The sequence below is a fragment of the Hydrogenophaga sp. genome (genome assembly GCF_030656115.1).
In the GTDB taxonomy this organism is placed as follows: domain Bacteria; phylum Pseudomonadota; class Gammaproteobacteria; order Burkholderiales; family Burkholderiaceae_C; genus Hydrogenophaga.
This window is the reverse complement of the sequence record NZ_JAUSOO010000078.1, coordinates 1-51,878: the sequence shown is the minus strand read 5'-3', so window position 1 is coordinate 51,878 and position 51,878 is coordinate 1. Positions and strand designations below refer to the sequence as shown.

The following is a 51,878-nucleotide window of genomic DNA, read 5'->3' as shown; positions in this document are numbered from 1 at the left end:
CGGGTCAACTCGGCTCGCTCTTCGTCGGTCAACACAATCTCGGGGGCAACTCGCACTGGCTCTCTCCATTTGCTCGTAGTAGAGCATTGGAAATGCACTCGTAATATAAGTTCCATCAAGAATCAAACACTACACTAGCGGGCTGAGGGCCGCGTCAGCGCTGGGCGGGATCGGGTGACAGCACCCGCTGAGCCCACGCCGGCAAGGGCTCAGCCTGCCAGACAAAGGCACCCGCACGCAAGCGCGCCACCAGCCGAGGTGGCTGAAACGCTTCGCCAGCGGGTTGGGATGTGTCGTACAGCAACGCCAGATCTGCCCGGCGCACCGCCACACCCAGGTGGCGCACCGTGCGCGGGTAGCGCGCCAAAATCCGCTCGGGCGCCACCGGGTGGCCACCCTCCTCCACGCGCCGGCTCACACGGCCCAGCAGTTGCTGCGGGTCGTCAACACACACCACCAGCAGCACCACAGAGAAACCGGCTCGCCGGGCTGCGGCCATCAAGTCGAGCTTGGAGGTGTGCGAAAACACGGTTTCGCTGGCGAACGAAAGCCCCTTGGCCAGGCATTCGGCCCGCCGGGCGTCAGCCCACGCGCGGGCCTGCAACGAGCGCGCCTGCGGATCTGCCAGGTGCTGCAAATGCGCCGCCTCGTACAGGTCAGCGTTCACAAATTCCGCTGCAACGGGGATCAGACGCCCTGCCACAGCCGCACGGTAGAGGGTGGATTTGCCAGCGCCGTTGGGACCGGCCAGCAAATAGAAAACCGGGGCTGGCACGCCTCAGGCGGTGCGGCGGGAATCGGGCAATGCGCGGCGGTTGGCCAGCACCGTTTCGCGCACCGCCTGCGCCAGGCGGCCGCTTGTTTCGGCCGCCAAGAAGCGAGACTCAATGGCGTCCACCGATTCGTCTGCGGTCCCAACCGCGCGCTGGCGCGCGTCGTACAGGGCAATCGCTTCGCGCGCCTCTTGCACCGTCAGCCCGGTTTCGTCGGCAATGCGCCCCAGCGTGGCCCAATATTCGATCTGACCAGCGACCGAACGGCGCTGCGGCTGGGCGGCTTCGCGGGCCTGCTGGACCAGGGATGCGGACAATTTCACGGAAGCAAACGGGCTGGATGATGCGGCCATGATGAACTCCTTTATGGCGCATTTTGCGCCACTCTACCCATTTCTGCAACAACGGCATAATTCTCAACGAACAAGCCAACAGCACAGAAAAACAGCATGAGAAAACAGGGAACCGTGGTTCGGTGGAACAGCGCCAAAGCCTTCGGATTCATCAAAAGCGACCAGACGCCCGCCGACATCTTCTTTCACATCCGCGACTTTTCGGGTGCCCCGGGGCCCACAGAAGGGCTGCAGGTGGGCTTTGAAGAAATCCATGTGGGCGGCAAAGGCCCGCGGGCCATGCAAGTTCGTCCGCTGACCGGCGACGAACGCCCGGGCCACGCCCAGCCGCCTGGCCGCCCGCGACAGGCAGACCAACCGGGCAGCCGCGCCCCAGCACGGACCGGCACAAGCCGGCGCGCGCCAGCAACGGCACGCCATGCTCAGCCGGTTGGCCCGGTGTTGGCGCTCATGCTGGTGTGGCTGGTGCTGCTGGTGGCTGGCGCATTCACCGGTCGTTTCACCTGGTTTGTGTTGCCCGCTGCGTTTGCGCTGAACCTGGTGACCTTCTACACCTACTGGCAAGACAAACACGCGGCCCGCCAAGGGGCCTGGCGCATCAAGGAAGACACCCTGCACCTGCTGGGCCTGGCTGGCGGGTGGCCAGGCGCCTGGTTTGCCCACCAGATTCTTCGGCACAAATCGAGCAAGCCGGCTTTTCGCGCGGTGTACTGGGCCACGGCCATCTTGAACACCGCCGCCTTGCTGGCTTGGGTGGCGCTGCCCTGGTTTCAGCGCTGAACCGCAAACGGACGGCGCCCAGGCCCTGCCCGCGAAAAGAGGCCGGCGGGGTCAGCCGGGTTTGCGTTTCGCGGCACCACCGGTCTGCCGAGGTGGCAAGCCCGTGTGCTGGGTCAACATCTGGCCTTTGCGGGGCTGAACGGGTTTTGCCCCAGGCTTGACCACCGCCGCCGCCCGCTCGCTGGCTTTGCCCAGCGGCGTGCTGTTTTTACGGCGCGCGCTCTGGTAACTGCCGTCGGTCATCGGCTGGAAGGTGGGGATCAGGTGGTGTTTGCCGTTGCCGATCAGGTCGGAGCGGCCCATGGCCTTGAGGGCTTCGCGCAGCAGCGGCCAGTTGTTGGCGTCGTGGTAGCGCAAAAACGCCTTGTGCAGGCGCCGGCGCTTGTCGCCACGCACAATGTCCACCCGCTCGGCGCGCTCGGGGTCGCGGCTGATGCCCTTGAGCGGGTTCATGCTGCTGTGGTACATGGCCGTGGCGGTGGCCATGGGGCTGGGGTAGAAGGTTTGCACCTGGTCGGCACGGAAACCATTTTTCTTCAGCCACACGGCCAAGTTCATCATGTCTTCGTCGCTGGTGCCCGGGTGGGCAGCAATGAAGTAAGGGATGAGGAACTGCTTTTTGCCCGCTTCTTCGCTGTATTTGTCAAACAGCTGCTTGAACTTGTCGTAGCTGCCGATGCCGGGCTTCATCATCTTGGACAGCGGCCCGCCTTCGGTGTGCTCGGGCGCGATCTTCAGGTAGCCACCGACGTGGTGCTGCACCAGCTCTTTGACGTATTCGGGGCTTTTCACCGCCAGGTCGTAGCGCAGGCCGGAGCCGATCAGAACCTTCTTGATGCCGCGCAGCTCGCGAGCGCGGCGGTAGATCTTGATCAGCGGGCCGTGGTCGGTGGTGAGGTTGGAGCAAATGCCGGGATACACGCAGCTAGGTTTGCGGCAGGCGGCTTCAATTTCGGGGCTTTTGCAGCCCAGGCGGTACATGTTGGCGGTGGGGCCGCCCAGGTCGGAAATGACGCCGGTGAAGCCTTCGACCTTGTCGCGAATGTCTTCCACCTCTTTGATGATGGATTCTTCTGACCGGCTCTGGATGATGCGGCCTTCGTGCTCGGTGATGGAGCAAAAGGTGCAGCCGCCAAAGCAGCCCCGCATGATATTCACGCTGAAGCGGATCATTTCCCAGGCGGGGATCTTGGTCGGGCCGTCGTGCTTGCCGTGCGCGTCGGCGTAGGCCGGGTGCGGGCTGCGGGCGTAAGGCAAGTCAAACGCGTAGTCCATTTCCGCGGTGGTCAGCGGAATGGGGGGCGGGTTGATCCAAACGTCGCGGGCTACTGAGCCCTCGCCGTGCGCCTGCACCAACGCGCGGGCATTGCCGGGGTTGGTTTCCAGGTGCAGCACGCGGTTGGCGTGGGCGTACAGCACCGCGTCGCTCTTCACCTGCTCGTAGCTGGGCAGGCGGATGACGCTGCGGTCTCGCGGGGGTGCCTTGCGCTTGCTGACCAAGGCCGGGTTGGGCATGAAGTTCAGCGGCTTGATCGCCGGGTTGACCTCTGGCGCGGCCGATCCGCCCTCTTCCTTGGTACACGTCTGGCCCTGCGCCTGTGCCTGTTCGCTGGTGGTCAGGTAGGGGTTGATGTGGTCTTCCACCCGGCCTGGCATGTCCACATCGGACGAATCAATTTCGATCCAGCCTTCGGCCGTAGGGTCCCCCGGACGGCGCACGAAAGCCGTGCCGCGCACGTCGGTGATCTGGGCGATGGGCTCGCGCGCAGCGATGCGGTGCGCCACTTCCACCAGGGCGCGCTCGGCGTTGCCGTACAGCAGCAGGTCGCATTTGGCGTCCACCACGATGCTGCGGCGCACCTTGTCGCTCCAGTAGTCGTAGTGGGCGATGCGGCGCAGGCTGCCTTCGATGCCGCCGAGGATGATCGGCACGTCCTTAAAGGCTTCGCGGCAGCGCTGGCTGTAGACGATGGCCGCGCGGTCGGGGCGTTTGCCGCCCACGTCGCCGGGGGTGTAGGCGTCGTCGCTGCGGATTTTGCGGTCCGCCGTGTAGCGGTTGATCATGGAATCCATGTTGCCCGCGGTCACGCCCCAGAACAGGTTGGGCTTGCCCAGCGCCTTGAAGGGCTCGGCGCTTTGCCAGTCGGGCTGGGCAATGATGCCGACCCGAAAACCCTGCGCTTCGAGCACCCGGCCAATCACGGCCATGCCGAAGCTGGGGTGGTCCACATAGGCGTCGCCGGTGACCAGAATGATGTCGCACGAGTCCCAGCCCAGGCGCTCCATCTCGGAGCGGCTCATGGGCAAAAACGGCGCTGTACCGAACCGCTTGGCCCAGTAAGGGCGGTAGCTGGTGATGGGCTTGGCAGCGCGCGCGAAAAAAGAGACGTCGACGGGGGCGTTCATGGTGCAGGTGAAAAGTGAGCGAGAAGTGTACGTTTTTAGCCTCCGCACAGGTAAATCAAGGTTAAAACGCCCCCTGACGAGCACCGTGTGGGTACCGGGTCAACACAGGCGGCGGCCCGGCCATCCAACGCACGGGCCACTGGGCACATGCACCGCTTATTTTTCGGCCACCAGCCGCGCCGTTATCCTTCAGGGTATGTACGCCGGTTATTTTGGTCTCAAGCAGGCCCCGTTTTCGATTGCCCCGGACCCGCACTACCTCTATATGAGCGAGCGCCACCGGGAGGCGCTGGCGCATCTGCTGTACGGCATTGAGGGCGGTGGCGGCTTTGTGTTGCTCAGCGGCGAGATTGGCGCGGGCAAAACCACCATTTGCCGCTGCTTTCTGGAGCAACTGCCCCAGCACTGCAACGTGGCCTACATCTTCAACCCCAAGCTCACCGTGGGCGACCTGCTCAAGACCATTTGCCATGAGTTCCAGGTCGCGGTCGAGCACGAGGGCCAGGGTCCGGCCACCATCAAAGAGCACCTGGACCCGCTGAACGACTACCTGCTGCGCAGCCACGCGGCCGGGCAACACAACATTTTGATCATCGACGAGGCGCAAAACCTCAGCACGCATGTGCTGGAGCAATTGCGCTTGCTGACCAACCTGGAAACGAGCGAACGCAAGCTGTTGCAAATCATCCTGATCGGGCAGCCCGAACTGCGCCAGATGCTGGCCCAGCCCGAGCTGGAGCAACTCGCTCAGCGCGTGATTGCGCGCTTTCACCTGGGTGCGCTGAACGAGGCAGAGACGCGCCAATACGTCCAGCACCGCCTGGGCGTGGCGGGCTTGCAGGGCCCGTTGCCGTTTTCAGACGAGGCGCTGCGCCGCGTGCATGCCATTGCACGTGGGGTGCCCCGGCGCATCAACCTGTTGTGCGACCGCGCGCTGCTGGGGGCTTATGCCACGGGCCAGGCGCGGGTGGAACGCGCTGTGGTGGACCAGGCGGCGACCGAGGTGTTTGAGTCGGAAGCGCTGGCGCCCAGCCCCACTGCGGCAGCGGGCAAAGCCCTGCGCCAGCGCCTGGGCACCCTGGCGCTGGGTGCGGTCGGCGGTGCCGCTTCGGCGGCGGCGCTGTTTGCACTGTGGACGGGCGGCAGTTTGGCCCCCGCACCCGCTGCGCCAGAACCCACACCCGCCACCCTGCCCAGCGCAACGCCAGCCGCCGTGCCAGCGCCAACACCCCCGGCTGCGGCAGCCACCGAGCCCGCCCCCGAACAGCCCACCGCAGCTCCGGTGCCACCCGAGCCCACCCTGGGACTCCCCCCGCTGGATGCGTTGTGGCGCAACGAAGCCCCGGCCCTGAGCCAACTGGGCAGCCTGTGGGGCACAACGCTGAGCGGCACCGAGCCTTGCGAGAGCGCACAGCGCCAGCAGTTGCAATGTTTTCGCATCGGTCGCATGACGCTGCACGGTCTGCGGCAGATGGACCGCCCCGCCGTGCTGTTGCTGCGTTGGCCCGGGCAAGGCACTGGCTGGGCGCTGCTGAGCGCCATCACCAGCGAAACCGCCACTTTGGACACAGCCAATGGCCGCTGGCGCATGCCACTGACCGCGCTGGCCGACATCTGGCGCGGCGACTATGCCACCTTGTGGCGCACGCCGCCAGGCCAGCAAGGCCGTTTGAACAACGGCAACAGCGGCCCGGCCGCCAACTGGCTGGCCCAACAGCTGCAGCAGCTGCAAAGCAGCGGCCAGATCGCCGCCGATGCGAGCGATTTCTCGTCGCGCATTCGCGCCTTTCAGCGCAGCCAGGGCATTGATGGCGACGGCCTGGCCGGCCCCATGACCTTCATGCTGATCAACCGGGCCAGCGGGGTGGACGAACCCCGCCTGGGCCAGAATTGAGCCGGGACCGAACCCCGCCCGCCTGCGCCGCCCCGCCCGACCCGACACCCCAGACCTGCCGATGTCCTACATCCTTGATGCCCTCAAACGTGCCGACGCCGAACGCGAGCGCGGCCATGTGCCCGGCCTGCACACGCACAACGTGCAGCCCAGCGCGGCCACGCCGCCACGCACAGGTGGTCCCACCACCGCCTGGCTGCTGGCTGCGGTGGCCGCCGCCGCGTTGGGCGGGGCTGCCTGGTGGTGGATGACGGCGCCAGCGCCCAACCCCAGCGCGGGCCCACACAACCCGGTTGCAGCGCCCGTGCCGGCGAAGCCCACCCCGCCAGCGCCGCTCACCGCAGCAGCGCCCAGCCCCACGCCCAGCGTTCAGGCCACCGCCAGCAGTGCGCCATCGCCAGCGGTGTTGCCCCTGTTGGCACCCGCTCCCCCGGCCCCGCCGAGCCAACCGGCCCGCCCAGAAGCAACGCCCCCAGCCGCCAGCGCGCCGCCAGCAACAAGCAGCGCCACAGGCACCGCCGCCGCGCCCAAGTCCACGGCAGAAGCCCCTCCGCCCGCCCCGGTGCGCAGTTTTGCCGAACTCTCGCCGGAAGCCCGCGCCCAATTGCCGGTGGTGAATGTGAACGGCTCTACGTACTCACAAAACCCGGCCCACCGCATGCTCATTGCCAACGGCAAAGTGGTGCAGGAAGGACAAGAAGTGGCACCCGGCCTGGTGCTGGAAACCATCGGCCCGCGCAGCGCCGTGCTGAACCACCGGGGTCTGCGCTACAGCGTGGGCTATTGAAACCACGCCGTTGTTGAAACCCCGTCACCCACCCCCATGAACGCCGCGCCAGACCGTACCACCCCACCTGTTTTGCAAGCCCGCAACCTGCGTTTTGGCTGGCCCAACCGCCCGCTGTTTGACGGGCTGAGCTTTGACCTTCCCCCCGGCCTGAGCCTGGTACGGGGCGACGACGGCTGCGGCAAAAGCAGCCTGATCCGCTTGATAGCGGGCGATCTGGCCCCCGAGTCGGGCACCCTGAGCATCCACGGCACACGGCTGGACGCACAGCACAGCGCTTACCGCCAACAGGTGTTCTGGATCGACCCACAAACCGAAGCGCACGACGCCCTCAGCGCTGCGGGCTATCTGGACAGCCTGAGCCAGCACCTGCCCCGCTTCAGCGCCGACGTGCTGGCCGATCTGGTGGCGGGCTTCGCCCTCGAACCGCATTTGAACAAGCCGATGTACATGCTCTCAGCGGGCAGCAAGCGAAAGGTGTGGCTCAGCGCGGCATTCGCGGCGGGCACACCACTGACGCTGATCGACCAGCCCTTTGCCGCGCTGGACGCGCCGTCGATGCGGCTTCTGACCGAGCTGCTGCAAGACGCCGCCAGCCACCCCAGCCGTGCCTGGGTCATCGCGGACTACGAAGCCCCTGCCGGTGTCGAGCTGGCCAGCATCATCGACCTCTGAAACCCAACGCCCCGGTGGGCAGCGTCAGCGCCCGCCCAGGCCCATGCCGCGTGAAATCACTTCCTTCATGATTTCGTTGGTGCCGCCGTAAATGCGCTGCACGCGCGCATCGGCGTAAGCCCGGGTAATGGGGTATTCCCACATGTAACCGTAGCCGCCAAACAGCTGCACGCACTCGTCCATGACCTTGCACTGCAGATCCGAACACCAGTACTTGGCCATGCTGGCGGTGGCGGTGTCGAGCTGGCCCACCGCCACCAGCTCGCAGCATTTGTCCACAAACACCCGGGCCACCTGCACTTCGGTCTGCATTTCGGCCAGCTTGTAGCGCGTGTTCTGGAACGCGGCCACAGTCTGGCCAAACACCTTGCGGTCTTTCACATAAGTCACCGTCCAGTCGATCGCGGCCTGCGCCGCCGACACCGCACCAATGGCGATTTGCAGCCGCTCCCAGGGCAGCTGCTCCATGAGGCAGATAAAGCCCTTGCCTTCCATGGCCGGACCGCCGAGCAGGTTCTCTGCCGGCACGCGCACGTTGTCGAAGAACAGCTCGGACGTGTCCTGCGCCTTCATGCCCAGCTTCTTCAGGCGCTTGCCCTTCTCAAAACCGGGCATGCCGCGCTCAATAAGCAGCAGGCTGGTGCCCTTGGCGCCTGCCGCCGGGTCGGTTTTGGCCACCACGATCACCAGGTCGGCGTGCCAGCCGTTGGTGATGAAGGTCTTGCTGCCGTTGAGCAGGTAGCTGCCGTCGGCTTGCCGGATGGCGGTGGACTTCACGCCCTGCAGGTCGCTGCCCGCGGCGGGCTCGCTCATGGCGATGGCGCCCACCATGGCGCCGCTGGCCAGCAGCGGCAGGTATTTTTGCTTCTGCGCCTCGGTGCCGTAATGCAGGATGTACGGCGCCACGATCTCGCTGTGCAGCCCGTAGCCGATGCCGCTGAACCCAGCGCGCGCCAGCTCCTCCATCTGCACCACCGAATACAGCTTGTCGGCGTCCGATCCGCCGTAAGCCTCGGGCATCGTCATGCACAAAAAGCCGTTCTCGCCGGCCTTGTTCCACACGGCGCGGTCCACATAGCCCTGCTCTTCCCAGGCTTCGTGAAAAGGAGCGATTTCCTTGTCCATGAAGCGGCGAAAGCTGTCGCGAAACGCTTCGTGGTCGGCGTTGAAAAGGGTGCGGTCGATCATGGGAGTTGTCTCGGTGGTTGTAAAAGGGAATAAAGGCCCGCGCTGCCAGCAACTGGTTCAACGCGGCATCAACTGGTAATAGTCAAACCCGGCGCTGCGCCCGCCCAGGCAACTGGCGAAGAAGTCTTCAATCCCGCGCCACATGGCCAGGCGGTTGCGCCACTTGCTGATGGAGTGGCCTTCGTTGTCAAACAGCAGGTAGTCCACTGGGTGGCCGCGCTGGCGCAGCGCCGCCACCACGTCGTCGGAATCCTGTCGCAGTACGCGAATGTCGTTGGCACCGTGGATCACCAACAGCGGCGCGCTGATCTGATCAAGGTAGGTCACCGGAGAGTTGCGAAGCATCTCCGCCCTGTCGACCGGGTTGTCCACGTCGCCATAGGTGCGGGTGAAGTAGTGGCGGTTGCGCCAGAAGGCGGGCCAGCTCTCCATCGTGCGCGGCCAGTTCGCCACACCCACCACATTGACGCCACAGCGGTAGTTGTGCGGCTTTTGCGCCAGCTGCGCCAGCACCGAAAAACCACCGAAACTGCCGCCCATCACGGCCAGGCTTTCAGGGTCTGCTATGCCCTGGTCCACCGCCCATTGCACGGCTTCGGCAATGTCCTGCTGCAGGCGGCCATTGGTTTCCCGCTCAGCCGCCCACAGGTGTTCACGCCCATACCCGCTGGAACCACGGTAGTTCACCTGCATCACCGCGTAGCCCCTGTTGGCCAACAGCTGACGGGCGTTGTAAGTGGCAGGTTGCCAGATGTCGCGCACCCAGGGGCCGCCATGGATGTCAACCACCAGCGGCACCCGCCTTTGAGCACCGCGTGGGCGGATCAGGTAGCCCGCAATGGCGCGGCCATCAGACGCAGTGAACTCGAAGGGCACCGAGGGCGACAGCGTTTTTTCCGTGTCCACAAAGCGGGTGTTGAGCCGCTCCACCTTGCCGGTCTGCCGGTCCCAAAGCAGCTCGGCATCGTCAAAGTCGCTTTGGCTGCGAAGCAGCACGCGCCGCCCAACGGTGTCGCCACCATTGCGGCGTGCCAGCACAGGCTGGGCGTTGATGAGCCCATCGCTGAGCGCTCGCGCCACAGCGCCCTGCACCGCCTGGCCGTAGGCGGTATCCAGGTAATGCGCCTCTGGGTAGCCCGGCGCCACCACATAGCCGTTCGGCCCACCGGTTCGCCCCTCAAACAGCGTCTGGCTCAGGTCCACGCGCGGGTGTTCGGCCAGCACCTGCTGGACACCGGTGTCCAGGTGGAGTTCGACCAGCACCAGCTTGTCGCGCCCCAGGTTGGAGAGCACCCAGGCACGGCGGGCCTGAGTGTCTATGCGCTGCACCCAGAAGGTGTCGAACCCGCCCATGGTTTTCATCACGCGCCACCTCCCGTCGGGCGCCAGAAGCTCGAACACGCTGTCGGACCCATCCGGGCGGGCGAGTTGTCGAATCCTTCCCGCCAGCTGGCCCTGGGTGTCGATGAGCCAGTGCAGAACCAGTCCGTCGTTGCGAGACACCTCGCGCAAGGTGCGCGAGGCGGCATCGGCCTCATACAGGTCAAAGGATGCTTTGTCGCGCTGGTTGTTCGCCAGGAAAAAGCGCGCGCTGCCCTCGGGGCCCATGCCCACCACAAAGCTGCGCACATCGCGCGGCAGTGATAGCGCCCATGGCGCCAGCTGGCTCAGCTCGGCGTCCTGCACGAACAGGCGCGTGTTCTCGTCACCCTGCTCGTCCTTGCTGAAAACAAAGTGGCGGCTGTCAGGCAACCAGTTGTAGTAGCCCCCGCGGCGCCCCTGGTTGCCCACCGCGTAGGTGGTGGTAGCCCCGGCCGCGTCCACGCGGCGCACCGCCAAACCCGTATCCAGCCCCACGGTTTGCGACCACAGCAGGCGCTCGCCGTTGGGTGCCATCACGAAGCCGCCGACCCGCTCCGCATTGGCCACGAACTGCCGCACGGGCAGCAACGGCGCCAGTTGTCCCGCATCGGCGGCTGTGACGAGCGCCGGGTGCCTGGGAGGTGACGTGCAAGCGGTCAGGGCGCTGCCCAACACCATTGCGCATGCCGCGCGCGCCAAATGCCTTCCAACAGATGTCATCCACATGGTTTCCCTCCCCGGGTGTTTCGTTGCACGCAGTCTGCCCGATTCAGCAGGGCGTGCGTTCAAGGTATTTCAGAAATCTATGTCTCCATTTTTACAGAGCGTTTGCTTTGTGAAAGTCTATACTGGTTGAATACCAATGGCCAGTCTGGTCAGTGACACAGGAGTGACTCCATGAGCGAAGCCTTCGTTTACGACGCAATCCGCACGCCGCGCGGCAAGGGCAAGAAAGACGGCAGCCTGCATGAGGTGAAGCCGGTCAACCTGCTGGCGGGCCTGCTCACCGAGCTGCAGCACCGCAACGACCTCGACACCGCTGCGGTGGACGATGTGGTCATGGGCGTGGTCTCACCCATCGGCGAGCAGGGCTCGGTACTGCCCAAGGTGGCCGCGCTCAAAGCCGGCTGGGACTGGCGCTGCTCGGGCGTGCAGATCAACCGCTTCTGCGCCTCGGGCCTGGAAGCGGTGAACCTGGCCGCCATGAAGGTGAAGAGCGGCTGGGAAGACCTGGTGGTCGCTGGCGGCGTGGAAAGCATGAGCCGCGTGCCCATTGGCTCCGACGGCGGTGCCTGGGCGCAAGACCCGGAAACCAACAGCGCCACGCTGTTTGTGCCGCAAGGCATCGGGGCCGACCTGATCGCCACGATGAGCGGTTTCAGCCGGGCCGACGTGGACGCGTTTGCGCTCGAATCGCAAAAGCGGGCTGCGGCCGCACGCGCCGCCGGGTACTTTGACCGCTCGGTGGTGGCCGTGAAGGACGCGCTGGGCCAGGTGATTCTGGCGCAGGACGAATTCATCAAACCCCACACCACGCTGGAAGGTCTGGGCGGGCTGAAGGCCGCCTTTGAGCAGCTCGGCGCCATGGGTTTTGACTCGGTGGCCCTGCAGCGCTACCCACAGGTGGAGCGCATCCACCATGTGCACCACGCGGGCAATTCGTCGGGCATTGTGGACGGGGCGGCGGCCATCCTGATCGGCTCTGAGGCCGCTGGCAAGCAGCACGGCTTCACGCCGCGCGCCCGCATCGTGTCGGTGGCGCTCTCAGGGGCCGACCCGACGATCATGCTCACCGGCCCCATGCCGGCCGCGCGCAAGGCGCTGGCCAAAGCGGGCCTCACCATTCACCAGATCGACCTGTTCGAGGTGAACGAGGCCTTCGCCGCCGTGCCCATGAAGTTCATGCAGGAAATGGGTGTGCCGCACGAGAAGGTGAACGTCAACGGCGGCGCGATCGCGCTGGGGCATCCGCTGGGTGCCACGGGCGCGATGATTTTGGGCACGCTGATTGACGAGCTGCACCGCCGGAATTTGCGCTACGGCCTCGCCACCCTCTGCGTCGGCGGCGGCATGGGCATTGCCACGATTGTTGAACGCGTCTGACCGACAGCGGAGAACCGAAACATGATCACGAAAACCATCCGCTACGCCCTCGACAACGGCATTGCCACCATCACCTTTGACGAGCAGGGCTCGCCGGTCAACACCATGTGCCTGCAGTGGCAGGACGACCTGGACGCCATCGCCGCGCAAGTGGTGAAAGACAAGGCCCAGCTCAAGGGCATCGTGCTGACCTCGGCCAAAAGCACCTTTTTTGCCGGCGCCGACCTGAAGGGCGTGATGCGCTCGACAGCGGCAGACGGCCCGCGCGTGTTCACCGAAATTGAGCGCATCAAACGCAACTTTCGCACCCTGGAAACGCAGGGCGTGCCGGTGGTGAGCTGCCTGAACGGCGCAGCGCTCGGCGGCGGCTGGGAGGTGGCGCTGGTCGGGCACCACCGCATCGCCGTGAACAACCCCAAGGTGCAGTTTGGCCTGCCGGAGATCACGCTGGGCCTGATTCCGGGTGGTGGCGGCATCACCAAAATGACGCGCCTGCTGGGCCTGATGGCCGCGCAGCCCTACATCCTGGAGAGCAAGCTCTTCGGCCCCGAAGAGGCGCTGAAGATCGGTGTGGTGCACGAACTGGTGGCCACGCCCGAAGAACTGATGCCACGCGCCCTTGCCTTCATTGAGGCCGCCCAGGGCAAGCCCGAGGCCTGCCAGCATTTGTGGGACCGCAAGGACTACAAAATGCCTGGCGGCACACCGAGCAACCCCAAGATCGCGGGCATGTTGAGCGTGGCCCCAGCGGTGCTCAAGCAAAAAACGCGCGGCCTCTACCCCGCTCCTGAGGCAGCGCTGGCCGCCATGGTGGAAGGCGCCATGGTGGACTTTGACACCGCCATGCGCGTGGAAAGCCGCTACCTGGCCGCGCTGATGGTCAGCCCCGTGGCCAAGAACATGATCAACACTTTCTTCTTCAACCTGAACGCCATCAAGGGCGGGCAGTCGAGGCCGAAGGACGTGCCGCGTTACCAGCCGAAAAAGGTGGGCATTCTCGGCGCCGGGATGATGGGTTCGGGCATCGCCTACGCGCAAGCCACCAAGGGCATCGCCACCGTGCTCAAGGACGTGAGCCTTGATGCCGCCGAAAAAGGCAAGTCCTACACCGCCAAGCTCACGCAAAAGCGCGTAGACAAAGGGCAGATGGGTGCCGACAAGCAACAGGGCATCCTGAACCTCATCACACCGACCGCCAGCGCACAAGACCTGGCAGGCTGCGACCTGATCATTGAAGCCGTGTTTGAAAACCGGGAACTCAAGGCCCAGGTGACCCAGGAAGCCGAGGGCATGCTGGCCGAGGGCGGTTTCTTCGCCAGCAACACGTCCACCCTGCCCATCTCGGGTTTGGCCCAGGCCAGCCGCAGTGCGAACAAGTTCGTCGGCATCCACTTCTTCAGCCCGGTGGACAAAATGAAGCTGGTCGAGATCATTCGCGGCCAGCACACCGACGACGAAACCGTGGCGCGCGCCTACGACTACGTGCAGGCGCTGGGCAAGCTGCCCATCGTGGTGAACGATTCGCGCGGCTTTTACACCAGCCGCACCTTTGGCACCTTTGTGATGGAAGGTGCGGCCATGCTGGTCGAAGGCATCCCGGCGCCGGTGATCGAACACGCCGCCATGCAGGTGGGCATGCCCGTGGGCCCGCTGGCCGTGCTGGACGAAACCGCGCTGTCGCTCTCGGTGCATGTGCTCGACCAGACCCGTGCCGACCTGGCCGCCGAAGGCAAGACCTACACCGCGACACCGGGCGAGTTGCTGGTGGAGCGCATGGTGAAAGAATTGAAGCGCCCGGGCCGCGCCGCTGGCGGCGGCTTCTACGACTACCCCGCCGGGCAGAAAAAGCAGCTCTGGCCCGAGCTGAAGACCCTGTTCGAAAATCCTGGCGTGGCCTGGGATCTGCAGGACGTGAAAGACCGCATCCTGTACCGCCAGGCGGTGGAAACCGCACGCTGCCTGGCTGAGGGCGTGCTCACCAGCGTGCACGACGGCAACATCGGCTCCATCTTCGGCATTGGCTTCCCGGCCTGGACCGGTGGCGCCCTGCAATTCATCTACAGCATGGGCATTGAACCGTTTGAGCAGCGCTGCGGCGAACTGGCCGCCCAACACGGCCCGGGGTTTGCCTTGAGCGCCGAGGTGAAAGCGGCCCTGCGACAGCACCAGCCGGTGTACTGAAGTCGCCGTCGTCCCACCGCCATCCACCTACGCGGTTACACTTTTCCAGCAGCCGGCGGACACCACCATCCGCCGGCTTTTTGACGCACCCCAACACTTCACCACCATGAAACGACTCGACGGAAAAATCAGCCTCATCACCGGCGCAGCACAAGGCATTGGCCTGGCCACCGCGCTCAAATTTGCCCGCGAGGGCGCAGTCGTCATCGTCTGCGACGTCAAACAAACCGCCGTGGAAGATGCCGTCAAGCAATGCGAGGCGCTGGGCGCCCAGGCCATGGGTTTTGTGATGGACGTGACCCAGCGCAGCATGGTGGATGCGGTGGTGGCGCAGGTGCTGGAGCGCTTTGGCCGCATCGACGTGCTGGTGAACAACGCCGGTATCACCCAAGATGCACGCCTGCAAAAAATGACGCTGGAACAGTTCGACCGCGTGATCGATGTCAACCTGCGCGGGGTGTTCCACTGCGCCCAGGCCGTGGCCGACAGCATGACCGCCCAGGGCAGCGGCGTCATTCTCAATGCGTCTTCGGTGGTCGGCATTTACGGCAACTTTGGTCAGACCAACTACGCCGCCACCAAGTTCGGTGTGATCGGCTTCACCAAAACCTGGAGCCGCGAGCTGGGCCCCAAGGGCGTGCGCGTCAATGCCGTGGCGCCTGGCTTCATCGCCACACCCATTCTCAGCACCATCCCGGAAAAAGTCATCAGCGAGATGGAACACCGCGTGCCCTTGCGCCGTCTGGGCCAGCCCGAAGAGATTGCCAATGTCTACGCCTTTCTGGCCAGCGACGAGGCCAGCTACATCAACGGCGCGGTGATCGAGGTCTCGGGTGGCATGTCGGTGTGAGATGAAAGTCCCCCTGCGCCGCTTCGCACCTTCCCCCCTGCTGCGCGGGAAGACACAACCTGTGGCCGGGCGAAGCCCGTTCCACGGGAACCCTGGGTGCCACGCTGGCCGTCCTGCCGCTTGGGTGGTGTTCAACCATGGCTGAGGACCTCTACCGCCCGCGTTCGCGCGCCGACCTGTTCTGGTCCTTCACCTGGCTGGCCCTGCAGGGCTTTGGCGGCGTGCTGGCGGTGGTGCAGCGTGAGCTGGTCGAGAAAAAGCGCTGGATGACGCGCGAACAGTTCATTGAAGACTGGGCTGTCGCGCAAATCATGCCGGGACCCAACGTGGTCAACCTGTCTCTGATGATCGGTGGCCGCTACTTCGGTCTGCCAGGCGCGGTGGCCGCGCTCGCGGGCATGTTGGCAGCGCCGCTGGTCGTTGTGCTGCTGTTGGCGGTCCTGTACGGCAGCGTGGCCGAGACCGCGATGGCTCAAAACGCCTTGCGCGGCATGGGCGCCGTGGCCGCGGGCCTGATCACGGCCACGGGCATCAAACTCATCGGCGCACTGGACAAAAATGCCATGGGCATCGGCCTGTGCATCGCGTTGGCCGTGCTCACCTTTGTGGCCATCGCGCTGCTGCGCTGGCCCCTGCTGTGGGTGCTGCTGGGCGTTGGCGGAGGTGCTTGCCTGTGGGCCTACCGGGTACTGGCAGCGGTGCACACGCTCAAGGCGGACGAGACATGAGCATGCAGCCCACACTGGCGAACTGGGTGGACTTGTTCGGCCATTTCGCATCGCTGTCGCTGCTGGCCGTGGGCGGAGCGATCACCACCGCACCCGACATGCACCGCTACCTGGTGCACCAGAATGCCTGGCTGAGCGATGCCCAATTCAGCTCGTCCATCGCCCTCTCACAAGCTGCGCCGGGGCCCAATGTGCTGTTTGTGGCCCTGCTGGGGTGGAATGTGGGGCTCAATGCCGGCGGGGGGCCAGGCGGTGGCGCTGTGGCCTGGGCACTGGCGCTGTTGGGCGTGCTGGTGAGCATGGTGGCCATCCTGCTGCCGTCTTCGGTGTTGACCTACACCGCCACACGCTGGGCCCACCACAACCGAGAGTTGCGCGCCGTGCGCGCCTTCAAGACCGGCATGGCGCCCATCGTCATCGCGCTGCTGATCGCCACCGGCTGGCTGCTGACCGGTTCACACGACCACCCCGCCCGCGACTGGCCGCTGTGGCTGCTCACCGCTGTGACCACGCTGCTGGTGTGGCGCACCAAAATTCACCTGCTGTGGCTGATTGGTGCGGGTGGTTTGCTGGGGGCCCTGGGCTGGGTTTGAGCTGCACAAAAGTCGGTTTCAAGGGTGCACTCCAGAACCTGCGTGCAGCCTGCTGCGCCATGCGGCCCTGGCTCAGCGCGGGTTCTCGAAGAACACCGCGTTGGTGTAGTCGCTGATCTCGAAATACACCTTCTTTTCACCAGGGTCGGCCAGCATGTTCAGGTTTTCGTCGAGCACGCCATAGCCAAACCGGTAGGCACGGGGCTTGCCGTCGTCGGTACCCAGCGCGGTGCTGATCTTGTCGATCTTGAGGAAACGGCGCACCAGTTTGTCACCGGCATAGACCTCCAGCACGCCGTTGGCGCCGGTCCAGTTCTGGATTTCGCGGCCCAGCTTGTTTTGCTGCTCCTGGGTGCAGGCAGCCAACAGCGCCGATACCAGCATCAACGACCACAAGGCCGGACGCAACGTTTGAATGGTTTTCATGGGTTTCAACAGGGGTTTTTCAGGTGCGCTGGCGCAGCGCTTCGTACAGACACACACCGCTGGCCACCGACACGTTCAGGCTTTCTACGGCGCCCTGCATGGGAATGCTGACCAGCTCATCACAGGTCTTGCGCGTGAGTTGGCGCATGCCCTCGCCCTCGGCGCCCAGCACCAGCGCAGTAGGGCCTTTCAGATCCACCTGGTACAGCGTCTTGGGTGCGTCGTCGCTGGTGCCGATAACCCAGATGTTGCGCTCCTTGAGTTCACCCAAGGTAGGCGGCAGATTGGTCACCATGAATTACGGCTTGGTCTCGGCCGCGCCGCTGGGCACCTTGGCCACGGTGGCGTTGTTGCCCGGCGCGTGGTCTTTGGGCGCAATCACGGCGTGGGCACCCGCACCGTCGGCCACACGCAAACAGGCTCCCAGGTTGTGCGGATCGGTGATGCCGTCCAGCACCAGCAGCAGCGGCACCGTGCCCTCGGCTTCCAGCTTTTCCAGCAACTCATCGAGCGAATGCACCTGGGCCAGCGCCTCCACGCGCGCAGCCACACCTTGGTGACCGTGGCTGCCCGCGAGCTTGGCCAGGCGCAGGCCGTCGGCCTCGATCAGCCGCACCCCAGCTTCACGGGCCCGGTCGAGAAACTGGCGCATGCGCATGTCGCGCCGCGTCGGCTCGTAATAAATTTCAATAACAGATTTGGGCGCGGTTTTGAGACGCACGCCCACGGCGTGAAAGCCGAAAAGCACTTTGTGTGAAGACATAGCGGGCGATTATCGCCGCCCCACTGCAGCAAGCCGCTCAGTCCACCACGGCTTCGGCCACCACCTGCCCGGCTTCGATGGTGATGCGGTGCTCGCAACGCTGGGCAATGGCGCGATCGTGCGTCACCAGCACCAGCGTCGTGCCCAGTTCGCGGTTGAGCTCAAACATCAGCTCCATGATCTTGCCGCCGGTGGCAAAGTCCAGACTCCCCGTCGGTTCATCGGCCAGCAACACCGCTGGCTTGACCACAAAAGCCCGCGCCAGCGCCACACGCTGCTGTTCGCCGCCCGACAGCACCTTGGGGTAGCTGCCCAGCCGCTCGCCCAGGCCCACGCGCTGCAGCATGGCCGCCGCCGTGGCGCGTGCATCGCGCCGGCCAGCCAGCTCCAGTGGCAGCATCACGTTTTCCAGGGCCGTCAAATTGCCCAGCAGCTGAAAACTCTGGAACACAAAACCCACCTTCTGCGCCCGCAGGGCCGCACGCTGGTCTTCGTTCATGGCGAACAAATCGACCCCGTCGATGTGAACTGTGCCGCTGCTGGGCGTGTCCAACCCTGCAATGATGGACAGCAGCGTGCTCTTGCCGGAACCAGAGGCCCCCACAATGGCGGCGGTTTCCCCCTTGTTCAGGGAAAAATCGATATCGCGCAAAATCGTCAAAGACCCCGTGGAGTCGGTGACCGACTTGAACACGTGCTGCACAGCAATCATCACATCGGGCATGGAAGGACTTTTCAAGTTGAATCGACGTCACTTTATCGCGCTGGCCCTGCTGGCCACCTCAATGGGGTTTTCAGGCACCACGCTGGCACAGTCCGCGGCACAGGCTGCGAGCAGCAAAACGGCCTCACCGCCCGTGGTGCTGGTGGTGGGCGATTCGCTCAGCGCCGAATACGGACTCAAGCGCGGCACCGGCTGGGTCGCCCTGCTGGAACAGCGACTGGGCAAAGAAAAAGTGCGCGCACAGATCGTCAACGCCAGCATCAGCGGCGACACCACATCCGGCGGCCGCTCCCGCTTGCCAGCCCTTTTGAAGCAACACCAACCCGCCGTGGTGGTGATTGAACTGGGTGGCAACGACGCCCTGCGCGGCCTGCCCTTGGGCATGACGCGCGACAACCTGGGCCACATGGCCCGCATCTCGCGCGAAGCGGGTGCGCGCGTGCTGTTGCTGGGCATGGAAATGCCACCCAATTACGGCGCCAAATACGGACAGGAATTCCGGGAGGTTTTCTCCGGCGTTGCGCACACCGAAAAAGCCGCGCTGGTGCCCTTTTTCCTCAAGGGCGTGGGCGACCTGAAAGACCCGACCCAGCTGTTTCAGGCCGACCGCATCCACCCCAACGAAGCCGCGCAGCCCATCATGCGTGACAACGTGTGGCCCGCCCTGCGCAAGCTGCTGCCCAGGTGAGTCCCCCTGCTCTGCCAGACACCGTTTGCGGCTGGGCTGAAGGTCTGCCGCGATAATCCAGCATGCCCGTTCAAACACTGCCTGCCTGCGACGCTCTGACCCGCCTCGCCGATTTCGACACCATCATCGACGCCCGAACCGAAGACGAGTACGCCCTCGACCACGTGCCCGGTGCCATCAACTGGCCCACGCTGGACAACGCAGAGCGCATCACCATCGGGACCATGTACAAGCAGGTCAATGCGTTTGAGGCCAAAAAACGGGGTGCAGCGCTGTCGGCGCGCAACATTGCGGCACACATCGAGCGCAACGTGCTCGACAAGCCCCGCCAGTGGAAGCCCTTGGTGTACTGCTGGCGTGGCGGCAACCGCAGCGGCGCACTGGCCACCATTCTGGGTGCCATCGGCTTTCAGGTGACCTTGATCGAAGGTGGCTACAAAGCTTGGCGCGCAGCGCTGGTGGACGACATTCCTCGCCTGGCCCAGCGACTGCACTACCGCGTGGTCTGCGGCCCGACCGGCAGTGGCAAAACCCGTCTGCTGCACACACTGACCACCCAGGGTGCCCAGGTGCTCGACCTGGAAGCACTGGCCAACCACCGCAGTTCGGTGCTGGGCCACATCCCTGGCATGGAGCAACCCAGCCAAAAACGTTTTGACAGCCTGATCTGGGACGCATTGCGTCAGTTGGACCCGGTGCGCCCGGTGTACGTGGAGAGCGAAAGCAAAAAGGTGGGCAATGTGCGCGTGCCCGATGCCCTCATTGACGCCATGCGCCAAAGCCCCTGCATCGACCTGCAGTTGACAGATGCCGAGCGCGTCGCGCTGCTGCTTGAGGACTACGATTTTTTCGTGACGGACAGCGAGCACTTTTGTCGCCGTCTGGAAGCCCTGACCGAATTGCGCGGCAAGGCGGTGGTGGGTGGCTGGATAGACCGCGTGCAACAAGGGCAGACGCCCGATGTGGTGCTGGAACTGCTGACCCAGCACTACGACCCGATGTACGCGCAATCGATCGAGCGCAATTTCAGCCAGTTCGGGCATGCCCTGCCCTGCCGATTGCCCAACCGATCGGCCGAGTCGCTGATCGAAGCGGCGCGCCAACTCATGGCCAGCGAGGCTGCGACAGCAAGCCCTTAGGCACCTGCCGCAGTACCGTCAGCCAACACAGCCAATTCAAGCAGGGTTGGCAGGCCCCTCACCGCTGGCAGGTGCTGCGCCGGTGGTGTCAGCGTCGTCGGCCGATTGGCCTTCCGGCGCATCAGGATCGTCATAGCGCTTGCCGGCAGCCTTCGCCTTCAGCTTTTCCTCTTTTTTCTTTTTCTTGGCGAGTTCGCGCTGGCGTTTTTCGTATCCGTAATTGGGAGTGGCCAAAGCAGTCTTTCTTGTCGGTTGTTAAATAAATAGGGTTCAGGAAAAAGGTCAAGCCGACAGAGCGGGCAGTGCCTGGGACAGATCGGCTCGCAGGTCGTCCACGGCTTCCAGACCCACTGCAAAGCGTACCAGACCGCCAGCATGCGGCCAGGGCGTGGTGCGAATGGACGGCACATCGTACGGCGCGCACAGACTGATGGGGCCAGCCCAACTCCAGCCGAGTTTGAACAAACGCAGGCTGTCGCAAAACGCGTCGATCTGGCACGGCGCAATGCCGGAATCAAACACCACGCTGAACAGACAAGCGGCGGCCTTGGCATCGCGTTGCCACACGGCGTGACCGGGCGACCCGGCCAAGGCCGGGTGCAACACCTTCGCCACACCAGGCTGCCCTTGCATCCAGCGGGCCAACCCACGCGTGGCCGCATCTTGTGCAGCGTAACGAAGCGCCATGGTGTTCAAACCGCGCAACACCAGCTCGGTGTCGTTGGCGCTCACGCCCAGCCCCAACCGCATGTGCGTCATCAACACCTGTTGGTGCAAGGCTTCGTCGCGGGTCACCACGGAACCCATCAGCACATCGGCCCCGCCGCTGGGGTATTTGGTGAGGGCCTGCATCGAGATGTCGGCCCCCAACTGGAACGCGTTGAACGCAATGCCCGCCCCCCAGGTGTTGTCGAGCGCCGTCAAAATGGGACGCGCACCGGTCCGGGCGGTGTTGGCTTGCTGCACCACCGCCACCAAGGCTGGCAGATCGGGGAACTCCAGCGTGATCGACCCCGGCGCCTCCAGCCAGACCAGGCGGGTGGTCGGTCCGATCTTGTCGGCCAAGTCAGCGGGGTTCTGTGGGTCGTAGTAGCGGTGCGTGATGCCCCAGGCGGCCAGCTCCACATGGGCAAACGCCTTGTTGGGGCCATAGGCGTTGTCGGGAATCAACAGCTCGTCGCCCTGGCGCAGAAAGGCCATGTCCACCAACGCCACCGCCGAAAGACCACTGGGCACCAGCGCACAAAACCGCCCACCCTCAAGGGTGGCAATACGCTCTTCCAGAATGAAGGTGGTGGGGGTCCCGTGCAAACCGTAGGTGTAGCCGCTTTTGTCTTTCCACTCCCGCGTGCGCAGGGCATGCACGTTGGGGAAGATGACCGTCGAAGCCTTGTGAACGCCAGGCGCCACGGCTTCAAAGCCCTCAGGCGGACGGTACGCGTGGTGGATCAGCTGGGTGGCAAGCTCGGTCATGAACAGCAGGCAAAGAGTTTCCCGCCGAGGCGCAGCGGATGCAAAAAATGGGCACCCAAGGCGCCCTGCGGGTGTTTCCTCAAGGCGTGCAGTCCACGCTGCAGCGGCAATAGCGCCCTCAAAGTTTCCACTTCTCCAGCAACTGCGCCGGGCGCATGCTGTCGTAGCCTTCGAACGGCTGATGAATCCAGGGGTTGGTGGGCAGGTATTCCACCGAATAGTCGGGCGTGAAGGTGGAAAGCTCTTTGGTCCAGATGACCGCGCTGCGCAGCTCGGTGATGGGTGCGTAGTTGTTCTTCAGAAGACCGATCACCGCTTTGAGCGTGTGACCGGAGTCGGCCAGATCGTCCACCAGCAGCACTTTGCCCGCGATCTCGCCTTTGGGTGTGGTGATGTAGCGGGCAATGTCCAGATCGCCCTGCACCTTGCCAGCCTCGGCACGGTAAGAACTGGTGGACATGATGGCCAACGGTTTGTCAAAAATGCGCGAGAGAATATCCCCCGGACGCATGCCGCCGCGCGCCAGACACAGAATGGTGTCAAATTCCCAACCGGACTGGTACACCTTGAGTGCGAGCTTCTCGATCAGGTTGTGGTACTCGTCGTAGGAAACGTAGAGGTGTTTTCCGTCTTCGGTCAGCATGCAAGCTCCGGGTGGAATAGGGGTTGTGGATTTTGCACGAAACAGGCACCCGCGGCCATCAGGCGTGGTACGGGTGGCGAATCAGGATGGTGTGATCTCGGTCGGGACTGGTGGACACCACATGGATGGGAACACCCGTGGTTTCCTGAATGCGATCGAGATAGCGCTGGGCATTGATCGGCAGCTTTTCGTATTGCGTCACACCCACCGAAGAGTCCGACCAGCCCGGCAAGGTTTCGTAAATGGGCGTGCAGCGTGCAATGTCCTCGGCGCCCATGGGCAAGATGTCGATGGTTTCACCATCCAGCTCGTAGCCTGTGCACAACTTCAACTCGGTCAGACCGTCCAACACGTCCAGTTTGGTGATGCACAAACCGGTCAAGCCGTTCACCTGAGCGGAGCGCTTGAGCAAAGCCGCGTCAAACCAGCCGCAGCGGCGCGCGCGACCGGTGGTGGTGCCGCGTTCTGCACCCACCGTGGACATGTGCCAGCCCGGCGTGCCTTCTTTGTCCCACTCCAGCTCGGTAGGGAATGGGCCCCCCCCCACGCGGGTGCAATACGCCTTGGTGATACCCAACACATAGTGCAGCAGACCCGGGCCCACGCCCGCACCCGCTGCGGCGTTGCCAGCCACGCAGTTGCTGGATGTGACAAACGGGTAGGTGCCGTGGTCAATGTCGAGCAAGGTGCCCTGAGCGCCTTCAAACAGCAGGTTGATGCCCGTCTGGTGTGCTTCGTTGAGTTCACGCGAGACATCGGCGATCATGGGCTTGAGCAACTCGGCCTGCGCCATGGCTTCGGCATACACCGGATCAAACTGGATCGCACCGTCTTTCATGTAGGCAGCGATTTTTTCATCCCACACCATGCCCGCAGAACCCAGGTAGGTGGTCAGCAGGTGGTTGTGCAGGACCAGCAACTCCCGCAACTTGGTGGCAAAACGCTCGGGGTATTTCAAGTCCTGCACACGCAAGGCGCGGCGGGCAATTTTGTCTTCGTAGGCCGGGCCAATACCGCGGCCGGTGGTGCCGATTTTGGCGGTACCGGCTTTTTCTTTGGCGGCTTCACGCGCGATGTCAATGGCCGCGTGAAACGGCAAAATCAGCGGGCAAGCTTCGCTGACCCGCAAACGCGAACGCACGTCGACACCCGCCTTTTCCAGACCGTCAATTTCTTCAAACAATTTGCCCACCGACAGCACCACACCGTTCCCGATGTAGCACTTGACGCCTGCGCGCATGATGCCGCTGGGGATCAAATGCAAAGCGGTCTTCACACCGTTGATCACCAAGGTATGGCCTGCATTGTGACCACCCTGGAAGCGCACCACGCCTTGCGCGGTTTCGGTCAACCAGTCGACCAGCTTGCCTTTGCCTTCGTCACCCCACTGGGTGCCAACCACGACCACGTTGCGCCCAGGTACGGCGGCACTGTTGCTGCTTTTCATCATTTTTGGGTTTCCATTTGAATGTTCCGGACGGTCCATGCGTTTGCACGAGCAGGGTCTTGTACCAACTCGCGGTCGCAGTGAAATTCATCGACTTCGTGTTCGTGACCAGGCAGGACACACACCACGGTGTGGCCTTGTGAGCGCAGAGCTGCCACGGCTTCGCGCAAGCCTGCATCCATGCCCCAGGGCGCACGGATCGCGGCCACCAAGGCACGAGGGGATACCGTTGACACCAACTCCTTCAGATCCAGGCTGAAGCCCACGGCGGGACGCTTGCGCCCAAACACAGCCCCTACCTCGTCGTAGCGCCCCCCACGAGCCAACTCAACCGACTGACCTGCCCGACCCTGCTGGCCAACTGCAAACAGGGCAAAACGCATGCCCGTGTAGTAGGCGTAACCACGCAAATCCGCCAGATCAATGGACACACCAAGTCCTTGGGCGTGACCAGCCAACCAGTGCAGATTGTCGAGTGCGGCGTGGAGTTCGGCAGAAGGCTGCAGGACCTGGCGCGCTTCATCCAATACCGCCACATCGCCAAACAGGCGTGGCAGTGCGCACAAATCATGGCGCACAGCAGTTGGAAGGTCGCGTGCCAAGGCATGCAGTTCGGCCACATCCTTGGTCGCCAAGGCCGCGTGAATTTGCAGCACCCTGGCCGTGCTCAACTGCACAGGCGACAACACGGCGTCAATAACCCGCACATCCGCCATATCCAGCTGCAATTGGCTCACGCCTGCGCTGTGCAGGCAGGACTGGGCAAGTTCAATCACCTCCAAGTCGGCCTCTAGGCCCGAATGACCATAAATTTCAGCCCCAAACTGCAGCGGCTCACGACTGGCCAGTGGGCGATCGATGCGGGTATGCACCACCGGTCCACAATAGCTCAGTCGCGCAACCCCTTGGCGGTTGAGCAAATGCGCATCGATTCGGGCCACTTGAGGAGTACTGTCCGCGCGCAAACCAAGCGTGCGGCCTGACAGCTGATCTACCAGTTTGAAGGTCTGCAAATCCAGCGCTTCACCGGTACCCGTGAGCAAGGATTCCAGGTGTTCAAGCAGCGGCGGCATGACCAGCTCGTAGCCGTAGCCACGCGCTGTATCCAGTAAACCCCGGCGGAGTTCTTCGATGTGACGGGCCTCGGAAGGCAGGACATCGGCAATGTGATCCGGGAGGACCCAGGCAGACATGGGCATTTTCAGGAGCTGTTAAAACCGTGATTTTACCGGGCTGGCGAAGCGCTTCCCGGCGCACTGCGGCCAGGACAACCGGGAATCACGGTGACAAGGCGAGAATGCCTCGGGTTTCAAAGAGCTTGATCAGGCCAGCAACCACCACAGCAGCAAACCGCTACCGAGCGTCACCAGACCAAAGAATCGAAGCTGACCGTCTTGGAGCTTCAGCATTTCACTGAACACACGGCGCCAGGTCGAAGGTGCCACCAAGGGCAACAGCCCCTCAAAAATAAGCACGAGGGCCACCGCCAGCCAAAGTGCCTCGCTCGGTGGCCAGTCCATCAGCGTGGCAGGTTGCTACCGCGCATACCTTTGAAAAATTCAGAGGATGGATCTATCACCATCACGTCCGATTTGCCAGCAAAACTGGATTTGTAAGCTTCCAGACTGCGGTAAAACTGGGCAAAAGCAGGATCTCGGCCAAAGGCATCCGAAAAGGCGGCAGCCGCCTTGGCATCGCCTTCACCCTTGATGAGCTGGGCCGCGCGGTAGGCTTCCGAGACAATCACTTCCCGCTGACGATCGGCGTCAGCCCGGATCTTTTCGCCTTCAGCAAAACCGGTAGACCGCAGCTCATTGGCCACCCGCTTGCGCTCAGCCTCCATCCGCTGGTAGACCGAAGCCGTGATGCTCTCTGCGTAGTCCACACGTGTGATACGAACATCGACCACATCCATGCCCCAAGGCTTGTCAGCACTGCTCACAGCATTGAGCACTTCGCGCTTGACATCGTCCATCAGTTGCTCGCGGCGGGTCGAGAGCAGTTCGTTCAAGGTCCGCTTGTTGACCTCTTCCTGAAACGAGTTGCGAACCACACGGTTGAGTTGCAATGCACCGGCACGCTCGTTGATACCGACGTTGCGGATATAGGCCTGTGGGTCGCTGATGCGCCAGCGCACGTACCAGTCAATCACAACGCGCTGTTTCTCAGCGGTCAGGGAGGGCTCGGTGTCGGTGCTCTCCAGCGTGAGCAAACGCTTGTCGATATAAGACACGTTTTGAAATGGGGGCGGAAGCTTAAAGTTGAGACCAGGATCGGTCACAACCTGCTTGATTTGCCCGAGTTGAAAGACCACACCAAATTGGCGTTGGTCTACAACGAACAGCATGGAACTGGCGATGGCCAAGGCCACCAGCACAGAAGTAATGAAAAAACCCAGTTTGTTCATATGATGACTCTCTTGTCGCTTGGTAAACGCGTGTACTTAGCGACTTTCACGCTCGCGCGAGCGCGCAGCGTTGGTAGACGGAATGGGTGCGGTGCTGGAAGTAGCAGGCGGCAAGACCGGCACCGAACTGCCCGCAGACGCCGTCTGAGCGGTCATTTGCATGATCTTGTCCAGCGGCAAATACAGCAGATTGGACCCCGACTTGGTGTCTACCAGCACCTTGGTGACGTTGGAGTAAATTTCTTGCATGGCGTCGGTGTACATGCGCTCCCGGGTTACCTGGGGCGCTTTCTGGTATTCCGCCAGCACCGAGCGGAACCGCTGCGAATCGCCCTCTGCCTGTGCAACGATCCGTGCGCGGTAACCCTCCGCCTCTTCTGTCAAACGCGAAGCAGCACCCCGTGCACGCGGAACCACATCGTTGGCGTAAGCCTGCGCTTCGTTTTTGGCTCGTTCGCGCTCCTGCCCTGCTTTGAGCACGTCGTCGAAAGACGCCTGCACCTGCTCGGGTGGACGCACACCGCCCTGCTGCAGGTTGATACCCACCACCTCAATACCGACCTTGTAGCGATCCAAAATGGTTTGCATCAACACCCGAACACGGGGCGCAATCTGGTCCCGCTCTTCGGCCAGCGCGGCATCCATTTTCATCTTGCCGATGACCTCGCGCACGGCCGTCTCTGCAGCCTTCACCACCGACGCATCGGGATCGCGGCTCTCAAACAGGAACGCACGTGCGTCATTCAGGCGGTATTGCACCGCAAACTTGATTTCAACAATGTTTTGATCGACCGTCAGCATGGCCGAATCGCGCAGACCTGTGGCAGGCAACACGGTGTCTCGACCCACGTCAACGGAGCGAATCTGGGTCACAAAAACCGTCTCATGGCGTTGAATCGGATAAGGCAAACGCCAGTTGAAACCGGCCCCCACCGAACTGTGGTATTTGCCAAACTGGGTGATGACAGCCTGTTGACCCTCTTGCACGATGAAAAAGCCGGTACCCATCCAAACCAGAACAGCCACGCCTGCAACCAAGCCAACGCCAATACCGGTGCTCTTCGGACTCGGGTTGAAGCCTGGCATGCCCGAGCCACCACCAGAACCACTGCCACCGCCTTTGCCACCCAACAATCCGCCCAATTTGCGGTTGAAGTCGCGCCACAATTCGTCCAAATCAGGCGGACCTTGGTTGGGACCTTGCGCCTTGGGAGGACGCTGCTCGCGAGACGGTTCACGTCCCGCCTCCGGATCCTTTGGAGCACCACCGTCACCGTCACCGCGACCCCAACGGGGATCGTTCAGATTGAACATGCCAAACAACGCACGCACGCCGTTGCGGCCAGACCCCAGCAAGCTACGGCTGTTGCGCGAATCGCTGGAAGAGTTATTCAGATTCACATCCATGTGTTGCCAACTTTAATTCGAAACAAAACCATGCCATTGTGCCCAATCAGAGCTACGTATTTTCAATACCCTCGAACGACCCTTGGTCGTACGGACCCATATCGCCGGCTTCACCGACCTGGGACATAACACGCTCAGCCAACATACCACGCAGCTCAGGGAAACCTTGGCCGCTGCGTGCACTGACGTAGATACGAGGCACCGACTGCCCATCCAGTTCCATCAAATCCACCAGAAGCGCCGGAACTGTTGCAGGGTCCATCGCATCAAGCTTGTTGAATACCAAAATTTGCGGTATTTGATCTGCACCGATATCTTTCAACACCCCCATCACCGAGGCTATTTGCTCGGGGTGCGCCGGATTGGACGCATCCACCACGTGCAGCAACAAGTCGGCGTCCACAGCCTCTTGCAGCGTGGCAGCAAACGCGTCAACCAGGCCGTGCGGCAGATCGCGAATAAAACCGACGGTATCGGACAAGGACACCGAGCGGCCAGCTTCCCCCAAGTAAAGCTGCCGCGTTGTCGTATCGAGTGTGGCAAACAACTGGTCCGCAGCGTAGGTGCGCGCTTTCACAAGCCCATTGAACAGCGACGATTTGCCCGCGTTGGTGTAACCGACCAGTGAAATATTGAACGCATCGCGGCGCTCGCGTTGGCGTCTTTGCGTGGCGCGCTGTTTTTTGACCTTGCCCAACCGCTCCTTGGTGCGTTTGATGGCATCGCTGATCAAACGCCGATCCAGTTCAATCTGTTTTTCCCCCGGACCACCGCGCATGCCGATGCCACCGCTTTGCCGCTCCAGATGCGACCAGCGTCGGACCAACCGGGTCGACAGATACTGCAACCGTGCGAGCTCCACCTGCAATTTGCCTTCGTGGCTGCGAGCACGTTGTGCAAAAATTTCAAGGATGAGCAGCGTTCGGTCGTTCACCGGCAAGCCCAAGTGCCGCTCCAAATTGCGCTGTTGAGCCGGACTCAAGGCCTGGTCAAACAGCACTTCAGAAGCGCCTGTAGACTGCGCGAGCAATTTGATTTCATCGGCCTTGCCAGAGCCGACAAACAATGCAGGGTCGGGCGCTCGACGCTTGCAGCTTACGCGATCGGCAACGGTATAACCGGCCGTTTGAGCCAGTAACCCGAGCTCTTCGAGTTCGCCATCGAAGTGAGGCACACCGAAGTCGACCCCCACCAAAATGACCGATGGGGACGCCGTACTGGTTGGTTCGGAGGGATTCAAATCAGTCAAGCTGGCCGCAGATGCAGCACTGGCCCACACCTGCGCGCAGCATGAACTCCGACGACATCAGAGAGCAATACAAAATCAAGAGGCTGCAGACTCGTCTGCAGCAGCGGCAGAGAACTGCACTGGACGGCCAGGAACAATGGTGGAAATGGCGTGTTTGTAGACCATTTGGGTCACGGTGTTGCGCAGCAACACGACGTACTGGTCAAAAGATTCGATCTGACCCTGCAGCTTGATACCGTTGACCAAGTAAATCGAGACAGGAACGTGTTCCCGGCGAAGCTGGTTCAGGAAAGGATCTTGCAAGAGTTGGCCTTTGTTATTGCTCACGATATGTTCCGTGTTCAAAATGAAGTTAAGAGGATGTGAACCATACCACACCGAGGAAAGCTGGGGCGTACACAGCCCGACTCACCTTAGTCCTTAAAGGGGTTGGTGGAGGTCTTGAACTCAATGCGCAGCGGCGTACCCACGAGGTCAAACGCCTTTCGAAAGCGGCCTTCGAGGAACCGCTTGTACGACTCTGGGACATGTTCCAGTGAATTCCCGTGGATCACGATCACGGGCGGATTCATACCTCCCTGGTGGGCATAGCGCATCTTGGGACGGAACATTCCACCGCGCTGTGGCGCCTGGAAGGCCACAGCTTCCAGCAGCAAACGGGTGAGCACGGGTGTAGACATCTTGCGCATGGCCGAGGCATGGGCCAGACCAATCGACTTCCACACCGGGGCCAGCCCTTGCCGCTTCTGCGCCGAAATCAGGTGCAAAGAGGCAAACTTTAGAAAAGCCAGACGGGTTTCAATTTGCCGCTCTACCTGTTCGCGCTGGTAGGCGTCCACCGCATCCCATTTGTTGATGGCGATCACCACCGCACGGCCACTTTCCAAAATGAAGCCGGCGATGTGGGCATCCTGGTCGGTGACGCCCTGGGTAGCATCCAGCAGGAGCAGCACCACATGTGCGTTTTCGATCGCCTGCAGCGTTTTGACGACGGAAAACTTTTCGATCGCTTCGAAGACACGGCCCTTGCGGCGAATGCCAGCCGTGTCGATCAACTCAAATTTCTGACCATTCCGCTCAAACGGGACCGAAATGGCGTCCCGGGTGGTACCCGGCATATCGAATGCCACCAAGCGCTCTTCGCCGAGCCAGGCGTTGATCAGGGTGGACTTGCCCACGTTGGGGCGCCCAGCGACCGCCAGACGGATCACCGTCGGGTCTACCTGCTCGTCTTCTTCGCCGTCGGTCGAAAAACCCGGGATGCTTTCCAGTGCCTTCTCCAGCATGGAGCGGATGCCCTGGCCGTGGGCGCCCGACACGGGCATGACTTCACCCAGGCCCAATTCAAAGAACTCGACGAGCTGCAAGCCCTGGGTCATGCCCTCGGCCTTGTTGGCCACCAGAACCGTGGGCTTGCCCAGACGACGCAGGTACTGCGCAATTTCGTGGTCTTGTGCGCTGATGCCAGCGCGTGCGTCCACCACAAAAATGACCACATCCGACTCGGCCACAGCCTGCCGGGTCTGCTTGGCCATTTCCCGGTAAATACCTTCACTCGCATCGGGTTCAAAACCTCCGGTGTCGATGACAATGTATTCACTGGGTCCCATGCGACCGTTCCCGTAGTGGCGGTCACGGGTCAGGCCGGCAAAGTCGGCCACAATGGCGTCGCGTGAACTCGTCAGGCGGTTAAACAGGGTGGACTTGCCCACATTGGGGCGCCCCACCAGAGCGATGACGGGTTTCACGGAAAAAGCTTTCGTTCAGGACACCGTGCGCAACATGCGCACGGTCATCAAATCGTTATTGGGGACGCCAGGCGTAAACACCGCCGTTGCGCGTCTGCACCACCAAAGCATCACCCGCCAGCACAGGCGCCACCAAAATGGCGGAGCCGTCGGCGGTCATGCGGGTCATTTCGGACCCATCTTCTCGCGAAAGCAAGTGCACAAGGCCCTGACTGTCGCCCACCGCCACCACGCGGCCAACGGCCAAGGGGGCGGTCAGGCCACGGTGCTTCAAGCGGTCCACTTCCCAGCCACGTTCACCGCTGGCGCGCTGCCAGGCCAACACACGCCCGTCGGATTCGGTGCCGAAGACCAAGCGGTCATCACCATGCAAACCCGTGGCTCCCTGCGCAGGCTGCGCCCAGGCCACGGTGCCGCGGCCAGCATCGACACAAGCCACCGCTGCCGAATAGGCACGGGCACAAACACTGTTGCCGACCCGGCTGACCGGCCCCACCACATCCACCAGACGCTCCACCTCGTTGGTACCGCGCGAGGTGGCCACGGGGACGTCCCAGCGAATGGATCCGTTGAGCGGATTCAAACCCGCCAAGCGACCCGCCAGACCCACCACCAGGGTATCGCCCACGGCAAGCAGGGCGCCGGACTGGCTCAGCACCAACGGTTCGGCAGGACGCGATTGAACCCACAAGCGGGCGCCGGTCTGACCATCAAAAGCGCGAACCGTGCGGTCGGCGGTCAACACAAACACACGTTTTCCGGCCACCAGTGGCGCCGTGAAAGAGCGCGCAGGCAAGCGCACACGCCAGACCTCTTGGCCATCGCGGATGGTCACGAGGTCGTTGCCTTGCGTGATCACAGCAGCCAGCTCGCCGTCGGAGCCCACGCCAGCAGCGATGGGCTGTGCGAGGTTCAGACGCCAGACGTCTTTCCCCGTTGAGGCGTCCAATGCCACCACCGTGCCCGCGCTGCCTGCTGCAAACACCCGGCCGGCCACTGCACGCGGCGCCAGCGCTGCGTGCGACGCGCCCACCTGTGAAGACCAAGCCACCGTGGTGCCCATGAGGGCGGCCACGGGTGCCAGTTGGGCGGGCTTGGGCTTCTCTGGACCCGATGAACATGCCGTGAGCGCCAACGCGATCACCGCACCCGATACCACCCAGGCCAAACGGCTTGGTCGCCCATGCACCCCACGCAACGCGCTCACCGTGCCACCTCTGCGGTGTCGGCGAGGCTGGATGCCGATACGCCCAGCGAGGCCAGTTTGACCTCGACCAGTCGGCGGTATTCCGCACGGTCGCTCAGACCGCGCCAAGCCATTTGGTATTGCGCCTTCGCTTCTTCGGTTTTGCCCTGTGCCATGAACACGTCGCCCCGGCGGTCGGCCACCAAAGGCTCAAACGGCTTCGGCACCGGCGTTTCCAACGTCTTGAGGGCTTGATCGAAAGCTTGAGCCTCGATGTCCAACCCCACCAGGCGCAAGCGGGCCACCGCTTTGTAAGCGTCGTCAGAAACTTTCTCGGCCACCCAGGTCAGCGCAGCACGAGCGCCATCGGTCTTGCCGGCGTCGAACAGCGTCTTGCCGGCCAGCAACCCGCTCTGTGCGGCAAAGGTGGTGCTGCCGAACTTGTCTTTCATGTCGGACAGCGCGCGTTCCATACGCTCGGCATCGCTGGCGACGGCCGCCCGCTCAATTTCGTCGTACAACGCAGCCGCCTTGGTGGCCTGGCTGCGCTGCCAGTAGCTCCAACCGTTCCAGGCCGCCATTGAGCCAAACACGGCAATCAACACCCAGGTGATGAGGTTGCCGTACTGAGCCCAGAAGTGTTTGATCTGGTCGAGTTGTTCCTGCTCTTCAAGGTCGAGGTGTTTGGCCATGGGTGCTTGTCTGTGAATAACGGGGGATTGTAGGCGGCTACCAGCAACGGGTGAATTCGGTTCAAGCGCCGCGCAAACGCTCGGCCCACTGCGCCACGTCGGCCAGTGGCTGCAGGGCCTGAGCAGCTAGATCGGTGCCGGCTTCACCGGGTCTAGGGCCCCGCAACGGTTTCACCGCCACCATACCTTGCTGTAACTCGTCTGAACCGAAGATCAGCGCAAAACGGGCACCACTGGCGTCGGCCTTTTTGAACTGCGATTTCATGCTGCCCATGCCCTCTGCGCCACCGGCATGCATCTGCACCGACACGCCAACCTGGCGCAGCGCACGCAGCACCGGCATGACCAGTGGCACGCTGGCCGCATCGGGAACCACGGCATAGGCATCCGGCGTGGGTTGTTCCGGCAGAAGGCCCTGTTCTTTGAGCAACTCCAGAATGCGCTCCATGCCCAGTGCCCAGCCAACCGCAGGCGTAGCCTTGCCACCGATTTGCTCAAACAGGCCGTCGTAGCGACCGCCCGCACACACCGTGCCCTGCGAGCCGAGTTGTGTGGTCACAAACTCAAACACCGACAGGTTGTAGTAGTCCATGCCACGCACCAGGCGTGGGTTGATCCGATAGGTGATGCCGTGGGCATCCAGCAAAGCACGCAAGCGGTTGAAGTGGTCGAGTGACTCGGCACCCAGGTGGTCCATCAGCCGCGGTGCGGCGTTGACCAGATCCTGCATGGCTGGGTTTTTGGTGTCCAGGATGCGCAAGGGGTTGCTGTGCAGGCGGCGCCTGGCGTCTTCGTCGAGCTGGTCGGCATGGCCTTCCAGGTAGGCAATGAGGGCCTGGCGGTGGGCCAAACGCTCAGCGGGCTGGCCCAGGCTGTTGATTTCCAGCTCGATGCCCGTCAGGCCCAATTCGGCCCACAGGTCGCAGGCCAGCACGATGAGCTCGGCATCCACATCGGGCCCGGCAAAACCGAGCGCTTCAGCGCCAAACTGGTGAAACTGGCGGTAGCGCCCGCGCTGCGGACGCTCATGGCGAAACATGGGGCCCATGTAATACAAGCGCTTACCACCGTCGTACAGCATGGACGCTTCCACCACCGCGCGCACCACGCCGGCGGTGTTTTCTGGCCGCAGGGTGAGCTGCTCGCCGTTCAGGCGGTCTTCAAAGGAGTACATCTCCTTTTCCACAATGTCGGTCACCTCACCCAGGCCGCGTACGAACAGCGCTGTGGGCTCCACGATGGGCGTGCGCAGGTTGCGGTAGCCGTACCGGCGCATCAGCGCACGCAGCGTATCTTCCAGCCACTCCCAGTGCGCGGACGCGGGGGGAGCAATGTCGTTCATGCCTTTGACGGCGCTCAATTTTTCTGCCATGGATATTCTTGCGTTTGAGGCACGGCGCCCTGCTGGCGCGGACCGCCGGGCGGCTTGCTGGACCTTCGAGATCCGCTCAGTCAGGCTGGTGTGCCGTACCGTTTTTCAATGTAATTTTCAACAATCTGCTGAAACTCGTGCGCGATGCGGTCACCGCGCAGCGTCAGCACTTTTTCACCGTCAATGTAGACCGGCGCAGCTGGCGCCTCGCCGGTTCCGGGGAGGCTGATGCCGATGTCGGCGTGCTTGCTCTCGCCGGGGCCGTTGACAATGCATCCCATGACCGCGAGCTTGAGGTTTTCGACGCCCGGATAGCGCGCCCGCCAGACCGGCATGGATCCGCGCAGAAAGTCGTCAATTTGCTTCGCCAGCTCTTGAAAGGTGGTGCTGGTGGTGCGGCCACAACCTGGACAGGCGGTCACGCTGGGCACAAAGGCACGCATGCCCAGCGCTTGCAAAATCTCCAGTGCAATCACCACCTCTTGGGTGCGCGACTCCCCTGGCTGCGGCGTGAGCGACACACGAATGGTGTCGCCGATGCCTTGCTGCAACAACACCGACAAGGCAGCCGCCGAAGCCACGGCCCCCTTGGTGCCCATGCCGGCTTCGGTCAGGCCCAGATGCAGCGGATAGTCGCAGCGCTGCGCCAACTCCTGGTAGACCGCAATCAGGTCTTGCACGCTGCTGACCTTGCACGACAACGTGATGTTGTTGCCGCTCAAGCCGATGGCCTCGGCCTTTTTCGCTGAATCAAGAGCCGAGGTGATCAGTGCCTCGTACATCACCTGACGTGCGTCCCACGGCTGGCTGCGGCGGGCGTTTTGATCCATCAGGCGGGCGAGCAGGTCCTGGTCCAGGCTGCCCCAGTTCACGCCAATGCGAATCGCCTTGTCGTACCGCGCAGCAATTTCCACCATCTGGCCAAACTGGCGATCGCCTTTGTCGCCACGGCCCACATTGCCCGGATTGATGCGGTACTTGGACAGCGCCTCGGCACAAGCCGGGTGGTCGCTCAGCAAGCGGTGACCGTTGTAATGAAAGTCGCCGATCAGCGGCACATCCACGCCCATGCGGTCCAGCTGCTCACGGATGTAAGGCACCGCCTTGGCCGCTTCGTCGTTGTTGACCGTGATTCGCACCAGCTCGGAACCGGCCAGGGCCAGCTCTTTCACCTGGATGGCGGTGCCCACCGCATCGGCCGTGTCGGTGTTGGTCATGGACTGCACGCGCACCGGTGCACCACCGCCCACGGTCACGCGCCGGTCGCCCCAGGCCACGATGCTCGGACGGGTGTTGCGCTGCAGCACTCGGCTCAGGGGTATCGGCTTCATCGCCTGATCTGTCAGCTCGGCCGCCGCCCTAGCCCCGTCCGTGCATTTGTCGCTGCCCATGTTCATTTCACCTGAAAGCGTGCCACGCCATTGCGTGCAAAGGGTACGGCATCGAAAGCGCGCCCACGGACCTGCACCTCGGCATTGTCCACCCGGCCAACCACCACCGAATAAGGTGGTGCGGCCGAGAAATCGACTGTGTCACCGGCTTTGAGCATGCGCTGAATCAGGACAACGCCGGTACCTGTCTTCACCTCGATCCAGGATTCACCCGTAGCGCGAATGACGAGCACCTTGGCGGCATCCACCGCACCACCGGTCGCTGCGGTGGTTCCGGCGGTTTCGGCGGCAATCGCTGGTGCTACCGGCGCAGGCTTCAGCGCAATCGACAAAGCTGCCCCAGCGTCGGTGGTTGCGGCAGGCATCGCAGACTGCACCAATGCTTCGTTGGGAACCGTGGAGCCTTCTACAGATGCTGAAGAAACAAGCTCAGGGGATTCGCCGGGGAGCGCGTCAGCAGCAGGTGCATTGATCACCGGGTCGGCAAGGTGAGTCACCTCTGGCAAGAAAACCAGTAGCAAGGCACCCAGTATCAGCACCACGGCCGCCAGTACCGCTGGGCGCGACAACCAACCTACCGAATTCGCCGCCGTACCACCTGAAGCTGGCTTGAACGGGGTGTTGATAGCCGTACCCGAATCGCCCAGTTGGGGCGTGACCCCAGCCGGGATCTGCTTCAGAATGGGGGTGGGGTCCACTTTGAGCTGCCTGCACGCACTGGAGGCCAGCGCGCGCGCGAACACCAGGTCAGGCAGTTCGTCGTAGTGACCGGCTTCCAGCGCCTCCAGCTTCTTGACGGGAACTTTCAAGGCAGCAGCCAGGGCAGCGATGTGCAGCCCTGCAGCCTCCCGTGCCTGGCTCAACAAAACCGGTCGGAATGCATGGTCTTCGGTTGCCACGGCTGCTGTGGCGTCTTGTGCTGACCGATCACTCATCGAACGCCCCACGCTGGTAGAAAGCCCATTCCCGCGACTGCGGGTAGCGGCGGCTCAATTGCTGAGCCAGTTGTTGCAGGGCTTCGGTATTGCCGAGCCGACGCTCGACTTTGATACCCAGCCACAGCGTTTCGGCATTTGCCAGCTCGGAGTTGTTCAGCCGGCGGATGTAAAACTGGGCACGCGAATCGTCGCCCCTGCGAAACAACAGCGAAGCCAAGTTGTAGCCGGTGATCGGGTTACCAGCATCCAACTCGTAAGAACGCGCAAAACTGCCCTCGGCCTCGGGGTACTGCCGCATACGGGTTTGGCAAACGCCCTTGGCCATGTAGGTCTTGGCCTGACCACCGTACACCGGACTGGCCAGCGCTCGGACAAACAGCTCAATTGCTTGCGTGTGGCGCCCCAGTTGGCACGAAAACCAGCCGTAGTTGTGCAATGCGTCGGGATCACGCGAATTGATCTGCAACGCGCGCTGGAAACTGTCTTCTGCCAGTCGGTTGTCGTTCAAGCGCATGTACACCAACCCGCGCAGCACATACGCCGGCCCATAGGTGGGGTCGGCGGCGAGCGACTGCTTGATCTCGTCCAGAGCCACTGTGGTCTGGCCCTGTTCAAAATAACCAGAGGCCAATTCCAGGCGAAGGCGCGCACGCTTGCGGGCGTCTGGTTCATCGGACTCGGTGACGGGCTCGGCTGTGCTGGATGTGGCTGCGACACCCCCAGCACAACCGACCAGCGACAGCAGCCCTGCGGCCATCAGTACGCACAGCAGCAATCTCACAAGCGTTTGACGCAATACCCCGTTCAGCCCGAAGTCGCTTGGCAGCGGTGATCCTTGGCGAAGCACTTGTGTCATGTCTGTCTCTCTCGTGCGGAAGGAATGAACCGAATGGGCTGCTCAACCACCGTGCGGCGCAGCGCCAACCGCTGGGCCGCATTGGTACGGTCCAGCACATCACCAGCCAACTGGCCACACGCAGCGTCAATGTCATCGCCACGCGTCTTGCGCACGGTCGTGACCAGCCCGCCTTCGTTCAATACCTGCCCAAACCTGAGCACCACCGCACGGGGTGAGCACTTCAGACCGGAATCCGGGAAAGGGTTGAACGGAATAAGGTTGATTTTGCATGGCACACCCCGTGCACCATGACTTTGAACGAGCGCCAGCAACTGCTGCGCATGCTCAGGCTGGTCGTTCACGCCATCGAGCATGCAGTATTCAAAGGTAATGAAGTCGCGCGGGGCGGCAGGCAGGTAGCGCAAGCAGGCGTCCAACAATTCAGCGATAGGGTATTTGCGGTTCAGCGGCACCAGCGAATCGCGCAAAGCGTTGTTGGGCGCATGCAAGGACACCGCCAGCGCCACTGGACAATCTTTGGCCAAGCGATCCATCATAGGCACCACACCCGAAGTGGACACCGTGACCCTGCGGCGCGACAACCCATAACCGTGGTCATCCAGCATCACGCGCAAGGCAGGAACCAGGGCGTTGTAATTCTGCAAAGGCTCACCCATGCCCATCATCACCACATTGGTGATCACGCGCTCGGTTTTGCCCAGGTGCTTGCGCAAAAAATGCTCGGCATGCCAGAGCTGCGCCACGATCTCACCGGTGGTGAGGTTGCGGGAGAAGCCTTGGTGGCCGGTGGAGCAAAACCGGCATCCCACGGCGCAGCCGGCCTGGGATGAGATGCACAAGGTGCCTCGGTCTTCTTCGGGAATAAAAACGGCTTCAACGGCATTGCCGTCGCCCACATCAAACAGCCACTTGATGGTGCCGTCGGCAGAGTCTTGGCGTGACAGCACCGGCAGGTCGGTGATGTGACACACGGATGGGAGCTTCTCGCGCAGGCTGCGAGCCAGATCGGTCATCTCGTCGAAACGCGATGCCCCCTTTTGATGGATCCAGCGAAACAGCTGAACAGCGCGAAAACGCTTTTCACCCAGCTGCTCGCAAAAGGCGGCCAGACCTTCAAGATCAAATTCAAGCAGGTTGACCGTCATGAGATGCAGATGGCGCCAAAACGCCCCCAGCTGGCCGACACCCGCCGGGCGGACAGCGACACAACGTGGAGCGTGTCGGCCATGTTCAACGCGAGTAAACGTTCATGCCGGCAAAGAAGAACGCGATTTCTGCAGCGGCGGTTTCAGGGGCATCTGAGCCGTGCACAGCATTGGCATCGATGCTGTCAGCAAAGTCGGCGCGAATGGTACCGGCAGCGGCTTTCTTGGGATCGGTCGCGCCCATCAGATCGCGGTTTTTGGCAATCGCGCCCTCACCTTCCAGCGCCTGGATCATCACCGGGCCGGAGATCATGAAGTCCACCAGGTCCTTGAAGAAAGGACGCTCTTTGTGCACGCCATAGAAAGCCTCGGCTTCGCCACGCGACAGGTGAGCCATGCGAGCAGCCACAACCTTCAGGCCTGCAGCTTCGAAACGGGCGTAGATCTGGCCGATGACGTTCTTGGCAACGGCGTCGGGTTTGATGATGGAAAGGGTGCGTTCGATGGCCATGTTATTCCTTGAATTGACAGATAAATGATTGCGTTTTGAGACGAATCGCAAAGCCTATGATTCTACATTGCCGACGTGAATCTCATGTGCCATTGAGCGCACGTCGGAGGGTCGTATGGGCCACACCCACGGTGCGCAAGATGTTAGCGACCACCTGAGCGGCCACCGCCTGAGCCACCACCCCGGCGGCGCCCGCCGGTGGGGCGGCTGGATTCTTCTTCGCGCCTGCGCTGCAGTGCATCCTGACCAATATAGCCAAACGAGGTCTTCATGGGATCGGGTTGCGCCCCGCCGCCGCTCGGCCCCTTGCCACCCCGGCTCTTGGGCGCATTGGGGTTGCTGGCCGGAGTGCCAAACATGCTGCTGCGCCGCACTGCGGGGGCTTCGCCCCGGCTTCCAGCGGGGTTGCCATAGTTCCGACCACCCGTTTTGGGCGCCTGTTTGCCACGCGCACCCGGATGCCGACCGGTTGGGCGTGCGGCCCGATCCGCGCCAGCGCCAGGCGCTGGCATGCCAGCGGCCTTCGTCAGCCGATCGATGTCTTGCTGATCCAGCTCAACCCACACACCCCGCTTGAGACCGCGCGGCAGCATCATGGCGCCGTAGCGAATGCGAATCAGGCGGCTGACGGCGTGGCCGACCGCTTCAAACATGCGGCGCACTTCGCGGTTGCGGCCCTCGCCAATGGTCACTCGGTACCAGCAATTGGCACCTTCGCCGCCACCGTCTTCAATGCTGGCGAACTGCGCCATGCCGTCGTCCAGCCGCACTCCGTCGAGCAGGCGCTGTTTTTCTTCGTTGGACAAGGCCCCCAGGACGCGCACCGCGTATTCGCGCTGCAGACCAAAACGCGGATGCATCAGGCGGTTGGCCAACTCACCGGAATCGGTCAACAGCAAAAGACCTTCGGTGTTCAGGTCAAGCCTGCCCACCGACTGCCACTTGCTCTGGTACAAGCGCGGCAGGCGGCGGAACACGGAAGGACGGTTCTGGGGGTCGTCGTGCGACACCACCTCACCCGCTGGCTTGTGGTAAGCCAGCACGCGTGGTGGCGGCGGCGTCATGCGCACCCGCACCTGCTTGCCGTTGACCCGGATCACATCGCCCAACTGGATGCGCTGGCCAACGTGGGCGGGCTCGCCATTGACCGAAATGCGACCTTCCAGAATGAGCTGCTCCATTTCAAGCCTCGACCCCATGCCGGCCTGCGCCAGCACCTTGTGCAACTTGGGCGACTCGGCTTGTGGCGCCAGCACACGCTTGGGTGGCAGCGGCAGATCCATCTCTTGTTCGGCATCAAAGACGCCTCTGACCACATCGTCGAACTGCAGCACCTGCACTTGCGGCTGCGGCTGCGGCGATCGCACTGCTTTTGTGGACGACGATGCAACACGCTGAAACTCCGTGTCGGTCACACGCACCGCATCTGGTGCCTCGGGCGCGGTATCTGGCATGGCGTCGGGCGTATGGTTGGGGGTTTGTGCCGGGTTCATGGTGTTCCTGTGTGGAGGGTTCCAACATCAGCGGGTCGGAGATGGGTCGAAAAGGGCTTAGCAAGGGCTGGGGCAGCTCCCCCTGCATCAAAAGGGAGATCGGTAGGATGGGGCAGCAAACTGGAAGACAGCGACTCGAAGTCCAGCCGATCAAGTGCAGACTCCTGCACTTCGCTGCCCTCCAGCGGTGGCAACTGATCGAGCGAAGCGAGGCCAAGGTCGTCCAGAAACTGGCGTGTGGTGGCAAACAAAGCGGGCCGCCCCACCGTTTCCCGATGACCGATCACCTCAACCCAACCCCGGTCTTCCAGTTGCTTGAGGATCAAGGAATTGATGGTCACTCCGCGAATGTCTTCCATGTCGCCACGGGTCACGGGCTGGCGGTACGCAATGATGGCCAGCGTTTCCATGGCAGCCCGGCTGTACTTGGGCGGCTTTTCGGGGTGCAGCCGATCCAGGTAGGGGCGCAGCTCGGGGCGGCTCTGGAAACGCCAGCCGCTGGCCACCTGCACCAACTCGACACCGCGCCCCGACCATTCGAGTTGAAGATCGGCCAACAGGGCCTTGATGGTGTCGGACGAGACCTCCATATCAAACAGCACGCCCATGGCCCGCACGGTCAGCGGTTGGGGTGCACAAATTAGGGCGGTCTCAAGGACGCGCTTGGCATCCGCGGTATTCATCGTGTGTGTGTCTATCACCGGCTTGCGGCTCGGGCGGGGTAAGGAAGCACCATGCAAATACGCGCCTGCAATGGCAGCACCACCTGCGGTGCCAGCAAGGCAAGACATCCGAATCATCGGACTTCAGCAAAACTCGGTACTCTGAACGGCCCGGAGCGCTGGAATGTATTCGGAATACTGGGGAAAAGGGGGACTGCAGTGTCATGCACCCCACCAAAACCTGACAACAGGCAAATTTGGTATCAACCCAGCGATGCCGGATTGTACTGGAGCCCGCTCTGCGCCAGTGCATCCATGAAATCGGCGGGGGGCGCAGACTGAAAATCCAGCAACTGGCCACCTATGGGGTGCTGCAACCGCAACCGGGTTGCATGCAGCGCTTGGCGTCCCATGCCCCACAACACACGACCGCCGTAGAGCGTGTCACCCACCAACGGGTGACCGAGCCACGCCATGTGCACGCGGATCTGGTGGGTTCGACCCGTGTGCAGTTTGCAAGCGACCAGACAGGCCTGATCGGAGCCATCAAGCCGACGCACAGTGGTCTGGGCTGGTTTGCCCGTTGTGCCGTCCTGGGGTACCACGGCCATGCGCAGGCGGTTGCGGCTGTCGCGTCCAATCGGCTGGTCAACGCCCTGCTCTGCTGCGCCCGACCAGCGCCCATGCGCCAGCGCCAGGTATTGCCGATTCACTTCGCGCGCAGCGATGGCACGCACCAAGGCTTCGACCGCTTGGCGGCTTTTGCCCACCAGCATCAGGCCCGAGGTATCCTTGTCCAGCCGGTGAACAATACCCGCACGCGGCAAGCTGGCAGCGCCAACGTGATGGGCGAGCAGGCCGTTGAGCAGTGTGCCACTCCAGTTGCCCGCAGCAGGGTGCACCACCAAGCCTGCCGGTTTGTTGATCACCAGCAGATCGGCATCCTCAAATACGACATCCAACGCCAGGGCTTGTGGCACGAAAGCCATGGCCTGTTGCGTGGGGCGCAGCTCCACCTGCAGGCGTTCACCCGCCGCAATGCGAGCAGCCTGCTTGATCACCGCCGCGCCGCGCAGTTGTACCGCACCGTCGGCCATGAGCTGCTGCAGGTAAGAACGTGAGAACTCGGGAATCAAGCGTGCCAGCGCACGGTCGATGCGCCAGCCATGCATGTCGGTGGGCACCTCACAGAGGCGGGTTTCGGACTCAAACAGTCCTTCGTCTGCCTGCGAGGCTCCATCCAGCACATCATTGGGTACCGGCGTGGGCTGCACCCACCCCGTCGATATAATTTCAGTGACCAAAACCTGGTTGTTCCGTTGTAAAGGTATGCGAGTGATGCTTCTGTCCAGATTATCTGCTGTGTCACTGTGCTTGGTGGGTTCCGCCTTGGTGCTGTCTGGGTGCGCCAACACCAAGCCTATAGATGAAACCGCTGGCTGGAGCCCCAACAAGCTTTACAGCGAAGCCCGTGACGAGCGAGATGCCGGCAACTTTGAAAAAGCCATTACGCTGTACGAAAAGCTTGAAGGTCGTGCCGCAGGCACGCCACTGGCCCAGCAAGCCCAGCTCGACAAAGCGCACACCCATTACAAGGCAGGTGAGCCAGCCCAAGCGCTCGCAGCCATCGACCGCTTCATGCGGCTGCACCCGTCCAGCCCGGCACTGGACTACGCGCTCTACCTGAAGGGTCTGGCCAGTTTCAACGACAACCTGGGCCTGTTTGGCTCACTGTCACGCCAGGACCTGTCCGAACGGGACCAAAAGGCAGCCAAAGAATCGTTTGAAGCGTTTCGCGATCTGGTCACGCGCTTTCCCGATTCCCGCTATACCCCCGACGCACGCTCGCGCATGACCTACATCGTCAACTCACTGGCCCAATATGAGGTGCATGTGGCGCGTTACTACCACACCCGTGGCGCATACTTGGCAGCCATTGGGCGCGCCCAAACCGCGCTGGTGGACTATACCGACGCGCCCGCACTGGAAGAAGCCCTGTACATCTTGATCCAGTCTTACGACGCGCTGGGCATAACGCAACTGCGCGACGACGCACGCAGGGTGATGCTGGCCAGCTACCCCAGCAGCGAATACCTGAGCAAGGGTTTCAAAAGCGCCAGCGATCCATGGTGGAAGGTCTGGTAAACGCCACACGCCAAAAGCGTCCGATCCGTTGCCCAAGAACTGCACATGTCTGAGGGGACCCTCAGGAAATGGATCAGCAACTTCAATCAAAAAGACAGCTTGCCAACACCCGCAGGCACACTGCCCGTGGATATCGCGGCTGCATCCTGGATGCCCAGCTCAGCATCTGCTGACACTCAACGCTACCACTCCCTGATGGGCCCCGACCTGCACGCCTGGTGCCGCGACAAGGACCTGTTCAAGCACCAACTCAAAGCTTGACGGGAGGCTTTCTGCACCCAGAGCTGTCACATCTCGTCACAAGGTCAAAGTCGAAGTTTTGACTCTGGGCAGCAAGCTGCACAACCTTTAGTGGTTACCATCAAGTTCATTTTTGCAAGCCACTCAAGTTGCTCGCTGGGCTTCAGCCCAGAACGGCGACACGCCTGGTTCCGCCAGGATTGAGGCGCTTATCTCCCCACCGAACGACCCTGTTATGTCCAAAGGCTACCGTATTCAAGCATCCACCGGCATTCACCGGGGTGATCGCGACTACCAGCAAGACCAGGTTTGTTTGCTTCGCCACCCACGCCACCCTGCCTGCCTGCTGGCTGTGGTCGCCGACGGCATGGGTGGACGCAGTGGCGGGCGCAAGGCTTCTGACCAGGTGATGCTCACAGCGCGCCAGTTGTTCGAGCGCTACGACCCTGACACCGACGATGCATCTGCCCTCTTACGCCAGATCGTGGAAGAGTCTCATTTGGTCATCAAACTGACCGCTGTTTCATCGGAGCAAGAACCCCACAGCACCATCGCGGTCTTTCTCATCAATCCCTCTGGCGACAGCCACTGGGCGCACGCTGGAGATTCCCGTATCTACCACTTCCGAAATGGAAAAATGGTATTTCGAACTATGGACCACTCGTATGTGCAAACCTTGGTAGACAAGGGCGAGATCAGTGAAGAAGAGGCGCAAAACCACCCCAACTCCAACATCCTCGCCGGCTGTCTGGGCACCGACAACGACCCGCCGATGGACATCCATGCGGTGCCACAACTTCAGGCTGGTGACGCGATCATGGCGTGCAGTGATGGTGTATGGCACTACTTCACACCCGAAGAACTGTCCAGCACCATCACCATGCTGTCGCCCCGCGAGGCATGCGAATTCCTGATCCAGAAGGCACGCTCACGCGCCAGGGGTACGGGCGACAACCTCTCGTTGGCCATCGTCAAGCTGGATCCTCTGTTCTGATATTCAAACGTCACTCACACAGAAAAACGCTTGTTATTTGAGTTCTGAACCGGCTCCAGCGCACCAACAAGCGCGTCAGGTCAGTCCCGTGTCCACCGTGCGGTGCTCCAGCGCCAAAAACTCCGCCGACTGCATCTCCCCCAAACGGGAGACCGTGCGTGGAAACTCATGCGACATGGGCCCCTCCACATAGAGCAGTTCGGGCGCCACCGCAGCCGACATCACCAGCTTGACACGCCGGTCGTACAACACATCAATCAACCAGGTGAAACGCCGCGCTTCAGACGCCTGACGCACCTGCATCTGCGGCACGTTCGACAGCAGCACCGTATGGAACTGGGAGGCGATTTCAAGGTAGTCGTTTTGCGAGCGTGGACCGCCGCACAGGGTGCGAAAGTCGAACCAGATCACGCCGCCCGCACGCCGCACGGCACGGATCTGGCGCGACTCAATCTGCATCACCGGATCCTGATCACCCATTTCTGCCAACTGAGCAAAGTTTTTTTCCATCGCTGCGTCAGCCTGGGGCCCCAGCGGGCAATGGTAGAGATCGATCAGGGTCAGGGTGCGCTGGCGGTAGTCGGTTCCATTGTCCACATTGATCACTTCCAGCTTCTGCTTGAGCAGTTCAATCGCAGGCAGGATGCGATCGCGGTGCAAGCCATTGGGGTAGAGGCCGTCCGGGTGAAAATTGGAGGTGGTGACAAAGCCCACACCAGCCTTGAACAGTGCGTCCAACAAGCGGTGCAGGATCATGGCATCGGTGACATCCGCCACGTGAAATTCATCAAAACAGATCAGCTTGTAGCGCTTGGCCATGCGCAAACCCAGCTCATCCAGCGGATTCACGGTGCCCTGCAGTTCGCGCAGTTCGCGGTGCACCTCGCGCATGAACTCGTGAAAGTGCAGCCGGGTTTTGCGCTTGATCGGTACCGCGTTGAAGAAGCAATCCATCAGAAAGCTCTTGCCCCGACCGACGCCACCGAACATGTAGACGCCACGCGGAATATCGGGCTTGATGAACATTTTCTTCAGCGCGTTGGAGCGCTTCTTCTTGTAGTTCGTCCACTCGGTGGCGCACCGCTCCAGCGCGTCAATGGCACGCTGCTGGGCGGGGTCCGTGGTGTAGCCACGCTCAACCAGCATGGCTTCGTAGGTGGATCTGACGGACATGTGTGGCCCTCTAAAGTCCGTGAAGCCGCCAATAAGGTGCAGCAACCAAAATGCCTGCAAACCCGAATCACCGGGCTTGCAGGCCTGCCCCCCACCCGGGGGGATGCGGTGGCTCGAAACGAGCCACCGGACTGGATCAGAAATTCAGCGTGCGCTTGTCCACCGCCAATGCGGCTTCCTTGGTCGCCTCTGAGAGCGAAGGATGCGCGTGGCAAATGCGGGCAATGTCTTCAGCGCTGGCCTTGAACTCCATCGCCACCACGGCCTCGGCAATCAGTTCAGAAGCCATCGGGCCAACGATGTGCACACCCAGAATCTCGTCGGTGGTTGCATCGGCCAGGAATTTGACCATGCCCGTCGTGTCGCCCAGCGCGCGTGCACGGCCGTTCGCCAAGAACGGGAACGTGCCTGCTTTGTAAGCCACGCCGTCGGCTTTGAGCTGCTGCTCGGTGCGACCCACCCAGGCAATCTCGGGGCTCGTGTAAATGACCCAGGGAATGGTGTTGAAGTTGACATGCCCGTGCTGACCCGCAATGCGCTCGGCCACCGCCACGCCCTCTTCTTCCGCTTTGTGCGCCAACATGGGGCCACGCACCACGTCGCCCACCGCCCACACGCCGGGCAGGCTGGTCTTGCATTCAGCATCGACCATGACCGCACCGCGTTCGTCCAGTTGCAGCCCCACGCCCTCGGCGTTCAGGCCAATGGTGTTGGGCACCCGGCCAATGGACACAATCAATTTGTCGGCATCCAACTTCAAGGCTTCGCCCTTGGCATTGGTATAAGCCACGCTCACACCTTTCTTGGTGGTCTTGACATCGCCCACTTTCACGCCCAGTTCAATCTTCAGACCTTGCTTGTCAAACGCCTTCTTGGCTTCCTTGGCGATCTGTTCGTCTACCGCGCCCAGGAAAGTTGGCAGGCCTTCAAGGATGGTGACATCCGAACCCAGACGGCGCCACACAGAGCCCATTTCCAGGCCAATCACGCCCGAGCCGATCAGCACCAGCTTCTTGGGCACAGCGCCCATGCGCAGCGCACCGTCGTTGGACAGCACAGTTTCTTCATCAAACGGCACGCCAGCCAGCGCACGCGCATTGGAGCCGGTGGCCACAATGATCTGTTTGCCGGTCAGCAGATCTTCTTTGGCACCCGTGACCTGGATTTCATAACCACCGTCGACAGCCTTCACGAACGAGCCGCGGCCGTGGAAGAACGTCACCTTGTTCTTCTTGAACAAGTACTGGATGCCATCGTTGTTCTGCTTCACCACCGCGTCTTTGCGGCCCACCATTTTGGTCACATCCATCTTCACCGTGCCGGTGCTGATGCCGTGTTCGGCAAAGTGGTGGTTGGCGTGGTCAAAGTGTTCGCTGGACTGAAGCAGGGCCTTGGACGGGATGCAACCGACGTTGGTGCAGGTGCCACCCAACGCAGGACCGCCAGCAGCATTTTTCCACTCGTCGATACAGGCCACCTTGAAGCCCAACTGGGCTGCACGGATGGCCGCAATGTAACCGCCAGGACCGCCACCGATGACGATCACATCAAAAGATTGAGACATGTTGAAACTCTCGGGTTGCTGCACGCCTCACTCGGCGGGCACAAAAATCCAGAGCAGGATGTAGAGCACCAGGCCCATACCTCCCGCGAAAAACAGCACGGCCAGCAGCAGCCGCCAGATCCAGGCGTCAACGCCCGTGGCAGCGGCAATACCACCACACACACCGGCAATCCATTTGTCCGTGCCTGATCGGCGCAGGCTGTTGAGCGACTGCGCCAGCTTGGTCGACCCCACAGGCTCCACACCGGTCCCCAGCAGCCGGGCTTTCGCCCGTTCGAACTCCTCCGCCGTCAGGCTGCCGCGCTCACGCAGCTGCTCCAACTTCAACAATTCGTCTGCCAGTGGCATGGTGTAACCCCTTGTGGCTTCAGATGTCGAACAACAGGCGCGCCGGATCTTCCAGCGCTTCTTTCATGGCCACCAGACCCAGCACGGCTTCGCGGCCGTCGATGATGCGGTGGTCGTAGGACATGGCAAAGTAGTTCATGGGACGCACAACCACTTGGCCGTTTTCCACCATGGCGCGGTCTTTGGTGGCGTGAACGCCCAAAATGGCTGACTGCGGCGGGTTGATGATGGGGGTGGACATCATCGAGCCGAAGGTGCCGCCGGTCATGTCGTCCATGCTCAGCTTCCCATCTTTGGCTTTCTGGCCAAATTCAGCAATCTTCTTCTCGATGTCGGCAAAGCTCATCTGGTCGGCGTTGCGCAAGATGGGCACCACCAGACCGCGGGGCGAACCGACGGCAATACCGATGTCGAAATAGCCGTGGTAGACGATATCGTTGCCATCCACCGATGCGTTGAGTACCGGGAATTTCTTCAGCGCATGCACAGCGGCCTTCACGAAGAAGCTCATGAAGCCCAGCTTGACGCCGTGTTCCTTCTCAAAGCGGTCCTGGAACTTCTTGCGCATCTCCATGACCGGGGCCATGTTGATCTCATTGAACGTGGTCAGAATCGCGTTGGTCGACTGCGACTGCAGCAGACGCTCGGCCACACGGGCACGCAGACGCGTCATGGGCACGCGTTCTTCAGGGCGGTCACCCAGGTCAGGGGCCACGGTGGCCACCTGCGGCAGCACTTTGGTGGGTGCGCCGGTGGGAATGGCCACCGGTGCGGCCACGGCAGCCTTGGGTGCAGCGGCAGCGGCCAGCACATCGCCCTTGGTCACGCGGCCGTCTTTGCCGGTGCCAGGCACCGAGCCGGGGGCCATGCCCCCATCAGCCATCAACTTGGCGGCGGCGGGCATGGCCACGCCGGCTTTGGACTGAGACGCTGCTGCGGCAGCGGCCGGAGCAGCGGCCACAGAGGTGGCAGCCACGGCAGCGGGTGCGGCCGCAGCGGGTGCAGCCGCAGCGGGTGCAGCGGCGCCAGCCACCGCAGCGGTGTCGATACGGGCGATCAGCTGCTCAGCGGCCACGGTGGCGCCATCGCCTTGCAAAATTTCAACCAGCACACCGCTGGAGGGGGCGGGGCATTCCAGAACGACCTTGTCGGTCTCGATCTCGATCAGTGTCTCATCGGCGGTGACGGCATCACCCACCTTCTTTTTCCACTGCAGCAAGGTGGCCTCGGCCACGGACTCAGAGAGCTGAGGAACTTTGACTTCTACGATTGCCATTTGTATTACCTGTTCTTTGCGTTGGGTGTTCGGCGTTGAAACCAGTGAGGCGCGGCGGCAGAGCCGCTCCTCGCCCACTGTTCAACGGCCACCGTCTGTCATTTGGTGAGGATGAAGCCCTTGAGCTTGGCGAAAGCCGCTTCAATCAGGGTCTTCTGCTGTTCCTGGTGCAGGTGCGCGTAACCCACAGCAGGCGATGCCGATGCAGCGCGACCGGCATAGCCGAGCTTCTGACCGTCGAGCATGTTCTCGTGGATGTAATGCTGCACAAAGAACCAGGCGCCCTGGTTTTGCGGCTCGTCCTGGCACCAGACGATGTCGGTGGCATTGGGATACTTGCGCACCTCGGCACCAAACACCTTGTGCGGGAACGGATAGAGCTGCTCCACACGCAGGATTGCCACATCGTCAACGCCTTTTTCCTCGCGCTTCTTGACCAAGTCGTAATACACCTTACCCGAGCAGCAGATGATGCGCTTGACCTTGTCGGCGTTCTTCACCACTGCGGCGTTGCTTTCAGGGATCACGGTCTGGAAGCTGCCTTTGGTGAACTCAGACAGCGGCGATGTCGCGTCCTTGTTGCGCAGCAACGACTTGGGCGTGAAGATGATCAGAGGCTTGCGCAGATTGCGCACCATCTGGCGGCGCAAGATGTGGAAGATCTGGCTGGCCGTGGTCGGCTGCACGATCTGCATGTTGGTGTCAGCAGCCAACTGCATGAAGCGCTCCAGGCGCGCCGAACTGTGCTCGGGGCCCTGGCCTTCATAGCCATGCGGCAGCATCAGCGTGATGCCGTTCACACGGCCCCACTTCACCTCGCCTGACGCAATGAACTGGTCGATCACCACCTGAGCGCCGTTGGCGAAATCGCCGAACTGGGCTTCCCAGATCACCAGGGTGTTGGGGTCGTTGGACGCATAACCGTACTCAAAGCCCAGCACCGCCTCTTCCGAGAGGATGGAGTCGATGACGACAAACGGAGCCTGGTTGTCAGCCACATTTTCCAGCGGCGTGTAGGTGCCGGTGTCCCACTTTTCGCGGTTCTGGTCGTGAATCACCGCATGGCGGTGCGTGAAGGTACCGCGGCCGCAGTCTTCACCCGACAGGCGCACCGGGAAACCGCTGGCCACCAGCGAGGCAAACGCCATGTGCTCGCCCATGCCCCAGTCCACCGGAATGTCGCCACGGCCCATGGCCGCGCGGTCGGCATAAACCTTCTTCACCAACTGGTGCGGGGTCACGCTCTCGGGGATGGTGGTCAGGCGGTCGGCCAGTCGCTTCCACTCGGCCATCGGAATGGCGGTGTCGCCAGCATCGGTCCACTTTTTGCCCAGGAAGGGCGACCAGTCCACGGCGAACTTGCTCTTGAAGTTGGTCAGAACCGGATCCACCGTGTGGCGACCTGCATCCAGCGCAGCGCGGTAGGACTTGGACATCTCTTCGCCCAACGTCTCACCCAAGCCTTGCGCTGCCAGCTTGTCAGCATACAGTTTGCGGGTGCCAGGATGGGCGCTGATCTTGCGGTACATCAGCGGCTGGGTCAGGCTCGGTGTGTCCTGCTCGTTGTGGCCCAGCTTGCGGAAGCAGATGATGTCCAGCACAACATCCTTGCGGAAGGTCATGCGGTAATCCAGCGCGAGCTGGGTGGCCAGCACCACGGCTTCCGGGTCGTCACCGTTGACGTGCAGCACGGGCGACTCGACGCCTTTGACGATATCGGTGCAATACAACGTGGAGCGCAGATCGCGCGGGTCAGAGGTGGTGAAACCGATCTGGTTGTTGATGATCAGGTGCACCGTGCCGCCAGTAGAGTAACCGCGCGTCTGGGCCAGTGCAAGGGTTTCCTGGTTCACGCCCTGGCCGGCAAATGCGGCGTCGCCGTGCACCAGCACGGGCAACACCTGCTTGCCGTGGGGATCTCCGCGCCGATCCATGCGGGCACGCACCGAGCCCTCGACCACCGGGTTCACGATTTCCAGATGCGAAGGGTTAAACGCCAGCGACAGGTGAACCGGACCGCCAGGCGTGGACACGTCGGAGCTGAAGCCCTGGTGGTACTTCACATCTCCAGCCGGCAGATCTTCCGGAGCCGTGTGGTCGAACTCGGCAAACAGGTCCTTGGGCATTTTGCCCAGGGTGTTCACCAGCACGTTCAGGCGGCCTCGATGGGCCATGCCGATCACGATTTCCTGCACGCCCTGGCTGCCTGCGAGCTGAATCAACTCGTCCATGGCGGCAATGAAGCTCTCACCACCTTCCAGCGAAAAGCGCTTCTGGCCCACGTATTTGGTGTGCAGAAAGCGCTCAAGCCCTTCGGCTGCGGTCAGGCGGTCGAGGATGTGTTTTTTCTTGTCGGCATTGAACGCCGGCTTGCTGCGGATCGATTCCAGCTTTTCCTGCCACCAGCGTTTTTGCGCCTGGTCGCTGATGTACATGTACTCGGCACCAACGCTGCCACAGTAGGTTTCGCGCAGCGCATTCAAAAGGTCGCGCAAGGACATAACCTCCTTGCCGAAAAATGTGTTGCTGGTGTTGAACACGGTTTCGAAATCGGCGTCGGTAAAACCATAAAACGCGGGATCGAGTTCGGGAATGTGGTCGCGCTCGGTGCGCTTGAGTGGATCCAGGTCGGCCCAGCGGGCGCCTACGTTGCGGTAGGCCGCGATCAGCTGCTGAACAGCCACGCGCTTGCGTCCCAGATCGGAGTCGGCGCCAGCAGCGATGACAACCTTGGTGCCACCTTGTTTGGCGCGCTCGGCAAATGCATTGATGACGGGCTGGTGAGGCACATCGCGGGCATCGCTGCCGTCGACGGCCGGCACGTGCTGAAGGGCGTCGAAATAGGCACGCCAGGTTTCGGACACGCTACCCGGGTTGTCCAGGTAGTTTTCGTACATTTCCTCTACGTACGGCGCGTTGCCGCCGAAAAGGTACGAGTTGCCTTTGTAGGCAACATAAACATTGCCCCCGTTTGCTTGGGAATCGCTCATAAATCCGCTGACCTCCGTTTCCCTACAGGAAACATTAGCTGGTAAAAAAAACCTTCCGCGACACGGCTGAACCGATTGGCGGATGCGACAGTGGCTGTGGAAGGACCTGACT

48 protein-coding genes and 1 pseudogene are annotated in these 51,878 nt (G+C 62.3%); 14 read left to right on the top strand and 35 right to left on the bottom strand.

Annotated elements, in window-relative coordinates; genetic code table 11:
* Positions 1-154 precede the first annotated feature (154 nt).
* On the bottom strand, positions 155-775 hold the full coding sequence (locus Q7J58_RS11200) for an AAA family ATPase (RefSeq protein ID WP_304827650.1): 621 nt from the start codon (positions 773-775) through the stop codon (positions 155-157).
* Between the two features lie 3 nt (positions 776-778).
* Positions 779-1,126, bottom strand: a complete 348-nt coding sequence (locus Q7J58_RS11195) for a hypothetical protein (protein WP_304827648.1) — start codon at positions 1,124-1,126, stop codon at positions 779-781.
* Between the two features lie 96 nt (positions 1,127-1,222).
* Here Q7J58_RS11195 and Q7J58_RS11190 point away from each other — a divergent pair, with 96 nt between their 5' ends.
* Entirely contained in the window at positions 1,223-1,906 is a 684-nt protein-coding gene (locus tag Q7J58_RS11190) for a cold shock and DUF1294 domain-containing protein (protein ID WP_304827646.1), read from the top strand.
* Between the two features lie 51 nt (positions 1,907-1,957).
* On the opposite strand, the gene Q7J58_RS11185 is transcribed toward Q7J58_RS11190, so the two are convergent.
* Positions 1,958-4,312 carry a YgiQ family radical SAM protein gene (locus Q7J58_RS11185; protein WP_304827644.1) on the bottom strand — a complete coding sequence of 785 codons (2,355 nt, stop codon included), beginning with the start codon at positions 4,310-4,312 and terminating at the stop codon, positions 1,958-1,960.
* A gap of 196 nt (positions 4,313-4,508) precedes the next feature.
* On the opposite strand from Q7J58_RS11185, the gene Q7J58_RS11180 reads away from it, so the two are divergent.
* The 3 genes from Q7J58_RS11180 to Q7J58_RS11170 all read left to right on the top strand — a co-directional run bounded on the left by Q7J58_RS11180 (position 4,509) and on the right by Q7J58_RS11170 (position 7,668).
* On the top strand, positions 4,509-6,206 hold the full coding sequence (locus Q7J58_RS11180) for an AAA family ATPase (RefSeq protein WP_304827641.1): 1,698 nt from the start codon (positions 4,509-4,511) through the stop codon (positions 6,204-6,206).
* A 61-nt stretch (positions 6,207-6,267) separates the two neighbouring features.
* On the top strand, positions 6,268-6,993 hold the full coding sequence (locus Q7J58_RS11175; RefSeq protein ID WP_304827639.1) for a general secretion pathway protein GspB: 726 nt from the start codon (positions 6,268-6,270) through the stop codon (positions 6,991-6,993).
* Positions 6,994-7,029: 36 nt separating this feature from the next.
* Positions 7,030-7,668 carry an ATP-binding cassette domain-containing protein gene (locus tag Q7J58_RS11170; RefSeq protein WP_304827637.1) on the top strand — a complete coding sequence of 213 codons (639 nt, stop codon included), beginning with the start codon at positions 7,030-7,032 and terminating at the stop codon, positions 7,666-7,668.
* Positions 7,669-7,692: 24 nt separating this feature from the next.
* On the opposite strand, the gene Q7J58_RS11165 is transcribed toward Q7J58_RS11170, so the two are convergent.
* Together Q7J58_RS11165 and Q7J58_RS11160 are read right to left on the bottom strand one after the other, a co-directional pair.
* A complete protein-coding gene (locus Q7J58_RS11165; RefSeq protein ID WP_304827634.1) occupies positions 7,693-8,856 on the bottom strand; it encodes an acyl-CoA dehydrogenase family protein in 1,164 nt (387 codons plus the stop codon).
* Positions 8,857-8,913: 57 nt separating this feature from the next.
* Positions 8,914-10,944 carry a prolyl oligopeptidase family serine peptidase gene (locus tag Q7J58_RS11160; protein WP_304827632.1) on the bottom strand — a complete coding sequence of 677 codons (2,031 nt, stop codon included), beginning with the start codon at positions 10,942-10,944 and terminating at the stop codon, positions 8,914-8,916.
* A 171-nt stretch (positions 10,945-11,115) separates the two neighbouring features.
* Between Q7J58_RS11160 and Q7J58_RS11155 the strand changes: the two genes are divergently transcribed.
* The 5 genes from Q7J58_RS11155 to Q7J58_RS11135 all read left to right on the top strand — a co-directional run bounded on the left by Q7J58_RS11155 (position 11,116) and on the right by Q7J58_RS11135 (position 16,673).
* Positions 11,116-12,321, top strand: coding sequence for an acetyl-CoA C-acetyltransferase (locus Q7J58_RS11155; RefSeq protein WP_304827629.1), 1,206 nt, complete (start codon positions 11,116-11,118; stop codon positions 12,319-12,321).
* Positions 12,322-12,342: 21 nt separating this feature from the next.
* On the top strand, positions 12,343-14,502 hold the full coding sequence (locus tag Q7J58_RS11150) for a 3-hydroxyacyl-CoA dehydrogenase NAD-binding domain-containing protein (protein ID WP_304827626.1): 2,160 nt from the start codon (positions 12,343-12,345) through the stop codon (positions 14,500-14,502).
* 106 nt (positions 14,503-14,608) lie between these two features.
* Positions 14,609-15,352 carry a 3-oxoacyl-ACP reductase FabG gene (gene fabG / locus Q7J58_RS11145; RefSeq protein WP_304827623.1) on the top strand — a complete coding sequence of 248 codons (744 nt, stop codon included), beginning with the start codon at positions 14,609-14,611 and terminating at the stop codon, positions 15,350-15,352.
* 137 nt (positions 15,353-15,489) lie between these two features.
* Positions 15,490-16,080 (top strand): chromate transporter, encoded by a 591-nt coding sequence (locus Q7J58_RS11140; protein WP_304827620.1) that lies wholly within the window; start codon positions 15,490-15,492, stop codon positions 16,078-16,080.
* A complete protein-coding gene (locus Q7J58_RS11135; protein ID WP_304827617.1) occupies positions 16,077-16,673 on the top strand; it encodes a chromate transporter in 597 nt (198 codons plus the stop codon). The genes Q7J58_RS11140 and Q7J58_RS11135 overlap by 4 nt, the downstream gene beginning before the upstream one ends.
* A gap of 72 nt (positions 16,674-16,745) precedes the next feature.
* Here the strand turns inward: Q7J58_RS11135 and Q7J58_RS11130 are convergent, their stop codons facing one another.
* From Q7J58_RS11130 to Q7J58_RS11120, 3 genes and pseudogenes are all read right to left on the bottom strand, one after another.
* The gene (locus Q7J58_RS11130) at positions 16,746-17,099 is read right to left on the bottom strand and encodes a hypothetical protein (RefSeq protein WP_304827614.1); all 354 of its coding nucleotides are present in this window, start codon (positions 17,097-17,099) and stop codon (positions 16,746-16,748) included.
* 19 nt (positions 17,100-17,118) lie between these two features.
* A pseudogene (gene rlmB / locus Q7J58_RS11125) lies at positions 17,119-17,862 on the bottom strand (23S rRNA (guanosine(2251)-2'-O)-methyltransferase RlmB).
* A gap of 37 nt (positions 17,863-17,899) precedes the next feature.
* The gene (locus tag Q7J58_RS11120) at positions 17,900-18,586 is read right to left on the bottom strand and encodes an ATP-binding cassette domain-containing protein (protein ID WP_304827611.1); all 687 of its coding nucleotides are present in this window, start codon (positions 18,584-18,586) and stop codon (positions 17,900-17,902) included.
* 61 nt (positions 18,587-18,647) lie between these two features.
* Between Q7J58_RS11120 and Q7J58_RS11115 the strand changes: the two genes are divergently transcribed.
* Both Q7J58_RS11115 and mnmH read left to right on the top strand, forming a co-directional pair.
* Positions 18,648-19,274 carry an arylesterase gene (locus tag Q7J58_RS11115; RefSeq protein WP_304827664.1) on the top strand — a complete coding sequence of 209 codons (627 nt, stop codon included), beginning with the start codon at positions 18,648-18,650 and terminating at the stop codon, positions 19,272-19,274.
* 62 nt (positions 19,275-19,336) lie between these two features.
* On the top strand, positions 19,337-20,413 hold the full coding sequence (gene mnmH, locus Q7J58_RS11110; RefSeq protein WP_304827608.1) for a tRNA 2-selenouridine(34) synthase MnmH: 1,077 nt from the start codon (positions 19,337-19,339) through the stop codon (positions 20,411-20,413).
* A gap of 36 nt (positions 20,414-20,449) precedes the next feature.
* Here the strand turns inward: mnmH and Q7J58_RS11105 are convergent, their stop codons facing one another.
* The 22 genes from Q7J58_RS11105 to Q7J58_RS11000 form a co-directional block, all read right to left on the bottom strand.
* Positions 20,450-20,647 (bottom strand): hypothetical protein, encoded by a 198-nt coding sequence (locus tag Q7J58_RS11105; RefSeq protein WP_304827605.1) that lies wholly within the window; start codon positions 20,645-20,647, stop codon positions 20,450-20,452.
* Positions 20,648-20,695: 48 nt separating this feature from the next.
* The gene (locus Q7J58_RS11100; protein ID WP_304827602.1) at positions 20,696-21,886 is read right to left on the bottom strand and encodes a PLP-dependent transferase; all 1,191 of its coding nucleotides are present in this window, start codon (positions 21,884-21,886) and stop codon (positions 20,696-20,698) included.
* 118 nt (positions 21,887-22,004) lie between these two features.
* Positions 22,005-22,529: a phosphoribosyltransferase gene (locus tag Q7J58_RS11095; RefSeq protein ID WP_304827599.1), complete on the bottom strand. Its 525-nt coding sequence runs from the start codon at positions 22,527-22,529 to the stop codon at positions 22,005-22,007.
* 58 nt (positions 22,530-22,587) lie between these two features.
* On the bottom strand, positions 22,588-23,976 hold the full coding sequence (locus tag Q7J58_RS11090) for an adenylosuccinate synthase (RefSeq protein ID WP_304827662.1): 1,389 nt from the start codon (positions 23,974-23,976) through the stop codon (positions 22,588-22,590).
* Positions 23,976-25,169 (bottom strand): ATP phosphoribosyltransferase regulatory subunit, encoded by a 1,194-nt coding sequence (locus tag Q7J58_RS11085; protein WP_304827597.1) that lies wholly within the window; start codon positions 25,167-25,169, stop codon positions 23,976-23,978. The genes Q7J58_RS11090 and Q7J58_RS11085 overlap by 1 nt, the downstream gene beginning before the upstream one ends.
* Positions 25,170-25,298: 129 nt before the next feature.
* Positions 25,299-25,496: a DUF2065 domain-containing protein gene (locus Q7J58_RS11080; protein ID WP_304827594.1), complete on the bottom strand. Its 198-nt coding sequence runs from the start codon at positions 25,494-25,496 to the stop codon at positions 25,299-25,301.
* Positions 25,496-26,383 (bottom strand): protease modulator HflC, encoded by an 888-nt coding sequence (hflC, locus tag Q7J58_RS11075; protein WP_304827591.1) that lies wholly within the window; start codon positions 26,381-26,383, stop codon positions 25,496-25,498. The genes Q7J58_RS11080 and hflC overlap by 1 nt, the downstream gene beginning before the upstream one ends.
* A gap of 36 nt (positions 26,384-26,419) precedes the next feature.
* A complete protein-coding gene (gene hflK / locus Q7J58_RS11070; RefSeq protein WP_304827659.1) occupies positions 26,420-27,697 on the bottom strand; it encodes an FtsH protease activity modulator HflK in 1,278 nt (425 codons plus the stop codon).
* Between the two features lie 145 nt (positions 27,698-27,842).
* Positions 27,843-29,039, bottom strand: coding sequence for a GTPase HflX (hflX, locus tag Q7J58_RS11065; RefSeq protein WP_304827588.1), 1,197 nt, complete (start codon positions 29,037-29,039; stop codon positions 27,843-27,845).
* Between the two features lie 75 nt (positions 29,040-29,114).
* The gene (hfq, locus tag Q7J58_RS11060; protein WP_304827585.1) at positions 29,115-29,384 is read right to left on the bottom strand and encodes an RNA chaperone Hfq; all 270 of its coding nucleotides are present in this window, start codon (positions 29,382-29,384) and stop codon (positions 29,115-29,117) included.
* Positions 29,385-29,452: 68 nt separating this feature from the next.
* Positions 29,453-30,787, bottom strand: a complete 1,335-nt coding sequence (gene der / locus Q7J58_RS11055) for a ribosome biogenesis GTPase Der (RefSeq protein WP_304827582.1) — start codon at positions 30,785-30,787, stop codon at positions 29,453-29,455.
* A 55-nt stretch (positions 30,788-30,842) separates the two neighbouring features.
* A complete protein-coding gene (bamB, locus tag Q7J58_RS11050; RefSeq protein WP_336623490.1) occupies positions 30,843-31,994 on the bottom strand; it encodes an outer membrane protein assembly factor BamB in 1,152 nt (383 codons plus the stop codon).
* The gene (locus tag Q7J58_RS11045) at positions 31,991-32,665 is read right to left on the bottom strand and encodes a tetratricopeptide repeat protein (RefSeq protein WP_304827579.1); all 675 of its coding nucleotides are present in this window, start codon (positions 32,663-32,665) and stop codon (positions 31,991-31,993) included. Before Q7J58_RS11045 ends, bamB begins: the two co-directional genes overlap by 4 nt.
* Before the next feature lie 61 nt (positions 32,666-32,726).
* On the bottom strand, positions 32,727-34,037 hold the full coding sequence (gene hisS, locus Q7J58_RS11040; protein ID WP_304827576.1) for a histidine--tRNA ligase: 1,311 nt from the start codon (positions 34,035-34,037) through the stop codon (positions 32,727-32,729).
* Between the two features lie 80 nt (positions 34,038-34,117).
* A complete protein-coding gene (ispG, locus tag Q7J58_RS11035) occupies positions 34,118-35,368 on the bottom strand; it encodes a flavodoxin-dependent (E)-4-hydroxy-3-methylbut-2-enyl-diphosphate synthase (RefSeq protein WP_304827573.1) in 1,251 nt (416 codons plus the stop codon).
* Between the two features lie 62 nt (positions 35,369-35,430).
* A complete protein-coding gene (locus Q7J58_RS11030; RefSeq protein WP_304827571.1) occupies positions 35,431-36,363 on the bottom strand; it encodes a helix-turn-helix domain-containing protein in 933 nt (310 codons plus the stop codon).
* Positions 36,356-37,222 (bottom strand): type IV pilus biogenesis/stability protein PilW, encoded by an 867-nt coding sequence (gene pilW, locus Q7J58_RS11025; protein WP_304827568.1) that lies wholly within the window; start codon positions 37,220-37,222, stop codon positions 36,356-36,358. Before pilW ends, Q7J58_RS11030 begins: the two co-directional genes overlap by 8 nt.
* Complete coding sequence (rlmN, locus tag Q7J58_RS11020) at positions 37,219-38,370, bottom strand: 23S rRNA (adenine(2503)-C(2))-methyltransferase RlmN (protein ID WP_304827565.1); 1,152 nt, start codon at positions 38,368-38,370, stop codon at positions 37,219-37,221. Before rlmN ends, pilW begins: the two co-directional genes overlap by 4 nt.
* A gap of 85 nt (positions 38,371-38,455) precedes the next feature.
* Complete coding sequence (gene ndk, locus Q7J58_RS11015) at positions 38,456-38,881, bottom strand: nucleoside-diphosphate kinase (protein ID WP_304827562.1); 426 nt, start codon at positions 38,879-38,881, stop codon at positions 38,456-38,458.
* 143 nt (positions 38,882-39,024) lie between these two features.
* Complete coding sequence (locus Q7J58_RS11010) at positions 39,025-40,374, bottom strand: pseudouridine synthase (RefSeq protein WP_304827558.1); 1,350 nt, start codon at positions 40,372-40,374, stop codon at positions 39,025-39,027.
* A complete protein-coding gene (scpB, locus tag Q7J58_RS11005; protein WP_304827555.1) occupies positions 40,371-41,057 on the bottom strand; it encodes an SMC-Scp complex subunit ScpB in 687 nt (228 codons plus the stop codon). The genes Q7J58_RS11010 and scpB overlap by 4 nt, the downstream gene beginning before the upstream one ends.
* A gap of 242 nt (positions 41,058-41,299) precedes the next feature.
* Positions 41,300-42,250 carry an RluA family pseudouridine synthase gene (locus tag Q7J58_RS11000; protein ID WP_304827653.1) on the bottom strand — a complete coding sequence of 317 codons (951 nt, stop codon included), beginning with the start codon at positions 42,248-42,250 and terminating at the stop codon, positions 41,300-41,302.
* A gap of 124 nt (positions 42,251-42,374) precedes the next feature.
* Here Q7J58_RS11000 and Q7J58_RS10995 point away from each other — a divergent pair, with 124 nt between their 5' ends.
* The 3 genes from Q7J58_RS10995 to Q7J58_RS10985 all read left to right on the top strand — a co-directional run bounded on the left by Q7J58_RS10995 (position 42,375) and on the right by Q7J58_RS10985 (position 44,415).
* Positions 42,375-43,181 (top strand): outer membrane protein assembly factor BamD, encoded by an 807-nt coding sequence (locus Q7J58_RS10995; protein ID WP_304827551.1) that lies wholly within the window; start codon positions 42,375-42,377, stop codon positions 43,179-43,181.
* A gap of 45 nt (positions 43,182-43,226) precedes the next feature.
* Positions 43,227-43,442, top strand: coding sequence for a hypothetical protein (locus Q7J58_RS10990; RefSeq protein WP_304827548.1), 216 nt, complete (start codon positions 43,227-43,229; stop codon positions 43,440-43,442).
* A gap of 214 nt (positions 43,443-43,656) precedes the next feature.
* On the top strand, positions 43,657-44,415 hold the full coding sequence (locus Q7J58_RS10985) for a protein phosphatase 2C domain-containing protein (RefSeq protein WP_304827545.1): 759 nt from the start codon (positions 43,657-43,659) through the stop codon (positions 44,413-44,415).
* A gap of 75 nt (positions 44,416-44,490) precedes the next feature.
* On the opposite strand, the gene zapE is transcribed toward Q7J58_RS10985, so the two are convergent.
* From zapE to Q7J58_RS10960, 5 genes are all read right to left on the bottom strand, one after another.
* On the bottom strand, positions 44,491-45,588 hold the full coding sequence (gene zapE / locus Q7J58_RS10980) for a cell division protein ZapE (protein ID WP_304827542.1): 1,098 nt from the start codon (positions 45,586-45,588) through the stop codon (positions 44,491-44,493).
* A gap of 136 nt (positions 45,589-45,724) precedes the next feature.
* Positions 45,725-47,152 (bottom strand): dihydrolipoyl dehydrogenase, encoded by a 1,428-nt coding sequence (gene lpdA, locus Q7J58_RS10975; protein ID WP_304827539.1) that lies wholly within the window; start codon positions 47,150-47,152, stop codon positions 45,725-45,727.
* Positions 47,153-47,179: 27 nt separating this feature from the next.
* Positions 47,180-47,500, bottom strand: coding sequence for a PspC domain-containing protein (locus Q7J58_RS10970; RefSeq protein WP_304827537.1), 321 nt, complete (start codon positions 47,498-47,500; stop codon positions 47,180-47,182).
* A 19-nt stretch (positions 47,501-47,519) separates the two neighbouring features.
* Positions 47,520-48,776 (bottom strand): 2-oxoglutarate dehydrogenase complex dihydrolipoyllysine-residue succinyltransferase, encoded by a 1,257-nt coding sequence (odhB, locus tag Q7J58_RS10965; RefSeq protein WP_304827535.1) that lies wholly within the window; start codon positions 48,774-48,776, stop codon positions 47,520-47,522.
* Positions 48,777-48,874: 98 nt separating this feature from the next.
* Positions 48,875-51,766 (bottom strand): 2-oxoglutarate dehydrogenase E1 component, encoded by a 2,892-nt coding sequence (locus Q7J58_RS10960; RefSeq protein WP_304827532.1) that lies wholly within the window; start codon positions 51,764-51,766, stop codon positions 48,875-48,877.
* Positions 51,767-51,878: the final 112 nt, after the last annotated feature.

Excerpts from the sequence above, each read along its gene's own strand:
- Q7J58_RS11195 (WP_304827648.1), bottom strand. The coding sequence starts at position 1,126 with ATGGCCGCATCATCCAGCCCGTTTGCTTCCGTGAAATTGTCCGCATCC.
- Q7J58_RS11190 (WP_304827646.1), top strand. The coding sequence starts at position 1,223 with ATGAGAAAACAGGGAACCGTGGTTCGGTGGAACAGCGCCAAAGCCTTC.
- Q7J58_RS11185 (WP_304827644.1), bottom strand. The coding sequence starts at position 4,312 with ATGAACGCCCCCGTCGACGTCTCTTTTTTCGCGCGCGCTGCCAAGCCC.
- Q7J58_RS11180 (WP_304827641.1), top strand. The coding sequence starts at position 4,509 with ATGTACGCCGGTTATTTTGGTCTCAAGCAGGCCCCGTTTTCGATTGCC.
- Q7J58_RS11175 (WP_304827639.1), top strand. The coding sequence starts at position 6,268 with ATGTCCTACATCCTTGATGCCCTCAAACGTGCCGACGCCGAACGCGAG.
- Q7J58_RS11170 (WP_304827637.1), top strand. The coding sequence starts at position 7,030 with ATGAACGCCGCGCCAGACCGTACCACCCCACCTGTTTTGCAAGCCCGC.
- Q7J58_RS11165 (WP_304827634.1), bottom strand. The coding sequence starts at position 8,856 with ATGATCGACCGCACCCTTTTCAACGCCGACCACGAAGCGTTTCGCGAC.
- Q7J58_RS11160 (WP_304827632.1), bottom strand. The coding sequence starts at position 10,944 with ATGTGGATGACATCTGTTGGAAGGCATTTGGCGCGCGCGGCATGCGCA.
- Q7J58_RS11155 (WP_304827629.1), top strand. The coding sequence starts at position 11,116 with ATGAGCGAAGCCTTCGTTTACGACGCAATCCGCACGCCGCGCGGCAAG.
- Q7J58_RS11150 (WP_304827626.1), top strand. The coding sequence starts at position 12,343 with ATGATCACGAAAACCATCCGCTACGCCCTCGACAACGGCATTGCCACC.
- fabG (WP_304827623.1), top strand. The coding sequence starts at position 14,609 with ATGAAACGACTCGACGGAAAAATCAGCCTCATCACCGGCGCAGCACAA.
- Q7J58_RS11140 (WP_304827620.1), top strand. The coding sequence starts at position 15,490 with ATGGCTGAGGACCTCTACCGCCCGCGTTCGCGCGCCGACCTGTTCTGG.
- Q7J58_RS11135 (WP_304827617.1), top strand. The coding sequence starts at position 16,077 with ATGAGCATGCAGCCCACACTGGCGAACTGGGTGGACTTGTTCGGCCAT.
- Q7J58_RS11130 (WP_304827614.1), bottom strand. The coding sequence starts at position 17,099 with ATGAAAACCATTCAAACGTTGCGTCCGGCCTTGTGGTCGTTGATGCTG.
- Q7J58_RS11120 (WP_304827611.1), bottom strand. The coding sequence starts at position 18,586 with ATGCCCGATGTGATGATTGCTGTGCAGCACGTGTTCAAGTCGGTCACC.
- Q7J58_RS11115 (WP_304827664.1), top strand. The coding sequence starts at position 18,648 with ATGGGGTTTTCAGGCACCACGCTGGCACAGTCCGCGGCACAGGCTGCG.
- mnmH (WP_304827608.1), top strand. The coding sequence starts at position 19,337 with ATGCCCGTTCAAACACTGCCTGCCTGCGACGCTCTGACCCGCCTCGCC.
- Q7J58_RS11100 (WP_304827602.1), bottom strand. The coding sequence starts at position 21,886 with ATGACCGAGCTTGCCACCCAGCTGATCCACCACGCGTACCGTCCGCCT.
- Q7J58_RS11095 (WP_304827599.1), bottom strand. The coding sequence starts at position 22,529 with ATGCTGACCGAAGACGGAAAACACCTCTACGTTTCCTACGACGAGTAC.
- Q7J58_RS11090 (WP_304827662.1), bottom strand. The coding sequence starts at position 23,976 with ATGAAAAGCAGCAACAGTGCCGCCGTACCTGGGCGCAACGTGGTCGTG.
- Q7J58_RS11085 (WP_304827597.1), bottom strand. The coding sequence starts at position 25,169 with ATGTCTGCCTGGGTCCTCCCGGATCACATTGCCGATGTCCTGCCTTCC.
- Q7J58_RS11080 (WP_304827594.1), bottom strand. The coding sequence starts at position 25,496 with ATGGACTGGCCACCGAGCGAGGCACTTTGGCTGGCGGTGGCCCTCGTG.
- hflC (WP_304827591.1), bottom strand. The coding sequence starts at position 26,383 with ATGAACAAACTGGGTTTTTTCATTACTTCTGTGCTGGTGGCCTTGGCC.
- hflK (WP_304827659.1), bottom strand. The coding sequence starts at position 27,697 with ATGTTCAATCTGAACGATCCCCGTTGGGGTCGCGGTGACGGTGACGGT.
- Q7J58_RS11045 (WP_304827579.1), bottom strand. The coding sequence starts at position 32,665 with ATGGCCAAACACCTCGACCTTGAAGAGCAGGAACAACTCGACCAGATC.
- hisS (WP_304827576.1), bottom strand. The coding sequence starts at position 34,037 with ATGGCAGAAAAATTGAGCGCCGTCAAAGGCATGAACGACATTGCTCCC.
- ispG (WP_304827573.1), bottom strand. The coding sequence starts at position 35,368 with ATGAAGCCGATACCCCTGAGCCGAGTGCTGCAGCGCAACACCCGTCCG.
- Q7J58_RS11030 (WP_304827571.1), bottom strand. The coding sequence starts at position 36,363 with ATGAGTGATCGGTCAGCACAAGACGCCACAGCAGCCGTGGCAACCGAA.
- pilW (WP_304827568.1), bottom strand. The coding sequence starts at position 37,222 with ATGACACAAGTGCTTCGCCAAGGATCACCGCTGCCAAGCGACTTCGGG.
- rlmN (WP_304827565.1), bottom strand. The coding sequence starts at position 38,370 with ATGACGGTCAACCTGCTTGAATTTGATCTTGAAGGTCTGGCCGCCTTT.
- ndk (WP_304827562.1), bottom strand. The coding sequence starts at position 38,881 with ATGGCCATCGAACGCACCCTTTCCATCATCAAACCCGACGCCGTTGCC.
- Q7J58_RS11010 (WP_304827558.1), bottom strand. The coding sequence starts at position 40,374 with ATGAACCCGGCACAAACCCCCAACCATACGCCCGACGCCATGCCAGAT.
- scpB (WP_304827555.1), bottom strand. The coding sequence starts at position 41,057 with ATGAATACCGCGGATGCCAAGCGCGTCCTTGAGACCGCCCTAATTTGT.
- Q7J58_RS10995 (WP_304827551.1), top strand. The coding sequence starts at position 42,375 with ATGCTTCTGTCCAGATTATCTGCTGTGTCACTGTGCTTGGTGGGTTCC.
- Q7J58_RS10990 (WP_304827548.1), top strand. The coding sequence starts at position 43,227 with ATGTCTGAGGGGACCCTCAGGAAATGGATCAGCAACTTCAATCAAAAA.
- Q7J58_RS10985 (WP_304827545.1), top strand. The coding sequence starts at position 43,657 with ATGTCCAAAGGCTACCGTATTCAAGCATCCACCGGCATTCACCGGGGT.
- zapE (WP_304827542.1), bottom strand. The coding sequence starts at position 45,588 with ATGTCCGTCAGATCCACCTACGAAGCCATGCTGGTTGAGCGTGGCTAC.
- lpdA (WP_304827539.1), bottom strand. The coding sequence starts at position 47,152 with ATGTCTCAATCTTTTGATGTGATCGTCATCGGTGGCGGTCCTGGCGGT.
- Q7J58_RS10970 (WP_304827537.1), bottom strand. The coding sequence starts at position 47,500 with ATGCCACTGGCAGACGAATTGTTGAAGTTGGAGCAGCTGCGTGAGCGC.
- odhB (WP_304827535.1), bottom strand. The coding sequence starts at position 48,776 with ATGGCAATCGTAGAAGTCAAAGTTCCTCAGCTCTCTGAGTCCGTGGCC.
- Q7J58_RS10960 (WP_304827532.1), bottom strand. The coding sequence starts at position 51,766 with ATGAGCGATTCCCAAGCAAACGGGGGCAATGTTTATGTTGCCTACAAA.